The sequence below is a fragment of the Pantoea phytobeneficialis genome, from assembly GCF_009728735.1.
Classification (GTDB): Bacteria; Pseudomonadota; Gammaproteobacteria; order Enterobacterales; family Enterobacteriaceae; genus Pantoea; species Pantoea phytobeneficialis.
Genome location: NZ_CP024636.1, coordinates 1,829,025 through 1,886,695, shown reverse-complemented (window position 1 = coordinate 1,886,695; position 57,671 = coordinate 1,829,025). Strand labels below are relative to the sequence as shown.

General features: G+C 54.0%; 57 protein-coding genes, 1 other RNA gene and 1 other annotated feature (1 of these 59 only partly in view). Of the genes, 19 read left to right on the top strand and 39 right to left on the bottom strand.

The window, feature by feature from the left end; translation table 11 throughout:
- Both ydiK and rprA read left to right on the top strand, forming a co-directional pair.
- On the top strand, positions 1–109 hold the final stretch of the coding sequence (gene ydiK / locus CTZ24_RS08800) for an AI-2E family transporter YdiK (protein ID WP_021185261.1). It extends 1,004 nt beyond the left edge of the window; 109 of the gene's 1,113 nt are visible here — the last part of the coding sequence; the start codon falls outside the window, past its left edge; its stop codon occupies positions 107–109.
- A gap of 254 nt (positions 110–363) precedes the next feature.
- Positions 364–471, top strand: an RNA gene (rprA, locus tag CTZ24_RS08795) — antisense sRNA RprA.
- Positions 472–709: 238 nt separating this feature from the next.
- Here rprA and ppsA read toward each other — a convergent pair.
- Positions 710–3,094, bottom strand: coding sequence for a phosphoenolpyruvate synthase (ppsA, locus tag CTZ24_RS08790; RefSeq protein WP_208725329.1), 2,385 nt, complete (start codon positions 3,092–3,094; stop codon positions 710–712).
- Positions 3,095–3,541: 447 nt separating this feature from the next.
- Between ppsA and ppsR the strand changes: the two genes are divergently transcribed.
- Positions 3,542–4,369: a posphoenolpyruvate synthetase regulatory kinase/phosphorylase PpsR gene (gene ppsR / locus CTZ24_RS08785; protein WP_021185264.1), complete on the top strand. Its 828-nt coding sequence runs from the start codon at positions 3,542–3,544 to the stop codon at positions 4,367–4,369.
- 191 nt (positions 4,370–4,560) lie between these two features.
- A complete protein-coding gene (locus CTZ24_RS08780) occupies positions 4,561–5,607 on the top strand; it encodes a 3-deoxy-7-phosphoheptulonate synthase (RefSeq protein ID WP_208725328.1) in 1,047 nt (348 codons plus the stop codon).
- A 9-nt stretch (positions 5,608–5,616) separates the two neighbouring features.
- Here the strand turns inward: CTZ24_RS08780 and CTZ24_RS08775 are convergent, their stop codons facing one another.
- The 16 genes from CTZ24_RS08775 to CTZ24_RS08700 all read right to left on the bottom strand — a co-directional run bounded on the left by CTZ24_RS08775 (position 5,617) and on the right by CTZ24_RS08700 (position 19,955).
- Entirely contained in the window at positions 5,617–7,056 is a 1,440-nt protein-coding gene (locus CTZ24_RS08775; protein ID WP_208725327.1) for a protein adenylyltransferase SelO, read from the bottom strand.
- Between the two features lie 98 nt (positions 7,057–7,154).
- Positions 7,155–7,898 carry an EAL domain-containing protein gene (locus tag CTZ24_RS08770; RefSeq protein ID WP_208725527.1) on the bottom strand — a complete coding sequence of 248 codons (744 nt, stop codon included), beginning with the start codon at positions 7,896–7,898 and terminating at the stop codon, positions 7,155–7,157.
- Positions 7,899–8,208: 310 nt separating this feature from the next.
- Entirely contained in the window at positions 8,209–8,667 is a 459-nt protein-coding gene (locus tag CTZ24_RS08765) for a C40 family peptidase (protein ID WP_208725326.1), read from the bottom strand.
- A 74-nt stretch (positions 8,668–8,741) separates the two neighbouring features.
- Positions 8,742–9,488 (bottom strand): vitamin B12 ABC transporter ATP-binding protein BtuD, encoded by a 747-nt coding sequence (gene btuD, locus CTZ24_RS08760; protein ID WP_208725325.1) that lies wholly within the window; start codon positions 9,486–9,488, stop codon positions 8,742–8,744.
- A 3-nt stretch (positions 9,489–9,491) separates the two neighbouring features.
- Positions 9,492–10,034: a glutathione peroxidase gene (locus tag CTZ24_RS08755; RefSeq protein ID WP_208725324.1), complete on the bottom strand. Its 543-nt coding sequence runs from the start codon at positions 10,032–10,034 to the stop codon at positions 9,492–9,494.
- A gap of 40 nt (positions 10,035–10,074) precedes the next feature.
- On the bottom strand, positions 10,075–11,058 hold the full coding sequence (gene btuC, locus CTZ24_RS08750) for a vitamin B12 ABC transporter permease BtuC (protein ID WP_208725323.1): 984 nt from the start codon (positions 11,056–11,058) through the stop codon (positions 10,075–10,077).
- Positions 11,059–11,155: 97 nt separating this feature from the next.
- Positions 11,156–11,512, bottom strand: a complete 357-nt coding sequence (locus CTZ24_RS08745; protein WP_021185272.1) for a DUF2502 domain-containing protein — start codon at positions 11,510–11,512, stop codon at positions 11,156–11,158.
- A gap of 193 nt (positions 11,513–11,705) precedes the next feature.
- The gene (ihfA, locus tag CTZ24_RS08740; RefSeq protein WP_007892687.1) at positions 11,706–12,008 is read right to left on the bottom strand and encodes an integration host factor subunit alpha; all 303 of its coding nucleotides are present in this window, start codon (positions 12,006–12,008) and stop codon (positions 11,706–11,708) included.
- A 4-nt stretch (positions 12,009–12,012) separates the two neighbouring features.
- Positions 12,013–14,400, bottom strand: a complete 2,388-nt coding sequence (pheT, locus tag CTZ24_RS08735; protein WP_208725322.1) for a phenylalanine--tRNA ligase subunit beta — start codon at positions 14,398–14,400, stop codon at positions 12,013–12,015.
- A 14-nt stretch (positions 14,401–14,414) separates the two neighbouring features.
- Complete coding sequence (pheS, locus tag CTZ24_RS08730) at positions 14,415–15,398, bottom strand: phenylalanine--tRNA ligase subunit alpha (protein ID WP_021185274.1); 984 nt, start codon at positions 15,396–15,398, stop codon at positions 14,415–14,417.
- 71 nt (positions 15,399–15,469) lie between these two features.
- Positions 15,470–15,595, bottom strand: a sequence feature (Phe leader region).
- Positions 15,546–15,590 (bottom strand): pheST operon leader peptide PheM, encoded by a 45-nt coding sequence (pheM, locus tag CTZ24_RS08725; protein WP_106120997.1) that lies wholly within the window; start codon positions 15,588–15,590, stop codon positions 15,546–15,548. (Overlaps the previous feature by 45 nt.)
- 115 nt (positions 15,596–15,710) lie before the next feature.
- Complete coding sequence (gene rplT / locus CTZ24_RS08720; RefSeq protein WP_007892678.1) at positions 15,711–16,067, bottom strand: 50S ribosomal protein L20; 357 nt, start codon at positions 16,065–16,067, stop codon at positions 15,711–15,713.
- A gap of 108 nt (positions 16,068–16,175) precedes the next feature.
- Complete coding sequence (gene rpmI / locus CTZ24_RS08715) at positions 16,176–16,373, bottom strand: 50S ribosomal protein L35 (RefSeq protein WP_006118955.1); 198 nt, start codon at positions 16,371–16,373, stop codon at positions 16,176–16,178.
- 100 nt (positions 16,374–16,473) lie between these two features.
- Entirely contained in the window at positions 16,474–17,016 is a 543-nt protein-coding gene (gene infC, locus CTZ24_RS08710) for a translation initiation factor IF-3 (protein ID WP_208725526.1), read from the bottom strand.
- Positions 17,017–17,019: 3 nt separating this feature from the next.
- Positions 17,020–18,948 carry a threonine--tRNA ligase gene (thrS, locus tag CTZ24_RS08705; protein ID WP_013508821.1) on the bottom strand — a complete coding sequence of 643 codons (1,929 nt, stop codon included), beginning with the start codon at positions 18,946–18,948 and terminating at the stop codon, positions 17,020–17,022.
- A gap of 245 nt (positions 18,949–19,193) precedes the next feature.
- Entirely contained in the window at positions 19,194–19,955 is a 762-nt protein-coding gene (locus CTZ24_RS08700; protein ID WP_021185276.1) for a DUF481 domain-containing protein, read from the bottom strand.
- A gap of 331 nt (positions 19,956–20,286) precedes the next feature.
- On the opposite strand from CTZ24_RS08700, the gene ghoS reads away from it, so the two are divergent.
- Positions 20,287–20,571, top strand: coding sequence for a type V toxin-antitoxin system endoribonuclease antitoxin GhoS (gene ghoS / locus CTZ24_RS08695; protein ID WP_208725321.1), 285 nt, complete (start codon positions 20,287–20,289; stop codon positions 20,569–20,571).
- 90 nt (positions 20,572–20,661) lie between these two features.
- The gene (locus CTZ24_RS08690) at positions 20,662–21,555 is read left to right on the top strand and encodes a fructosamine kinase family protein (protein ID WP_036626944.1); all 894 of its coding nucleotides are present in this window, start codon (positions 20,662–20,664) and stop codon (positions 21,553–21,555) included.
- A 4-nt stretch (positions 21,556–21,559) separates the two neighbouring features.
- Here CTZ24_RS08690 and CTZ24_RS08685 read toward each other — a convergent pair whose 3' ends face one another.
- Positions 21,560–22,096 (bottom strand): YniB family protein, encoded by a 537-nt coding sequence (locus tag CTZ24_RS08685; RefSeq protein WP_036626946.1) that lies wholly within the window; start codon positions 22,094–22,096, stop codon positions 21,560–21,562.
- Between the two features lie 133 nt (positions 22,097–22,229).
- Between CTZ24_RS08685 and hxpB the strand changes: the two genes are divergently transcribed.
- From hxpB to CTZ24_RS08655, 6 genes are all read left to right on the top strand, one after another.
- Complete coding sequence (gene hxpB / locus CTZ24_RS08680) at positions 22,230–22,898, top strand: hexitol phosphatase HxpB (RefSeq protein WP_208725320.1); 669 nt, start codon at positions 22,230–22,232, stop codon at positions 22,896–22,898.
- A 165-nt stretch (positions 22,899–23,063) separates the two neighbouring features.
- Complete coding sequence (gene kduI, locus CTZ24_RS08675; protein WP_208725319.1) at positions 23,064–23,900, top strand: 5-dehydro-4-deoxy-D-glucuronate isomerase; 837 nt, start codon at positions 23,064–23,066, stop codon at positions 23,898–23,900.
- A gap of 17 nt (positions 23,901–23,917) precedes the next feature.
- Complete coding sequence (gene kduD / locus CTZ24_RS08670; protein ID WP_021185282.1) at positions 23,918–24,679, top strand: 2-dehydro-3-deoxy-D-gluconate 5-dehydrogenase KduD; 762 nt, start codon at positions 23,918–23,920, stop codon at positions 24,677–24,679.
- Between the two features lie 132 nt (positions 24,680–24,811).
- Positions 24,812–25,402 carry a metal-dependent hydrolase gene (locus CTZ24_RS08665; protein ID WP_208725318.1) on the top strand — a complete coding sequence of 197 codons (591 nt, stop codon included), beginning with the start codon at positions 24,812–24,814 and terminating at the stop codon, positions 25,400–25,402.
- A gap of 152 nt (positions 25,403–25,554) precedes the next feature.
- Entirely contained in the window at positions 25,555–26,946 is a 1,392-nt protein-coding gene (locus CTZ24_RS08660; RefSeq protein ID WP_208725317.1) for an L-cystine transporter, read from the top strand.
- A 228-nt stretch (positions 26,947–27,174) separates the two neighbouring features.
- The gene (locus CTZ24_RS08655; protein WP_021185285.1) at positions 27,175–27,546 is read left to right on the top strand and encodes a DUF6515 family protein; all 372 of its coding nucleotides are present in this window, start codon (positions 27,175–27,177) and stop codon (positions 27,544–27,546) included.
- 53 nt (positions 27,547–27,599) lie between these two features.
- Here CTZ24_RS08655 and osmE read toward each other — a convergent pair whose 3' ends face one another.
- Positions 27,600–27,935, bottom strand: coding sequence for an osmotically-inducible lipoprotein OsmE (gene osmE / locus CTZ24_RS08650; RefSeq protein ID WP_208725316.1), 336 nt, complete (start codon positions 27,933–27,935; stop codon positions 27,600–27,602).
- A 193-nt stretch (positions 27,936–28,128) separates the two neighbouring features.
- Here osmE and CTZ24_RS08645 point away from each other — a divergent pair, with 193 nt between their 5' ends.
- The 5 genes from CTZ24_RS08645 to cho all read left to right on the top strand — a co-directional run bounded on the left by CTZ24_RS08645 (position 28,129) and on the right by cho (position 32,728).
- Complete coding sequence (locus tag CTZ24_RS08645; RefSeq protein ID WP_208725315.1) at positions 28,129–28,716, top strand: TetR/AcrR family transcriptional regulator; 588 nt, start codon at positions 28,129–28,131, stop codon at positions 28,714–28,716.
- Entirely contained in the window at positions 28,713–29,903 is a 1,191-nt protein-coding gene (locus CTZ24_RS08640) for a multidrug effflux MFS transporter (protein ID WP_021185287.1), read from the top strand. The genes CTZ24_RS08645 and CTZ24_RS08640 overlap by 4 nt, the downstream gene beginning before the upstream one ends.
- Positions 29,904–30,020: 117 nt before the next feature.
- Positions 30,021–30,848 (top strand): NAD(+) synthase, encoded by an 828-nt coding sequence (gene nadE / locus CTZ24_RS08635; RefSeq protein WP_021185288.1) that lies wholly within the window; start codon positions 30,021–30,023, stop codon positions 30,846–30,848.
- 66 nt (positions 30,849–30,914) lie between these two features.
- On the top strand, positions 30,915–31,805 hold the full coding sequence (gene yddG, locus CTZ24_RS08630) for an aromatic amino acid DMT transporter YddG (protein ID WP_208725314.1): 891 nt from the start codon (positions 30,915–30,917) through the stop codon (positions 31,803–31,805).
- 62 nt (positions 31,806–31,867) lie between these two features.
- Positions 31,868–32,728 carry an excinuclease Cho gene (gene cho / locus CTZ24_RS08625; protein ID WP_208725313.1) on the top strand — a complete coding sequence of 287 codons (861 nt, stop codon included), beginning with the start codon at positions 31,868–31,870 and terminating at the stop codon, positions 32,726–32,728.
- Between the two features lie 78 nt (positions 32,729–32,806).
- Here the strand turns inward: cho and spy are convergent, their stop codons facing one another.
- The 6 genes from spy to CTZ24_RS08595 form a co-directional block, all read right to left on the bottom strand.
- On the bottom strand, positions 32,807–33,304 hold the full coding sequence (gene spy / locus CTZ24_RS08620) for an ATP-independent periplasmic protein-refolding chaperone Spy (protein ID WP_208725312.1): 498 nt from the start codon (positions 33,302–33,304) through the stop codon (positions 32,807–32,809).
- 294 nt (positions 33,305–33,598) lie between these two features.
- Positions 33,599–34,594, bottom strand: coding sequence for a succinylglutamate desuccinylase (gene astE / locus CTZ24_RS08615; RefSeq protein ID WP_208725311.1), 996 nt, complete (start codon positions 34,592–34,594; stop codon positions 33,599–33,601).
- A 46-nt stretch (positions 34,595–34,640) separates the two neighbouring features.
- Complete coding sequence (astB, locus tag CTZ24_RS08610) at positions 34,641–35,969, bottom strand: N-succinylarginine dihydrolase (protein WP_208725310.1); 1,329 nt, start codon at positions 35,967–35,969, stop codon at positions 34,641–34,643.
- Positions 35,966–37,435 (bottom strand): succinylglutamate-semialdehyde dehydrogenase, encoded by a 1,470-nt coding sequence (astD, locus tag CTZ24_RS08605; RefSeq protein ID WP_036626960.1) that lies wholly within the window; start codon positions 37,433–37,435, stop codon positions 35,966–35,968. The genes astB and astD overlap by 4 nt, the downstream gene beginning before the upstream one ends.
- Positions 37,432–38,463 (bottom strand): arginine N-succinyltransferase, encoded by a 1,032-nt coding sequence (gene astA, locus CTZ24_RS08600; RefSeq protein ID WP_208725309.1) that lies wholly within the window; start codon positions 38,461–38,463, stop codon positions 37,432–37,434. The genes astD and astA overlap by 4 nt, the downstream gene beginning before the upstream one ends.
- Entirely contained in the window at positions 38,460–39,680 is a 1,221-nt protein-coding gene (locus tag CTZ24_RS08595; protein WP_021185294.1) for an aspartate aminotransferase family protein, read from the bottom strand. Before CTZ24_RS08595 ends, astA begins: the two co-directional genes overlap by 4 nt.
- 887 nt (positions 39,681–40,567) lie before the next feature.
- Here CTZ24_RS08595 and CTZ24_RS08590 point away from each other — a divergent pair.
- Entirely contained in the window at positions 40,568–41,647 is a 1,080-nt protein-coding gene (locus CTZ24_RS08590; protein WP_021185295.1) for a porin, read from the top strand.
- Between the two features lie 83 nt (positions 41,648–41,730).
- On the opposite strand, the gene CTZ24_RS08585 is transcribed toward CTZ24_RS08590, so the two are convergent.
- The 7 genes from CTZ24_RS08585 to CTZ24_RS08555 all read right to left on the bottom strand — a co-directional run bounded on the left by CTZ24_RS08585 (position 41,731) and on the right by CTZ24_RS08555 (position 49,267).
- Positions 41,731–43,167 carry a YchO/YchP family invasin gene (locus CTZ24_RS08585; RefSeq protein WP_208725308.1) on the bottom strand — a complete coding sequence of 479 codons (1,437 nt, stop codon included), beginning with the start codon at positions 43,165–43,167 and terminating at the stop codon, positions 41,731–41,733.
- A 208-nt stretch (positions 43,168–43,375) separates the two neighbouring features.
- On the bottom strand, positions 43,376–44,173 hold the full coding sequence (locus CTZ24_RS08580; protein ID WP_208725307.1) for a glucose 1-dehydrogenase: 798 nt from the start codon (positions 44,171–44,173) through the stop codon (positions 43,376–43,378).
- A gap of 11 nt (positions 44,174–44,184) precedes the next feature.
- The gene (locus CTZ24_RS08575; protein ID WP_021185299.1) at positions 44,185–45,252 is read right to left on the bottom strand and encodes an ABC transporter permease; all 1,068 of its coding nucleotides are present in this window, start codon (positions 45,250–45,252) and stop codon (positions 44,185–44,187) included.
- Positions 45,253–45,269: 17 nt separating this feature from the next.
- The gene (locus CTZ24_RS08570; protein WP_208725306.1) at positions 45,270–46,802 is read right to left on the bottom strand and encodes a sugar ABC transporter ATP-binding protein; all 1,533 of its coding nucleotides are present in this window, start codon (positions 46,800–46,802) and stop codon (positions 45,270–45,272) included.
- Positions 46,803–46,812: 10 nt separating this feature from the next.
- Positions 46,813–47,424, bottom strand: coding sequence for a DUF2291 family protein (locus CTZ24_RS08565; protein WP_021185301.1), 612 nt, complete (start codon positions 47,422–47,424; stop codon positions 46,813–46,815).
- Between the two features lie 44 nt (positions 47,425–47,468).
- Complete coding sequence (locus CTZ24_RS08560) at positions 47,469–48,404, bottom strand: D-ribose ABC transporter substrate-binding protein (RefSeq protein ID WP_021185302.1); 936 nt, start codon at positions 48,402–48,404, stop codon at positions 47,469–47,471.
- 65 nt (positions 48,405–48,469) lie between these two features.
- On the bottom strand, positions 48,470–49,267 hold the full coding sequence (locus tag CTZ24_RS08555; protein ID WP_208725305.1) for a GolD/DthD family dehydrogenase: 798 nt from the start codon (positions 49,265–49,267) through the stop codon (positions 48,470–48,472).
- 374 nt (positions 49,268–49,641) lie between these two features.
- Between CTZ24_RS08555 and CTZ24_RS08550 the strand changes: the two genes are divergently transcribed.
- Entirely contained in the window at positions 49,642–50,460 is an 819-nt protein-coding gene (locus tag CTZ24_RS08550; RefSeq protein WP_013508789.1) for a DeoR/GlpR family DNA-binding transcription regulator, read from the top strand.
- Between the two features lie 113 nt (positions 50,461–50,573).
- On the opposite strand, the gene cheZ is transcribed toward CTZ24_RS08550, so the two are convergent.
- The 7 genes from cheZ to CTZ24_RS08515 all read right to left on the bottom strand — a co-directional run.
- On the bottom strand, positions 50,574–51,215 hold the full coding sequence (gene cheZ / locus CTZ24_RS08545) for a protein phosphatase CheZ (protein ID WP_021185304.1): 642 nt from the start codon (positions 51,213–51,215) through the stop codon (positions 50,574–50,576).
- Between the two features lie 9 nt (positions 51,216–51,224).
- Positions 51,225–51,614 carry a chemotaxis response regulator CheY gene (gene cheY, locus CTZ24_RS08540; protein ID WP_013508787.1) on the bottom strand — a complete coding sequence of 130 codons (390 nt, stop codon included), beginning with the start codon at positions 51,612–51,614 and terminating at the stop codon, positions 51,225–51,227.
- A 39-nt stretch (positions 51,615–51,653) separates the two neighbouring features.
- Positions 51,654–52,703 carry a protein-glutamate methylesterase/protein-glutamine glutaminase gene (locus CTZ24_RS08535; protein WP_021185305.1) on the bottom strand — a complete coding sequence of 350 codons (1,050 nt, stop codon included), beginning with the start codon at positions 52,701–52,703 and terminating at the stop codon, positions 51,654–51,656.
- On the bottom strand, positions 52,700–53,575 hold the full coding sequence (cheR, locus tag CTZ24_RS08530) for a protein-glutamate O-methyltransferase CheR (protein WP_208725304.1): 876 nt from the start codon (positions 53,573–53,575) through the stop codon (positions 52,700–52,702). The genes CTZ24_RS08535 and cheR overlap by 4 nt, the downstream gene beginning before the upstream one ends.
- Positions 53,576–53,680: 105 nt before the next feature.
- Positions 53,681–55,357 (bottom strand): methyl-accepting chemotaxis protein, encoded by a 1,677-nt coding sequence (locus CTZ24_RS08525; RefSeq protein WP_021185307.1) that lies wholly within the window; start codon positions 55,355–55,357, stop codon positions 53,681–53,683.
- Between the two features lie 163 nt (positions 55,358–55,520).
- Entirely contained in the window at positions 55,521–57,191 is a 1,671-nt protein-coding gene (locus tag CTZ24_RS08520; RefSeq protein ID WP_208725303.1) for a methyl-accepting chemotaxis protein, read from the bottom strand.
- A 203-nt stretch (positions 57,192–57,394) separates the two neighbouring features.
- The coding region (locus CTZ24_RS08515) for a transposase (RefSeq protein ID WP_208725302.1) at positions 57,395–57,671 on the bottom strand (277 nt) is incomplete at its 5' end.

Genomic DNA, 57,671 nt, shown 5'->3' with positions numbered 1-57,671 from the left:
GGTATCCTATCGCCTGGTATCAGTATGGATGCATGAGGCTCCGGCACCGGATGACGATCCAGAAACCGTGGTAGAAGAACTCACCGAGCACGACGACCATACTGCCTGACCCTGCCTTACGGTGGTTAACGCCAGTTAACCACCGTCACACAATTCCCTTTTGTTAACGAAAATTTCCATAAGCGATTTTTAAGAAAAACCGCATTTTCACGCCATTCCAGTCAGTTTTGATAACGGAAAGATTATTTTCTGTACTGATTGACGGCCAAAATCCACTAAAAACACGTTTAAAAGATTATCAGCTTTAAACTAATAAGAGGATTCTTAAAGACGCCAGAAGCGGCTGTGAATAACATGTTTCCTATGTTTGAGATCAAACCACTGATTTTTAAACAACCTTTTTCCCCTGAGTAAAGTGAAGAATTGCTGTGTGTAGTCTTTGCCCATCCCCTGTGATGGGCTTTTTTTTGGGGATTTTTTGCCTCAGAGCAGCCCATTCACGGGTTAAATGTCCGATGAGCCCCTCATTGCCTCTCACACCTTACTTGTCCAGGGTGACTTCGACCTTCTGACTGGCGCGTCGTAAATACGGTAAGCAGGGAGGTGATAAGGAGAGTTATCACAACAACGATGGGAAAAATACATATCCGGGAAGATGGATGTGGGAAAGATAAGTCCCGGACACTTTCCGGGACTCTGGTTAACACCGTTATTTAGCCTTGTTCAGCTCTGCCAGACTCAGCCAGGTTTCCACGACGGTATCCGGGTTCAGCGACAAGCTGTCAATTCCCTCTTCCATCAGCCAGGCGGCGAAATCCTGATGATCAGACGGGCCCTGGCCACAAATCCCGACATACTTGCCCTGTTTCTTCGCAGCCTGAATCGCCATCGACAGCAACGCTTTCACCGCATCATTACGCTCGTCAAACAGCGCGGAAACCACGCCGGAATCGCGATCCAGACCCAGCGCCAGTTGCGTCATGTCATTGGAACCGATAGAGAATCCATCGAAATGTTGCAGGAACTGTTCCGCCAGCAATGCATTCGACGGGATCTCACACATCATGATCACCTTCAGGCCATTCTCACCGCGTTTGAGTCCCTGTTTCGCCAGTTCCTCAATCACCGCTTCCGCCTGCGCCACGGTCCGAACAAACGGGATCATGATTTCCACGTTAGTCAGCCCCATTTCATTGCGCACACGTTTCACCGCCGCACACTCCAGCGCGAAGCAGTCGCGGAAACTGTCAGCCACATAGCGACCCGCACCGCGGAAGCCCAGCATCGGGTTCTCTTCTTCCGGTTCGTAACGTTCACCACCTACAAGGTTGGCATACTCATTCGATTTGAAATCCGACAGGCGTACGATCACACGTTTCGGAGCAAACGCGGCCCCCAGGGTGGCGATCCCTTCGGTGAGTCGCGCAATATAGAACTCAACTGGATCGTCAAAGCCTTTCATCATCTGACGAATTTCCTGTTGCAGCTCTGGCGTCTGCTGGTCAAATTCCAGCAACGCTTTCGGGTGCACGCCGATCATACGGTTAATGATGAATTCCAGACGCGCCAGGCCCACACCTTCATTCGGCAGGCAGGCAAAATCGAAAGCACGATCCGGGTTACCGACGTTCATCATGATTTTCAGCGGTAGGTCCGGCAAGCTGTCCACCTGAGAACTGGTGACTTCAAAATCCAGCAGGTCGTCATAAACATAGCCGGTGTCACCCTCAGCGCAGGACACCGTGACCTTGCGGCCATCTTTCAGACGTTCAGTCGCATCGCCGCATCCCACTACCGCCGGAATACCCAATTCACGAGCGATAATCGCCGCATGGCAGGTACGTCCGCCGCGGTTAGTGACAATCGCTGACGCTTTTTTCATGATCGGTTCCCAGTCAGGGTCGGTCATGTCGGTAACCAACACGTCCCCCTTTTCGATCCGATTCATCTGGCTGATATCCTGAATCACCTTCACTTCACCGGCACCAATACGGTGACCAATCGCACGGCCTTCCACGACAATGTTGCCTTTTCCATGCAGATTGTAACGTTCCATCACCTGACCACTGGAACGTACTGTTTCCGGGCGCGCCTGGACAATAAACAGTTTGCCAGTGTGACCATCTTTCGCCCACTCGATATCCATTGGGCGTTTGTAGTGCTGCTCGATGAGTACTGCCTGGCGCGCCAGCGCCTGCACTTCATCATCGCTCAGACAGAAGCGATCACGTTCGTCTTCAGCCACATCTTCAATGCGAACCTGCTTGCCGTGTTCATGGGAGTCGGCGTACACCATCCGCACCTTTTTAGAACCCATGTTGCGACGGACGATAGCCGGACGATTCGCCGCCAGCGTCGGTTTGTGCACGTAGAATTCATCCGGGTTCACCGCCCCTTGTACCACCATTTCACCTAAACCAAAGGCGGCGGTGATAAACACCACCTGATCAAAGCCGGATTCGGTATCAATGGTAAACATCACGCCAGACGAGGCGAGATCGGAACGCACCATCCGCTGGATCCCTGCCGACAGCGCGACGCCGCGATGGTCATAGCCCTGATGCACACGATAAGAGATGGCGCGATCGTTAAATAACGACGCATAGACGTGCTTCACCGCCACCATTACCGCATCAATGCCCTGCACATTCAGGAACGTTTCCTGTTGCCCGGCAAAGGAAGCATCGGGCATGTCTTCAGCGGTCGCCGAAGAACGCACGGCAAACGAGGCTTCGGCATCATCGGCAGATAATTGTTGGTAGGCATCATGAATAGCTGTTTCCAGTTCAGGCTGGAACGGCGTATCAACCACCCATTGGCGGATTTGCTTGCCCGCTTTCGCCAACTCATCAACGTCATCAATATCAGTCTTGTCCAGCAAATCATAGATACGCTGGTTCAGCCCGCTTTGATCGAGAAACTGATTAAAAGCATAAGATGTAGTCGCATAACCATTGGGTACAGCCACACCCAGCGACGACAAATTGGTAATCATTTCACCCAGAGAGGCATTTTTACCTCCCACCCGATCAACATCATGCATGCCAAGCTGGTTGTACCAGAGCACTAGCGGCTGTTCGCCTTTATTGGACATCGAGATTATCCTTTTAAATGATTGGGGGCACATGGAACATTTTGCTATTCGCAAATACAGCTTGGCACAAGCAGAATATAAAGACTAAGTGTTGAATCGTTAAAGCAGCGAAAGAATTGAAAAATCGGATTAGTACCCGCAATTATCCAGGTTGCGCAACATCAGCAATTAACGCTAACAGATTGCTGCATCATTAAATTTCTCAATTTCAGAGGGTTAGCGCTTGCATTTTGTTGCGCAACAAAATCAGACTTTATTTTGTGCGCGAAGAAAAATAACCGAAAAAATGACGATTTCCGAAACGCTATTTCATCTATATTGAAGGTTAGATTAATATCTCGATGCCAGGGTTCTTTGCCATATGGAGATTTCATTTTATTATTATAAAAAATGAAATATTGGCAATGATAATGTTGCATAAAGGTTATCAGGAGGAAGGCTTTCATTATGAGCACAGAACGTAGCGTGTTTTATATCTCCGATGGCACCGCCATTACCGCTGAAGTGTTGGGCCACGCGGTGTTATCGCAATTCCCGGTGAACACCAATAGCGTAACCCTGCCATTTGTCGAAAATGTGCAACGTGCTCAGGCAGTTAAAGCCCAGATCAACGCACTTTATCAGCAAAGCGGTATCCGCCCGCTGGTATTTTTTTCAATCGTCACGCCTGATGTGCGGGAAATTATCCTTGAGAGCGAAGGGTTCTGTCAGGATATTGTCCAGGCGTTGGTCGGCCCGTTGCAGAGTGAGTTAGGTGTGCCCTCCATGCCCGTTGCCCACCGTACTCACGGGCTGACCGCCAGCAATCTGGGCAAATACGATGCGCGTATCGCCGCGATTGATTACACCCTGGCCCATGATGATGGCATCTCGCTGCGCGGTCTTGAGGATGCGCAGGTGATCCTGCTGGGTGTATCGCGCTGTGGTAAAACCCCTACCAGCCTGTATCTGGCGATGCAGTTTGGCGTCCGCGCCGCCAACTATCCGTTTATTGCTGACGATATGGATAACCTGAAACTGCCGCCCGCCCTGCGGGCCCATCAACATAAACTGTTTGGTTTGACTATCGACCCCGAGCGACTGGCCGCCATTCGCCAGGAACGTGCAGAGAACACACGGTATGCCTCGCTGCGCCAGTGCCGACTGGAAGTGGGTGAAGTTGAAGCCCTGTTCCGCACCCATCAGATTCGCTATCTCAACAGTACCAACTACTCGGTGGAAGAGATCGCCACCAAAATTCTCGACATCATGGGCCTGACACGACGGATGTATTGACCTGCCGGCGCGATTTTTTGCCCATCGCGCCACGCCGGAAGGTGACCAATACGTGTTTGTAAAGCGGGGCTGCCGAACTATTGAAATCCCTTTCGCTTTAGCAGGTTGAATTCGCAGGCTAATGGTTTATTGTGACCCTCATCACTTCCCGGTATTTCACCGTTGCGAAGAACAGATTTTCGAGAACCCTGATGAACAAAACTGATGAACTGCGTACCGCGCGCATCGGCAGCCTGATAATGCCCGCCGCGTTAGCGCAACAACACCCTATTTCGGCAGAAATTGCCGCAACTGTGACGGCAGCGCGTCAGCGCATTGCCCGTATTCTCACCGGAGAAGACCGTCGCCTGCTGGTGATTATTGGCCCCTGCTCGCTCCACGATCCGAAAGCTGCGCTGGAATATGCTCAGCGCCTGAACGTATTGCGCGAACAGTACCAGGACCGGCTGGAAATTGTGATGCGTGCCTATTTTGAAAAGCCACGCACCGTGGTTGGCTGGAAAGGCTTGATCTCCGATCCAGACCTGGACGGCAGCTTTGATGTGAATCGCGGCATTGCTATTGCCCGCCAGTTACTGCTTGATATCAACGCGACTGGCATGCCAACAGCAACCGAATTCCTCGATATGGTGATCGGTCAGTTTATTGCCGACCTGATCAGTTGGGGAGCCATCGGCGCGCGGACCACCGAGAGCCAGATCCATCGCGAAATGGCCTCTGCGCTCTCCTGCCCGGTAGGTTTTAAAAATGGCACTGACGGCAACGTGCAGATCGCCGTTGATGCGATTCGTGCCTCGCGTGCCAGCCATATGTTTCTGTCCCCTGACAAAAATGGTCAGATGACCATCTATCAGACCAGCGGCAATCCACATGGCCATGTGATCCTGCGTGGTGGTCGTCAGCCCAACTACCATGCAGATGATGTGGCGGCCGCGGCAGCTAACCTGCGTGATTTTAATCTGCCGGAACAACTGGTAATTGATTTCAGCCATGCCAACTGTCAGAAACAACACCGGCGTCAGCGTGATGTAGCCGATGATGTGGCGACACAGATCCGCGCGGGTTCCCGTGCCGTTGCCGGGGTGATGATTGAGAGCTTCCTCGAGGAAGGTAATCAGAAGGTAGTCGGCGGCCAACCATTGGTGTACGGGCAATCGATTACCGATCCTTGCCTGGGTTGGGACGACAGCGCCGAAGTGCTGGCTCGCCTGGCTGCCGCAGTCGACAGCCGTTTCTGATTCGCGGCGTTAGCTGGAGCAGCTCACCTCCAGCGTTTTACCCCACTCAGGGGGCCGTTGGCGCAATTCCGCGCTGACGGCCTCATCATTAAATGGCTGCTGTAAAGCCAGATGCAAGCGGGACAGCGCGCCAGTTTCGCCACGCTCAACCTCTTCAATCACCTGCTGGGCCAGATAGTTGCGCAACACCAATGCCGGGTTTGCAGCTTTCATCACTTGTTGCCGCGTTTCGTCGCTGGCTTCATCGCGCAACAGACGCTGACGATAGTCCTCGTACCAACGGTCAAACGCATCACGGTCGATAAATTCATCGCGCAATGGCGAACGCGTTTGCTGCTGTTGTGTCTCACTCAGCAGACGGAACGTCAGGGTATAGTCGCTGTGTTCATGCGTCATCAGTGCCAGCAATCCGGTCAGAATCGCGTTGTCATTGGCATCCGGAGTCAGTAGTCCGAGTTTGGCGCGCATTTTCTCACCCCAGACGCGCATCAATTCTGGTTCATATTGACTCAGTGCCTGCTTCAGTTGATCGGTGGTCATCAATCCGGACAGGGCATGTGCCAGACGGTTGAGATTCCATAAACCGACCGCAGGTTGATTATCGAAAGCGTAGCGCCCCTGATAATCACTGTGATTGCAGATGAAGTTAGGCTGATAATCGTCAAGAAAACCGTAGGGGCCATAATCGAGGGTCAGCCCGAGTATCGACATATTATCGGTATTCATCACACCGTGGGCAAAGCCGACGCTCTGCCATTGGGCGATCAGACTGGCGGTGCGCTTCACAATATCCGTGAACCACAACATATAGCGATCTGCCTCATCCTGTAACGTTGGCCAGTGATGACGAATGGCATAATCCGCCAGCTGACGAACCTTGTCCTGCTCGCCACCATAATAGAAATGCTCGAAATGGCCGAAGCGCAGATGACTTTCAGCGATACGCATCAGCATCGCGCCACGTTCCGGGGTTTCACGTAACACAGGTTCATCACCGATCGCCAGAGTCAGTGCGCGAGTGGTCGGGATCCCCAGATGATATAAGGCTTCCGAAGCAAGAAATTCACGCACTGTGGAACGGATCACCGCACGCCCATCACCCATTCGTGAATAGGGCGTCAGCCCCGCGCCTTTCAGATGCCAGTCCAGCTTACGTCCATCCGTCAGTTGCTGTTCACCCAGCAGGATGCCACGCCCATCACCCAACTGCCCGGCCCAGACACCGAATTGATGGCCACTGTAGACCTGTGCCAGCGGTGCCATACCCGGTAACAGCGCTTGCCCACACCAGACGCCATGCCCAGCCCCGTTGAATAACGCGGGATCCAGCGCCATTTCTGTTGCCAGGGGCGCGTTATGGTAAAGCAAACGGCCACCCTGCAAAGGGGTTGGGTCCAGCGCGGTATAGAGTCCCGGCAACTCCTGCTGCCAGCTGTTGGTAAACTGCATAGTCACTCCGCGAGGTGCATCGCTTACAGGCACCGCGATTGGGTTGAAAATCAACGGATAGTGTAACGCCGACACTGCGGAGAAAACAGATGAAAGGATTACTGCTGTAACGGAGAATTAAGAGTCACATCGGGATAAATCAAATCATTCAACCGTTCAGCTTTGACCACCGGAAACAGACTGCCCTGCAAATGTGCGCCGCTGAGTGCCGTCACTTTCTCCAGCATTGCTGAATCATCAATACCACAAATAATAATCTGCGTGTCATCGCCGGTAAAATTGTCGATAAGCGTCTGAATAAAAGGTATAAAAGATGCACGTTTTGCCAGCGCCTGAATAAAGTTCTTATCCATCTTCAGAACGCTAAAAAGATTATCGTAAACCGCCGTTGCCGGTGCTTTTCCTGCACCAAATTGCGAAAGCGATAAACGAAATTCACTTTTCAAGGTACTCAATAGTGGATGTGATTTACCCTGCCATAATTGAGGAAAGCTTTCGCTGATATCCAACGCAATAAACGGCAGTTGCTTAAATTTCCTTAACAGAAAGTCACTCTCCAGCAGCGTCACTGCCATCGAATCATCAATACGAACCAGGGCGGTAATTTGATTTAACTCAAAAAAGTCGCGGTACTTTTCCAGCAGTGCCAGCTGGCTCTGCAACAGGCGCAGTTGTTGTGCATCATCTAATTGAGGCAATAGCAAATCCTGCGGCAGCGTGATAGGAGCACTGTCGTGGACAAATTGCGTAACCAGTTCAACCGCAGTTAGCTGGCCCGCTAAAGAATAGGCTGGATAAAACCAGGTTTCCGACTGATAGTCGGCAGATAAATGAACTTTCATTTTAACAGCCAGAAGCAGTGGCGATTGGCGCATCGTATATCAATGAAAACGCTCAGGCAATAGGACCAAACGTTAGAAGAGAGGTGCTTTTTTGCCTGATGGTGTCATTTTTACGCTGAATTAATCCTTAAGCCAAATAACCATCGAATATTATCCATACCGTTAATTACATTAAGGCATCATAGATAGTATTAAATCCCCTTCAGGTAAAGTGCCATTTTAAAGCAGAGCACTTTAGGGGCAGGATTTAATTTAAGTACAGATTTTGGCGACACACTTTTAGCCAAAAGTGTTCTCAGACAAATACGTACTAAATACGCCGTGCCTGCCAAAATACTTTTCGCCAGTAAACGTTATCCAGTGATGAGCGAATCACACCCTGGCTGGTAGAGGCATGAATAAAGGTGTTATCGGTATCATAAATGCCAACATGCAGGCCATTTTCACCACTGCCCGTTTTAAAAAACACCAAATCGCCGGGCAATAAATCATCTTTATCAATACGCGTACCGATATCGCTTTGGGCGTCGGTTGAACGTGGCAACTGGAGATCGAACCGATCGCGGAAGGTGAGATAGACAAAACCGGAGCAATCAACACCGCCTCGGCTCAAACCACCATAGCGATAAGGTGTACCGTGCCAGTTGTTGAGCTGCTCATTAAGTTGCGCAATCACGGTGATGGAATCGGCCAAGCGGCCATTGGGCGGTGGCGCATGGTGGCTACATCCTGCCAATAGCAGCACCAGAATCAACATTATCAGCCGCATCAGAAAAATCCTTAAATCCGTTGCCCGAGCAACACTTTAGCGGCAAAACCTGATTCGGTGCAAGGCGCGCACCGTCAGGGCACCAGTAATAATGCGCCTTGGGGGGTTTCGATACGCTGAAACTGAATGTTGTATAGCGGAGCCAATTGCCCGACGGTGAGCACGCTGGCGGCCGTCCCCTGTGCCACCAACCTCGACTGATGCATCAGCCAGACCCGATCAGCATGGCGCAGACTGTGGTTCAGATCATGACCACTGGCAACAATGGCGATACCAGCTGCACATAACTGTGCCAGTAATGTGTCTACCGCCTTTTGCTGCGCAACGTCCAGCGCGCTCATCGGCTCATCGAGGATCAGCAATTTACCCTGCGCATTAATTGCCGGATGAATTTGCAGTGCAACAGCCGCGAGGCGTACCCGCTGCCATTCACCGCCGGAAAGTTGCAGCACGTTGCGCATCAACTTATCCTTCAGCCCCAGCATCTCCAGCACCTGGATTAACAGCCTGTCGGCTTCAGCGTTGACGTGCAGCAGATGCATGCGCAGATAGTGCCAGACAGGCATCTGTCCGGGTGCTGGCTGTTGCTGTGGCAACCAGGCGCGCATCCGGGCCAGCGCGGCACCGTTCATTTGCGCCAATGGCTGGCCGGAAAAACGAATATCGCCGATGGCGGGGAGTAAACCCGCCAGCACGTTCAGTAACGTGCTTTTACCGGCACCATTAGGCCCCACCAGATGGACCAACTCTCCGGCTTGCAGCTCAAGGTCGACGGGAGCCAACCGCCCTTTGACGCTGGCTCCCTGGCACTGCATCAGCATGGCTTATGCCAACGCCTGTTTGATGCTGGCAATAATGGTGGCATCATCCGGTGTCATGTCTGGCGCAAACCGCGCAACCACTTCACCTTGCTTATTGATCAGGAATTTTTCGAAATTCCACAGGATATCACCCGGTGCTTTCGGCGCACGGCCTTTGCTCACCATACGCTCATAGAAGCCACTGCCTTCCGGGCGCAGCGCTTCAGGCTGTGCTGCCACCAGCACGCTGTACAATGCGTGGCGAGCCGGGCCGTTGACATCGGTTTTCTCAAACATTGGGAAAGTGACGCCGTAGGTCGTGCTGCAAAAGGTTTTAATCTCTTCGCTGCTGCCTGGCTCCTGCTCCAGAAACTGATTGCAGGGAAAACCGAGTACGCTAAAACCTTTCGCCTGCCACTCTTTTTGCAGCGCTTCCAGTTGCTCGTACTGCGGCGTCAGGCCACATTTCGAGGCCACATTCACCACCAGCAGCACCTTACCCTGCCATTGTTCCAGGGTGGTTTTTTCACCGTCAAGCGTAACCAGTTCTGTTTGATAAATGCTCATTGTCGATTCCTGTTGTTGATGCCAAGAGTGCCAGCCGCAGCTAGCGCGAGGATTTCACTAATAACACGATAAACAGTGGTGCACCGAGTGTGGCGGTCACCACGCCGATGGGTAATTCAGCCGAGGTCAGGACCAGTCGGGCGATAATATCCGCCGCCAACAATACCACGGCACCGGCCAGCGCTGAGGCGGGGAGCAGATAGCGATGATCGCTGAAACCACACAGACGCAACAAATGCGGTATCACCAGCCCGACAAAACCGATAGCACCGGCCAGCGCCACGCTGACACCCACCAGCCAACCCATCGTCAGCACCAGCAGGTTACGCCACAGCAACATCGGCAGGCCCAACTGGCGTGCTGACGTCTCTCCCAACGCCAGCAGGTTGAGAACGCGTGACGTTGCAATCAACGCGATGATGGCCGGGATCAGCGCCAGCATCATCCAGCCATAACGCCAGTCAATACCGCTAAAGCCACCCATCATCCAGTACATTAACTGGCGCAGATCGAGACTGGTGCTGAAGTAAACCGCCCACGTCATGATGGCGCTGCAAATAATCCCCAGCGCGACGCCCGTCAGCAGCAAACGACTGACAGATAAATGACGATGGGCGAAATGAAGAAGGATTAAGGTAATCAACAGCGCCCCGGCCATCGCCGCCAGTGCCAGGCTCCATAACGAACCGTTACCGAGCATCACACCCAGCACCAAACCGATACCCGCGCCATTTGATACGCCTAGCAAGCCTGGTTCAGCCAGCGGATTATTGAACAGCGCCTGCATCACCACGCCGCACACGGCTAACGCTGCCCCTACCAACAGCACCGCGAGAGTACGTGGCAGACGCAGTTGCCAGACGAAGAGATCCCCCTCGCCTGAGAACCAACGCAGCGGTGATATCCAGCTGTCACCCGCGCACAGGCTTACTACCAGCAGAATAATGAGTAACGCGCCCAGGGCGATTAGCCAACGCTGGCTGTGGCGGTCTGCCTGATGGGCAAGCTGGTCCAGCAGAGTCATAAATAAGATTGGCTGAGAAAACAGAGATTTGATTGTAGTGAGATTACAGCAAAAAGAAAGGCAATTGCGGCGTCAGAACGACGCCGCTGATGAAGCATTAATTACGCGGAGGAACGGGTTGGCCGTTGTGGTTATCACGGTTGTCGTGATTCTGCTGCGGCTTGTTGTCGTGCTGTGGCGGGCGCTTCTTCGGTTCTTTATTACCCGGATGCTGTGTCTGCCAGCCATTACCGTTCCAGTAACCGTGTGGGCCTTTCATCCCCACACGCTGGTTATGGTGCTGCTTCCACCATGACGGTGAGCGCCAGTCGTAACCATCCCAGAAATAGCCGCGTTTGTCCTGGTCACCGATATGAATCGATACGCCCGGCGTGTTGATGTTTACGGAAACATTTGCACTGGCGAGCAGCGGCATGCCTAACAGGATGCTTAATAAAAGTGCTGTCTTTTTCATCAGCTTAACCTCTTGTTTTATGTTGGCGCTGTTATAACAAAAGCGCTGAAGAGGTCACTATCAGCAAATGCCGATTTTCATGCTATTTTCCGCATACTTACGAATTCTTTACATTATGAAAAAAGCATGGAGAACGGTGATTTTCTCACCAAAATAAAAAAGGCCGCTAAGCGGCCTTTTTGTTTTACTGAAATTAGTCAGCATCCTTGGGTGTCGCGTTCTCGACGCGACTTTTCAACTTCTGACCGGGACGGAAAGTCACCACCCGACGGGCAGTGATCGGAATATCTTCCCCGGTTTTTGGGTTTCTGCCCGGACGCTGGTTTTTGTCACGCAGATCAAAATTACCAAATCCGGACAGTTTAACCTGTTCTCCGTTTTCCAACGCGCGGCGAACCTCTTCAAAAAATAGCTCGACCAACTCTTTGGCGTCGCGTTTGCTCAGCCCGAGCTTTTCAAACAGGTACTCTGACATTTCAGCTTTTGTAAGCGCCATAGGTTCAATCCCTCAAGGTTGCCTGGAATCGCTCTTTTAATGCCGCAACGCATTTGGCAACGGTCGCGGCAATCTCCTCTTCTTCGAGTGTCCGGCTGGTATCCTGCAAAATCAGGCTAATCGCAAGGCTCTTTTCGCCTTCGTTTACGCCCTTACCACGGTACACGTCAAACAAGTTTACGCCAACTACCTGATTTACGCCAACTTTCTTACACTCCGCGATGATATCTGCTGCGGGCACGTTTTCAGCCACTACCACAGCGATATCGCGACGGTTCGCCGGGAAGCGTGAAATCTCGCGCGCGTCAGGCAGGACGCGGTCTGCGACCTTATTCCAAAGCAGTTCAAACACTAAGGTGCGACCGTTGAGATCCAGCTTACGTTCCAGCTCCGGATGAACCACCCCGATAAATCCGATTCGTTCATCGCCTAAATAAATTGCTGCGCTTTGTCCCGGATGCAGGGCTGGATTCGCTTCTGCACGGAAAGAAATCGCATCCAGTTTGCCGGTTAAATCCAGCAGCGACTCTAAATCGCCTTTTAAATCATAGAAGTCAACCGCCTGGCGCGCCAGATCCCAATGCTCTTCATTGCGATTACCGCTCAATACGCCCGCCAGCATAAGATCCTGACGGATGCCGAGATCGGCCTGAGTATCAGGCACAAAGCGCAAACCACTTTCAAACAGACGTACACGACTCTGCTGACGGTTCTGGTTGTACACTACCGCACCCAGTAAACCGGTCCATAAAGACAGACGCATCGCCGACATATCGCTGGAAATCGGGCTGGGCAGAATCAGCGCTTCTTCGCCCGGATGCAGCAGTTGCTGGACCTTCGGATCGACGAAACTATAGGTGATCGCTTCCTGATAGCCTTTATCCACCAGCAGTGTTTTGGCACGTTTCAGTGACAAATCTGCTTCGCGATGCTGGGTCATGACCAGGCTGGCCTTCACCGGGACATCCGGGATGTTGTTGTAGCCGTAAATACGCGCGACTTCTTCAACCAGGTCTTCTTCGATAGCCATATCGAAACGCCAGCTTGGTGCGATGGCGGTCCACTCACCGGCGCTAACCGTGACTTCACAACCCAGGCGCGTCAGGATATCGGTGACCTGCTCATCCGCAATTACATGACCGATCAGACGGTCCAGCTTTTCGCGACGTAAACGGATAGTGGCACGCGGCGGTAATGTCGCCGCATCAGTCTGGTCAATAACCGGACCGGCTTCGCCACCACAGATCTCCAGCAGCAGTTGGGTTGCACGCTCAATCGCTTTGTATTGCAGTGCTGGATCGACACCACGCTCATAACGGTGAGAAGCATCGGTATGCAGACCCTGACGGCGTGCACGACCGGTAATCGCCAGTGGATCGAAGTAGGCGCATTCGAACAGAATGTTTTGCGTCTCTTCATTAACACCAGAATGTTCACCACCGAAGATGCCACCCATAGCCAGCGCTTTGTGGTGATCGGCAATCACCAGCGTGTCGCTGCTGAGTTTCGCTTCGCTGCCGTCCAGCAACGTCAGGCTTTCACCCTCTTTCGCCATACGCACGACAATGCCGCCATCGATACGATCAAGGTCGAAGGCATGCATCGGCTGACCCAGCTCCAGCAGCACATAGTTGGTGATATCGACCACCGGATCGATAGAGCGGATACCGCAGCGACGCAGTTTTTCACGCATCCACAGCGGGGTTGCCGCTTTGACGTTCACACCTTTTACCACGCGGCCAAGGTAACGCGGGCAGGCAGCGGTAGCCTCAACCCGAATCGGGAAGGTATCGCTGATGGTGGCTTTTACCGGCTCGATAACAGGCGCATTCAGCGGCAGACCATTTAGCACCGCCACATCGCGGGCGATACCGATGATGCCAAGACAGTCGGCACGGTTCGGCGTCACGCTGATTTCGATGGTGTTATCGTCCAGCTTCAGGTATTCGCGAATATCGGTGCCGATAGGCGCATCGGTTGGCAGCTCAATAATGCCGCTGTGATCGTCGGAAATACCCAGCTCAGAGAACGAGCACAGCATGCCTTCAGACGGCTCACCACGCAGCTTCGCGGCTTTAATCTTAAAATCACCCGGCAGTACCGCGCCCACGGTTGCTACCGCAACTTTCAGGCCCTGACGGCAGTTTGGTGCGCCACAAACGATATCCAGCAGGCGATCGCCACCGACATTGATTTTGGTGACACGCAGTTTGTCTGCGTTAGGATGCTGGCCGCACTCCACCACTTCTCCTACCACAACGCCGTTAAATGCACCGGCAACCGCATCAACGCCGTCCACTTCCAGGCCGGCCATGGTGATCTGTTCAGACAGCGCAGCGCTGTCCAGGGCTGGATTTACCCATTCGCGTAACCAGAGTTCACTGAATTTCATTGGATAACCTGCCCTTATTTAAATTGTTTGAGGAAACGTAAATCATTTTCGAAGAAGGCGCGCAAATCGGTTACGCCATAGCGCAGCATGGTCAGACGCTCCATACCCATACCGAAGGCGAAGCCGGAGTAGATTTCCGGGTCGATACCAACGTTACGCAACACGTTCGGATGCACCATGCCGCAACCCAGCACTTCCAGCCACTTGCCGTTTTTGCCCATCACATCCACTTCAGCGGACGGTTCGGTGAACGGGAAGTAAGACGGACGGAAGCGGATTTGCAGATTTTCTTCAAAGAAGTTATTCAGGAAATCGTGCAGCGTGCCTTTCAGGTTGGTGAAGCTGATATCTTTATCCACAATCAGCCCTTCCATCTGATGGAACATCGGGGTGTGAGTCTGATCGTAATCGTTACGATACACACGGCCCGGCGCGATGATGCGAATCGGCGGCTGCTGGTTTTTCATGGTACGGATCTGCACGCCAGAGGTCTGTGTACGCAGCAGACGGGTGGCATCGAACCAGAAGGTATCGTGGTCAGCGCGTGCCGGGTGATGACCCGGAATATTCAGCGCGTCAAAGTTGTGGTAGTCGTCTTCAATTTCCGGCCCGGTGGCGACCGCGAAACCCAATTCACCGAAAAAGGTTTCGATACGATCGATGGTGCGGGTGACCGGATGCAGACCACCGTTCTCTGTACGGCGACCCGGCAGTGAAACGTCGATGGTTTCTGCCGCCAGGCGCGCATTCAACGCGGCGTTCTCCAGCGTCTCTTTACGCGCGTTAAGACGATCCTGTACCTGCTGCTTGGCGTCGTTAATAACCGCACCGGCCGCCGGACGTTCTTCTGCCGGCAGTTCGCGCAGGGTGGTCATCTGTAATGTCAGATGGCCTTTTTTCCCCAGGAATTCGACGCGCACAGCGTCCAGAGCGGCGATATCCGACGCCTCGTCGATGGCGGCCGTGGCACGGGCCACCAGGTCTGCGAGTTGGGACATGATTTCCTCTTCTTCCAGTCAGGCTGGTCTGTTCTCGTTGGGATCTTTCGATCCAATGTAGTGTCGCCAGAAACAAAAAAGCCTCCACGAGGGAGGCTTTCAGCGCGATTTTTCGTTTCTTTTCTTATGCGCAAAAGCCCCCGGATGTCAGGCGCTAAAGTAAAAAAAGAAACGGAAAATAGCAGCATTCATGCTTGCGTTACCTTGTCATGATTTCAACGGCACTATTGAAAAGCGCGGCGAGTAAAATGTCAATCTTTTGCGTGGCTTGCGGATAATAAAAAAGGGAGCAAGCTCCCTTTTTTACCTGACTTACGCCAGAGCTGATTTCGCTTTTTCAACCAGTGCCGTGAAGGTCACTTTGTCGAATACAGCGATGTCTGCTAGGATCTTACGGTCGATTTCAATGGACGCTTTTTTCAGGCCATTGATGAAACGGCTGTAAGAGATGCCGTTCTGACGTGCCGCAGCGTTGATACGCGCGATCCACAGCTGACGGAACTGACGCTTACGTTGACGACGGTCACGGTAAGCATACTGACCAGCTTTGATAACAGCCTGGAAGGCAACGCGGTATACACGAGAACGTGCACCGTAGTAGCCTTTAGCTTGTTTTAAGATTTTCTTGTGACGTGCGCGAGCAATTACACCACGTTTTACGCGAGCCATGGGACTCTCCTGTTTCTATATTCTGAGTTTTCCCTTCATCTTTCGTGCCGCAGCGGCGTTAACTGCCTTGCTGCAACCCGAAATCTATCGGGAGTGAAAAAATTAAACTTAAGCGTACGGCAGGCAGGCTACTACCAGGCCCAGATCGCCTTTAGACACCATGCCTTTCGGACGCAGGTGACGTTTACGCTTAGTTGATTTTTTGGTCAGAATATGACGCAGGTTTGCGTGCTTACGCTTGAAGCCGCCAGAAGCGGTCTTCTTGAAGCGCTTAGCCGCGCCACGTACAGTTTTAATCTTTGGCATTTTTACAAATATCCACTTCGCATTGTTAATAAAATGAACCAGACAGGCGAATAAAAATCCGCACAGCGCGAACGCTGCGCGGCATTTATTACTTGAAAGCCTACTGTTTCTTCTTAGGTGCGAGCACCATGATCATCTGGCGGCCTTCGATCTTCGATGGGAAGGATTCGACCACTGCCAGTTCACTCAGATCGTCTTTCACGCGGTTAAGCACTTCAATACCGATCTGTTGGTGCGCCATCTCACGACCACGGAAACGCAGCGTGATTTTGGCTTTATCGCCCTCTTCCAGAAAACGAATCAGGCTGCGGAGTTTTACCTGATAGTCGCCTTCGTCGGTACCAGGACGGAATTTAATTTCCTTAACCTGGATAACTTTCTGCTTCTTCTTCTGTTCCTTAGAAGATTTGCTCTTTTCATAGAGGAACTTGCCGTAATCCATAATACGGCAAACCGGCGGTTCGGCGTTCGGGCTGATTTCAACTAAATCTACGCCAGCTTCTTCTGCTTTCTCGATAGCTTCGCGCAGAGAGACAATGCCAAGTTGCTCGCCATCAACGCCAGTCAGGCGCACTTCAGTAGCGCGAATTTCGCCGTTGATACGATTAGGACGCGTCGGTTGTACTCGTTTTCCGCCTTTAATACCTTATTCCTCCAATTGGTGAAGATGTCGGCTGCGAATCTCTTGTTGCAGCTTCTCAACAAACACATCTACGTCCATGCTCCCGAGGTCTTTACCACGGCGGGTGCGCACGGCAACTTTGCCTGCTTCCACCTCTTTCTCACCGCAAACCAGCATGTAAGGGACGCGACGTAATGTGTGCTCGCGGATTTTAAAGCCTATCTTCTCGTTTCTCAAGTCTGCTTTGACACGAATGCCTGCATTCTGCAATTTCTTTGTCAATTCGCTGACATATTCTGCCTGACTATCGGTGATATTCATCACCACCGCCTGTACCGGAGCCAACCAACTTGGGAAGAAGCCAGCGAACTCTTCGGTCAGAATACCGATAAAGCGTTCCATAGAACCCAAAATCGCGCGGTGAATCATAACCGGTGTCTGACGATCGTTGTTTTCACCCACATAGGTGGCGTCCAGACGCTTCGGCAGCGAGAAGTCTAGCTGAACGGTGCCACACTGCCAGGCACGATCAAGACAATCGTGCAGGGTGAATTCAATTTTCGGACCGTAGAAAGCCCCTTCACCCGGTTGATACTCAAACGGAATCTGGTTTTCTTTCAGTGCTTCCGCCAAATCCACTTCCGCACGGTCCCACATTTCATCGGTACCGATACGTTTTTCCGGACGGGTGGAAAGTTTTACCACAATTTTTTCAAAACCGAAGGTGCTATACATGTCATACACCATACGGATACAGCTGTTCACCTCATCACGTACCTGATCTTCGGTACAGAAGATGTGAGCATCATCCTGGGTGAAGCCACGCACACGCATCAGACCATGTAAGGAACCTGACGGCTCATTACGATGGCAGCTACCGAACTCCGCCATACGCAGCGGTAAGTCACGGTAGGATTTCAGACCCTGATTGAAGATCTGGACGTGTCCCGGACAGTTCATCGGTTTGATGCAGTATTCACGGTTCTCCGAAGAGGTGGTGAACATCGCTTCTTTATAGTTTTCCCAGTGACCGGTTTTTTCCCACAGCACACGGTCCATCATGAACGGACCTTTGACTTCCTGGTACTGGTACTCTTTCAGCTTGCTACGCACGAACACTTCCAGCTCGCGGAAGATGGTCCAGCCGTCGTTGTGCCAGAATACCATACCCGGCGCTTCTTCCTGCATATGATACAGGTCGAGCTGTTTACCGATTTTACGGTGATCGCGTTTCGCTGCCTCTTCCAGACGCTGCAAATAGGCAGCCAGCTGTTTTTTATCGGCCCATGCGGTGCCATAAATACGCTGCAACATTTTGTTGTTGCTGTCGCCGCGCCAGTAAGCGCCGGAGATTTTTTGCAGCTTAAAGTGATGGCAAAAACGCATGTTCGGCACATGCGGACCACGGCACATGTCGATGTATTCTTCATGATGATACAGACCCGGACGGTCATCATGGCTGATGTTTTCATCAAGAATGGTGGTTTTGTAGCTTTCACCACGCGCGGCAAAGACGTCACGCGCCTCCTGCCAGCTCACCTTTTTCTTGATAACGTCGTAATTGGTCTCTGCAAGCTGGTGCATACGCTTCTCCAGCTGCTCAATATCTTCCTGAGTCAGGGTGTGGTCGAGATCGACATCATAATAGAAACCGTTATCGATCACCGGCCCGATGGCCATTTTGGTGTTCGGCCACAACTGCTTGATAGCATGACCCAACAGGTGCGCGCAGGAGTGACGGATAATTTCCAGACCCGCTTCATCTTTGGCGGTGATAATCGCCACCTGAGCATCGTCATGAATCAGATCAACTGCGTCCACCAACTCGCCATTCACGCGACCGGCAATACAGGCTTTGGCCAGACCCGGACCGATATCCAGCGCGATATCCATCACGCTGACCGGACGGTCAAAACTACGCTGGCTGCCATCAGGAAGAGTAATTACTGGCATTTCATATCCTTAATTGCAGTGGTAAGCCACACGAAAGCCTACATGCAACATTGAGTTCAATAAGAGTAACCCGGCGTGATGTCAGACCCACATTGTCGGAATGACGCCAGGGAAATAAAGCGCCGCAAATGATAACAGCTTTCTGCGGCAAGCAAAACCCGCAGAAAATGCGCTAAGCCTGCGCCAGCTAAAAAAAAACCGCTGCGCGGCACAGGCCAGGCAGCGGCGTTCACCTTCAGGTGATCTTACATAGCGTAAGTCAACTGGATGGTGGTTTTGGTATCGGTGCGATCCGGCGCAGATTCCGGCGGATTGTTGTTCCAGGTAACGTTGTAGGCCATCTTCAGCGCGAAGTGTTCGTTAATCGCGACCTGCAAACCGGTTTCTGAGTTCACCGTGGTGTCTTCACCGAAGCTGCTCAGCACAGAAACACCCTGGATGAACTTGGTAGTATCAGTCAGTTGCCACTGATAGCTTACCGCACCATAGCCCAGCGCTTTGGTTTCGTGGCCGCCATCATGGAAATCGTCATAACGCACACCCGGACCAAATTCAGCACGCAGCGAGTGCACCGGACCACTCAACAACTGACGACCGTAACCGGCAGTCAGCACGTCGCGTGAATCGTAGCCGTTGAAACGATCGCTCAACCAGCTAGCCTGACCAAACAAGTAGTCGGCGCTGTTGAGGTTATAACGTGAACGGCCACCGATATTGTAAGTCTCGGAAGAACGTTCATCGTTAGATGAGTTGTTGGCGGCGTTGCCCCACAAACTCCATGCGGTGTTGGTGCGATACCATGTCATTGAGGTTGCAGCACTGAGCGCGGAACTGGTGGTGTTACCCGTTTGCGCCAGGTAACCCGCTGACGCGCTGCCTTCAAACGGTTTTTTCGCCGTTGAAGGGTCATCCATGGAGGTGAAGACGGTGTTATCTGCAAATGCCTGGTGACAAAATGCTCCAGCAGAGAGCAAAAGAACAGCGGACAGCTTGTTAAAGGCTTTCATTTAAATGTGATCCGTACGGCGGTTTAAAAAGTGATGAGTCTGAAGAGTTTTCCCGGACGATCAACGCAATTTACGGTAAGTTTTGTAAATAAGTATGAAGTCACCGGAAAAGCCTGTTTTTGCGCTGAAGCCGCGCGCCAAATGGGATTAATCCCATTACCCGCGCGCATTATAGAGGGCAATTAGCGAAATAGCAGCTGAATTGCTACAAGAATTTTCCGAACCTGCTGGCGATGTTTTTTGACGCTCATCAATGTCAAATTGCTGCAAATTCGCTCAATCTGGTCCACTGGTCTACGCTGACATCTGTTTCGGAACAATGAGGTGAAAGATGAGCGACTTAAAGCGTTACATTGTGACCTTTCATTATCAGGAGAAGGGACTGAGCGACCTGCAATCCCTCAACAGCGAAATGCTTAACGCGGGCTATAACACCACGTTAAAAGATACCGAGGGACATCCGCATGAGCTGGGTACCAACAGTTTCGGAGTGGTCAGCGCGCTGGAGGAGCAGGCGCTGGCTGAACAGGCCGCCGGATTAGCTTCGGTAGCGCTGGGCGAAAAACCCGAGGTAGAAATCACCACACTGGAAGCGTTTTTAAAAGCACAACCCTGACGGGATGTGAAAAGCGCGCGCCGGTGCTGGTTTTGTTCATGTTTTGAGCGTTACAATTGAACTCAGGCAGCGAATAAAGAGGATTACCCCATGTGGTCAGCCATTAGTCGACTGTTAAGCGAATACGCCGGCGATGCCGAAATCACCGAACGTCACGAACTGCCCGGGGGCGATGTCCATCCAGCCTGGCGCATTCGTTACGGCAAACTCGACGTTTTCGTCAAATGCAACACGCGCGATATGCTCACCCTGTTCAGTTGGGAAGCGGATCAGCTGGCACTGCTGGCGCGTACGCATACCGTGCGCGTCCCAGAGGTTTATGGTGTCGGCAACGATCGTGACACCAGCTTTCTCCTGCTGGAATATTTGCCGCCTGAACCCCTCAATGAGCACACCGCGTTTCAGCTTGGTCAGCAACTGGCGCACCTCCATCAATGGAGCGAGCAACCCCAGTTTGGCCTCGATTTCGACAACAACATCACCACCACTCCCCAACCTAACAGTTGGTTGCGCCGCTGGTCGGTCTTTTTTGCCGAGCAGCGCATTGGCTGGCAGTTGCAACTGGCAGCGGAGAAAGGCATCAATTATGGTGACACTGACCTGATTGTTGATTGTGTGCAGCGCGCTCTGGCCAACCACCATCCACAGCCTTCGTTGTTGCATGGCGACTTGTGGCCGGCAAATTGCGCCGGTAGCCCTGCTGGGCCGTGGATTTTTGATCCCGCCTGCTACTGGGGCGATCGCGAATGTGATCTGGCAATGTTGAGCTATTACGCCGAGCTGCCACGGCAGATTTACGAAGGATATCATTCCGTATGGCCGTTGCCTGAAGGCTTCTCGCAACGTCAGCCGGTATATCAACTTTACTACCTGCTTAATCGCGCCAATGTGTTTGGCGGCAATTGGATGGACGAAGCGACGTTCGCCATCGGTCAGTTGCTGGATGAAGATGTGATGGGACAACGTCAGGCCAGACCGGCCTGACGCCTTACAGCAGTCCGAGCAGTTTCAGCACAAAGTAACCGGCAATCGCGATCACAATTGGCAGGATATATAACGGAAACACCTGCAATAAAATGGTGTGACGTGGCACATTAATTTTCTCCTCAAGCTGCGCCCGGCTGCGTCCTTCGTTGCCCTTCGCCTGCTCAAGAATTAACTGGTCCTCAATACCCTCTTTGATATGGCGCGACTGACGCCACATACGTGCGCCTGAAGCCTGCAACGCGATACCGACGAAAATCAAAAAATAGATAATCCAGAAACCGATATTGGTGCCGCCGTTGAATTCCGGCACCGGGGAGTTTTGCCAAAAGAAACTGAGAAACGGCGTGTTGAATTTCACCATATCAATCATCACATGCACAAAATCAAGCATCACCGCGTCAATACCCGGTTGCTTTTCGCTGTGCTTAAACATAAAGCCCAATACGGAGATGATGGTGGAAAGCAGCGCCGGAATAAAAATCACCCAGCCAGCCACTCGCTTAAGGATGGCGATGCGGCCAGCCTGTTGGTAAGTCATGGTGTCTCCCTGAACGGAATAAGATTTGCCCTAAGTCTACCTGTACTGCATCTTTTTTTCCTGAAAAAAGCGCAGCATGCTGGTTGCCTGGCATTCATGCTAAGGTAGGCCAAATTTCAAACGGAGCCGTTGTATGTCTTATCGTCGCCCTGTTCTGGCCGCCATTTTTGATATGGATGGATTGCTGATTGACTCAGAACCGCTGTGGGATCGCGCCGAACTCGATATTTTCGCCACGCTGGGGGTGGATCTCACCCGCCGCCACGAATTGCCAGATACCCTGGGATTACGCATCGATCAAACCGTACGCATGTGGTACGAAACGCTGCCGTGGAACGGCCCGGACCAACAGGAAGTGACGGACCGTATCATCGCACGCGCTCTTGAACTGGTGGAAGAAACTCGCCCTCTGCTGCCCGGGGTGGAACAGGCACTGCGTTTATGTCGCGACCAGGGTCTGAAAATTGCCCTCGCCTCCGCCTCCCCACTGCATATGCTGGAGCGGGTTCTGGAGATGTTCAACCTGCGCCATTATTTTGATCAACTCGCCTCCGCCGAGCATCTTCCCTACAGCAAACCGCATCCGCAGGTTTATCTGGATGCCGCCACACAATTAGGCGTTGATCCCCTCAACTGCGTGGCGCTGGAAGATTCGTTCAACGGCATGGTCGCCAGTAAAGCGGCACGTATGCGCTCCATCGTGGTGCCTGCGGCAGAACATCGTGATGATGCACGTTGGGCACTGGCGAATGTCAGGCTGGATGACCTTACCCAACTCGCCGCCGAACATCTACACGGTTAAGCGCCCAACAGCCCGCTCTCACAGCGGGCTTTTTTATGTCGATTTGATCGCCAACACAAATAAATAAAACAACGTTTCATTTTTATTGAATTCACATCCCATCCTGCCTAAGATGCCAACAGACCCGCATCGGGACCTATACCTTCTTTTATCCAGAGGCCTGAGATGGACATACGTCAAAGTATTCACAGCGAACATGCCAAAACTCTCGATACCGCCGCCCTGCGCCGCGAGTTCTTGATTGAAAAAATTTTCACCCCGGATGATTACACCCTGACCTACAGCCATATCGACCGCATCATCATTGGTGGCGTGATGCCGGTGACCAGGTCGGTGACCATCGGCAGTGAAGTGGGTAAGCAGTTGGGCGTGAGTTATTTTCTCGAACGCCGCGAACTGGGGGTGATAAACATCGGCGGCCCCGGCCTGATTGAAGTGGATGGCAAAACCTGGGAAATTGGTCACCAGGAAGCGTTGTATGTCGGCCAGGGCGCACAACAGGTGCTTTTTCGCAGCAGCGAAGCCAGTCATCCGGCGAAGTTTTATTACAACAGCGCCCCGGCGCATACCCACTATCCGGACAAAAAAATCACCCTTGAGGATGCCGTGAAAGCCACCCTCGGTGATGCCGCCACCTCTAACCGCCGCACCATCAACAAATTTATCGTGCCGGATGTACTACCAACCTGTCAGCTGACCATGGGCCTGACGCGTCTTGACGACGGCAATTTGTGGAACACCATGCCGTGCCACACCCATGAACGCCGCATGGAGGTCTATTTCTATTTTGATATGGCTGAGGACAGCGCGGTGTTTCATATGATGGGACAGCCGCAGGAAACCCGCCATCTGTTGGTACATAACGAGCAGGCGGTGATTTCGCCAAGCTGGTCAATCCATGCCGGTGTTGGCACCCAACGCTATACCTTTATCTGGGGCATGGTGGGTGAAAATCAGGTGTTTGATGACATGGACCACGTCAGCGTCAGCGCTCTGCGCTAGTGCCTAAGGAGAAGATAATGATTCTGAACGCTTTTCATCTTGAAGGAAAAATCGCGCTGGTCACCGGTTGTAACACTGGATTGGGTCAGGGGATGGCGATCGGTCTGGCACAGGCGGGCTGCGATATTATTGGTGTCAACCGCGCCGGACCGGATGATACCGCCGCCAAAGTTGAAGCACTGGGACGCCGTTTCTGGCCGATTCAGGCCGATCTGAGCCACCCCTCCATCGTGCCACAGGTGGTGGAACAGGCGGTCGCACTGGCGGGACGCATTGATATTCTGGTCAATAACGCGGGGATTATCCGGCGTGAGGATGCGCTGAACTTTAGCGAAAAAGACTGGGACGATGTGATGAATATCAACAGCAAGAGCCTGTTTTTCCTCTCTCAACAGGTGGCGCGACAATTTATCGCGCAGGGGAATGGCGGCAAGATCATCAACATCGCCTCGATGCTCTCTTTCCAGGGTGGAATCCGCGTGCCCTCCTATACCGCATCGAAAAGCGCCGTCATGGGGCTGACACGGCTGATGGCCAATGAATGGGCGAAGCACGGCATCAATGTCAACGCCATTGCCCCCGGTTACATGGCGACGAACAACACGCAACAAATCCGTGATGATGAGTCGCGCAGTGAAGAGATCCTCGCCCGTATCCCTGCCGGACGTTGGGGCGCACCGGACGATATGATGGGGCCAGTGGTGTTCCTCGCTTCCAGTGCATCGGATTACGTTCACGGCTATACGCTAGCGGTGGATGGCGGTTGGCTGGCGCGCTAAGCTGCTCTTTTCCCGCGTCATTCTGACGCGGGTATCGTCTTAAATTCACGCCTGGTTACAGCGTCACATATTCTCATTCACTGGATAAATCCCTATACTGGATGCATCGACAGTTTGCAGCCAGGTTTTATCATGACGGCCGAAGGCCACATCATTTTCGCCATTGCCAGTGCTATTTTTGCCAAGCGCGCGGAGCTCACGCCGGTAATGGCCAGTGCCGACTGGTGGCATCTGGTGCCGGCTGCACTGCTGACCTGTTTGCTGCCGGATATTGATCATCCCAAATCGGTGCTGGGACAACGTCTGAAGTGGCTTTCCCAGCCCATCGCTCGCGCCTTTGGTCATCGCGGTTTTACCCACAGCCTGCTGGCGGTGGCAGTAAGCTTGTGGCTGTTTCAGATTAATGTCCCCGCCAGTTGGCCCATCCCTGCGGATGTGTTGCAGGGCATGACTCTGGGCTATCTCAGCCATATTGTCGCCGATATGCTGACACCCGCTGGCGTTCCCCTGCTGTGGCCCTGCCGTTGGCGCTTTCGCCTGCCGCTGCTGAACAGCCAAAAAGGCAACCAACTGGAGCGCGCCCTTTGCCTCGCACTGGTCGGCTACGCGCTGTGGTTTCCACCTGGCTTGCCGTCTTTTGGTGCAAACGGCTGGCCTGAACAATTGTTCAACACCTTACAAAATGGCGTAGGCCGCATAATAAACAGTCAAAGCGCGCGATAATCAGACAAAAATCAGGATAAAGTTATAATCAATTCCATTTGGATATAAGCCTGCCCATTTATGAACTGTTAACATGCGCGGATTCCTTTCAGGAATCACCCTGTATTCCGCGCCTGAACATGCAGAGGCGCGGCAAATCTCTGGAGTAGAGCATGGATTTTCCCCTGATTATTAATCTCGTGGTGTTCGCCGCGTTGCTGGTGTTATTAGCACGCATTGGCAACGCGCGCTGGAGCCTGTCAAAACGCGTATTAACTGGCCTGGTGTTCGGCGTGTTGTTTGGTCTGGCGCTGCAAGCCATATACGGTGAGAACAGCCCGGTGGTGAAAGCCTCGATTGGCTGGTTCAACATTGTCGGCAACGGTTACGTGCAATTGTTGCAGATGATCGTGATGCCGCTGGTCTTCGCTTCCATCCTCAGCGCGGTGGCTCGCCTGCACAATGCCTCTTCACTGGGCAAAATCAGCGTACTGACCATCGGCGTGTTGTTGTTTACTACGGCGATTTCAGCGCTGGTAGGCGTGATGGTCACTGGCCTGTTTGGTTTAACCGCAGATGGCCTGGTGCAAGGTGCGCAGGAAACCGCGCGCCTGAACGCGATTCAGAGCAACTACATCGGAAAAGTGGCCGATCTGACCGTGCCACAACTGCTGCTCTCCTTTATCCCTAAAAATCCGTTTGCCGATCTCACCGGCGCTAGCCCGACCTCGATCATCAGCGTGGTGATTTTCGCCGCGTTTCTCGGCGTGGCGGCGTTGCAGTTGTTGAAAGATGACAAAGCGAAAGGCGAACGTGTGCTGGTGGCAATCGACACCCTGCAATCCTGGGTGATGAAACTGGTTCGTTTGATCATGAAGCTGACACCCTACGGTGTGCTGGCCCTGATGACCAAAGTAGTCGCGGGTTCTAACCTTCAGGACATCATTAAGCTCGGTGGCTTTGTTGTGGCCTCTTATCTGGGCCTGGCGATTATGTTTGGCGTGCACGCGCTGCTGCTCTCTTTCAACGGCATCAATCCGCTGCGTTTCTTTCGCAAAGTGTGGCCGGTGATTACCTTTGCTTTTACCAGCCGTTCCAGCGCCGCCAGTATCCCGTTGAACGTTGAAACCCAGACGCGTCGCCTTGGTGTGCCGGAATCCATCGCCAGCTTCTCGGCCTCCTTTGGTGCCACCATTGGACAGAATGGTTGTGCCGGTCTGTATCCGACCATGCTGGCGGTGATGGTTGCACCGACTGTCGGGATCAACCCGTTTGACCCGCTGTGGATTGCCACCCTGGTAGGGATCGTCACCCTCAGCTCAGCCGGTGTGGCCGGTGTGGGCGGCGGTGCCACCTTTGCCGCCTTGATCGTGCTGCCCGCGATGGGCCTGCCGGTAACACTGGTCGCGCTGTTGATCTCCATCGAACCGTTGATTGATATGGGCCGCACCGCGCTCAACGTCAATGGCGCAATGACCGCTGGCTCCCTGACCAGCCGCTGGCTTGGCCTGACCGACAAAAAAGTGCTGGAGAGCGACGACCACGCCGAACTGGCGCATCGTTAATTACCTGCACATCCCGTAGCGGCACGATGTATCGTGCGAGGTTCCACACCCGAAATCCGCGCGATAAATCGCGCCGCTACGCGTTCCTCTCCTCAATCTCTGGCAATCATGGCGCTACCGTCAGGAAAGTGTTAAGCATGGTAAATAGTGGAAAAACCAGCCACTTTCCGCTTGTGTTTTGCCGGTGAAAAGCCAATCCTGCTACCAGTCATAGCAGGAGAACTACCGATGAAAAAAGTTATCGCCTCCGTGCTGGCGTTAACCTTATTAACACCAGCCATCGCCCTTGCCCACCCAGGTCCGTGGGGACCCGGCCCAGGTCCTGGACCGCACTGGGGTGGACCAGGTCCATTACGTTTCTTACCCGATGCCGCGACAGCGGTGTTGATTGGCGGTCTGACCTATTATCTGTTGAATGGCAGCTACTATCAGCGTCAGGGCGATACCTACGTTGTGGTGCAGCCACCGCAGTCAGAGCCGGTAGCCGGTATGCGTGTGCTCGACTTCAACGGCAAGCGTTATTACGTGCAGGATGGTCATTACTATCAGCGCGATATCAACGGCAGCTATAACGAAGTGCCACGCCCCTACGGCTTGTAAGCCACAAACAAAAACGGCCCGTCACTGACGGGCCGTTTGCTATTCTGCAACCTTTACTGCGTCGCTTGCGGGTCGGTATCGTACTCTTTACAGCTCTGGAAGCCGTAGTTCATCACATGTCCCGTGTCGTTATAGCTGACGAAGTAAGTCTGGACTTTGCCATCGCGCTCACCCAGCACATAAGTCTGACAGGTGCCGCGCGCATGCACCATAGTGATCTCAGTAGACGGTGCCCCGGCAATCTGACGCACCTGATCACGGGTCATTCCTTTCTTCACATCCTTCACCACAGGTTTGGTCACGAAGCTCTCTGCGCGATCGTAAGCCGTACAACCAGAGAGTGCTGCCAGCGTTAACGCAGCAGCGATACATCCCAGCACTTTATTCATCTTGTTGTTCCTCATTACTGTGTCCATGTAACGCTAAGCCTGGAACATAAATCCAGATTAATCAATTTTATGGCAGCATATTCGGTTTGTTCCGAAGCGTCAGGATTGCGTAAAAGTGCCTGTGTTCCTTTGACAGGCTCCGTATAATCACCAAATGAGAATGAGCACTCTCAAAACTATTTTCAGGGCGGTTATGACCAGACAACGAGAAAATAATAAAGATGAACGCCACCGCCTGCGCCAGGATGAAATCATCCGTGCTGCGCGCGAATGTTTTCGTCGGGAGGGGTTCCATGCTGCCAGCATGGCGCGGCTGGCGTGCGCCGCCAATCTCAGCGTGGGGCAAATCTACCGGTACTTCCCCAGCAAGGACGCCATCATTGAAGAGATGGTGAAACGTATTGTCGATGGTCGCGTTGCCGCGATGCGCGATCGGGTCGACAGCGATCAAATCGCCACCACGCTTGCCTGGCGGGAAAGCCTGAACCCGGAAGATGAATTATTGATGCTGGATGTCGCCGCCGAAGCCGGTCGTAATCCACGCGTCGCGGCAATGCTCGAAGCGGCGGATGCCCGCATGTTCAGCCAGGCCCGTCACAAGATCCGCGCCAGTCATCCTGAACTGGGCGACGAACAGGTGGACGCCTGTGTCGAAGTACTGGCCGTGTTGTTTGACGGCACGGCCCTCCGCCGCCTGACGCCACAGAAAGCGTCAGCGGTGACCCTGCAACACCTTTATCAGAACCTGATTTCACACCTAATAAAGACAGAGGATAAATGACACCTGCACCTTCTAACCGTCTGGTTTATGCCATAACCCTTGGCCTGCTCGCTGCCCTTGGGCCGCTCTGTATCGATCTCTACCTGCCCGCCCTGCCTGAACTGGCACAGGACCTGCACACCGAAACCGCCACTGCCCAGTTAAGCCTCACCGCGACACTGGTAGGCCTTGGAGCCGGCCAGCTGCTGTTCGGTCCGTTGAGCGACAAATTTGGTCGCCTGCGTCCCTTACGCGTCTCACTGCTGCTGCTGTTTGTCGCCTCAATCGGTTGTGCCGTGGCGCAAGATATTAATCAACTACTGGTGGCCCGTCTGTTTGAAGGCCTGGCGGGGGGTGGTGGCGCCGTGCTGTCGCGTGCCGTCGCGCGTGATATGTATAGTGGCTATGAACTGACGCGCTTTTTTGCCTTGTTGATGTTGGTCAATGGTCTGGCCCCGATCGCCGCCCCGGTTCTCGGCGGTTTTATGCTAACTGTGCTGAACTGGCGTGGCATTTTTATGGTGCTGGGAGCGGTGGCCATTTTGCTCATCCTGCTGACGCGCTGGAAACTGCATGAAACTTTGCCCGAAGCAAAACGCAATCGGGGTTCCATTTTCTCCGCCTGGGCCGCGCTGGGTGAGGTATTTACCCATCGTTCATTTATGGGCTTCTGTTTAACGCAGGGTTTTATGATGGCGGGGATGCTCGCTTACATCGGTTCATCACCGTTTGTCCTGCAACAGATCTACGGTTTGTCTCCGCAGGCCTTTAGCTTCTGCTTTGCCGCCAACGGATTCGGTCTGATTATTGCTTCTCAGACCAGCGCCCGCCTGTGCCGACGTTGGGGAGAATACCGGGTACTGAAAGGTGGCCTGCTGCTGGCCTTTGTCGCCTCCGCCTGTCTGTTACTCGCGGGCATCCTCGGTGCATCGCTGCCGGTGATTCTGCTGGCGCTGTTCTTCACCATCGCCAGCAATGGTGTTATCGCCACCACTGCCTCATCACTGGCCATGCAAAGCCAGGGCCACCGCGCAGGCAGCGCCTCAGCAGTGATTGGCGTCACCATGTTCACACTGGGGGCCATCAGCGTACCGCTCACTGGTCTCGGTGGCACCTCGCTACTGAGTATGACTGGCACGATTTTTGGCTGTTTTATGTTGGCGATTGTAATGTTCCTGGTGTTGGCTCAGAAGCCAAAAAGCGCCTGATTTGCCAGCAAATAACCCGAACAACAAGCCATACGGCTTGTTGTTTTGGGCCAGCCGCGTTAGCTTTAGGAAATGATTCGCATTGTGCCGTCCGGCAACTGACTTGAGGAGAGGTTCATGTCACTGCAGCAGGAAATCATTGAAGCCCTTGGTGTTAAACCCGTCATCGATCCCCAGCAAGAAGTTCGCGTCAGCGTTGATTTTTTGAAGTCCTACCTGAAAACCAATCCGGGGATTAAGACCCTGGTACTGGGTATCAGCGGTGGTCAGGATTCCACACTGACCGGCATCCTGTCACAAACCGCCATTCGTGAACTGCGCGAAGAGACCGGTGATAACGACTACACCTTCATTGCCGTGCGTCTGCCTTATGGCGTGCAGGCCGATGAGCAGGATTGTCAGGATGCGCTGGCGTTTATCCAACCGGATCGGTCGCTGGTGGTCAACATTAAAGAAGCGGTGCTGGCAAGTGAGCGCGCCTTACAGGACGCGGGCATCACCCTGTCTGACTATATTCGCGGTAACGAGAAAGCGCGTGAGCGCATGAAAGCCCAATACAGCATCGCGGGGATGACCAAAGGCGTAGTCGTGGGGACGGATCATGCCGCTGAAGCCGTCACCGGTTTCTTCACCAAATATGGCGATGGCGGCACTGACATCAACCCGATTTTCCGCCTCAACAAAGGCCAGGGCAAACAGTTGCTGAAACTGCTGGGCTGCCCGGAGCATCTTTACCTGAAGCATCCGACGGCTGACCTCGAAGATAATCGTCCAGGATTACAGGATGAAGTGGCTCTCGGCGTGACCTATCAGCTGATTGATGCCTATCTGGAAGGCAAGACCATTGATGCGTCTGCTGCCAAAATCATTGAAGGCTGGTATCTGAAAACCGAGCATAAACGTCGCCCACCAATTACCGTGTTCGACGATTTCTGGAAAAAATAACCCCATCCGGCGTTTTCCAGTTCGGGACGGAAGACGCCTTTCATTGCCTTTTCTGAACGCTTTTATATGCCTGCACATTTGCCGCGCGCCACCCTGATCGGTTTAAGCGCGATTTTACTCTGGAGCACTACCGTTGGCCTGATGCGCAGCGTCAGTGAAGCCTTTGGCGCCACCGGTGGCGCAGCGCTGATTTATACCACCACGGCGATCCTGCTCTGCCTGACACGCGGCCTGCCGGATTTCCGCCAGATGCCAACGCGTTATTTGTGGGGCGGAGGGCTGCTGTTTGTCGGCTATGAAATCTGCCTCGCGCTGGCGATTGGTCTGGCGCAGGATCGTGCCCAGTCGCTGGAGCTGGGGATGATCAACTACCTGTGGCCCTGTCTGACCGTCGTGTTTGCCATTCCGATCAACCAGCAGCGCTTCCGCGTCTGGCTATGGCCGGGATTGTTGTTGTCACTGGCGGGCATTGTCTGGGTGCTACAGAGCCGCGGCGGCAGTTCATTATCACAGCTTGGGCATAATCTGCTGAGTAACCCGCTGGCGTATGGTCTGGCTTTTATTGCTGCTTTCGCCTGGGGGTTATACAACAACGTGACGCGCCGTTATGCCAACGGTAAAAGCGGCGTCAATCTGTTCTTTGTCGTCACCGCGCTGGCGCTGTGGTTCAAATTCGCCCTCACCGAACAGGTCAGCTCACTGCATTTCAGCCTGATCCCGGCGCTGGAGGTGTTATTTATGGGTGTCTCCACCGCGGTAGCCTACTCGGCGTGGAACCACGGCATTCAACACGGTAATCTGACATTACTGGCAACGGCATCCTACTTCACACCGGTGCTGTCGGCGCTGCTGGCGTCACTCTGGCTTGGCCTGACGCCCTCCCTGACCTTCTGGCAAGGGGTGCTGATGATCACCCTCGGCTCATTGATCTGCTGGCTGGCGACCCGTCGCCTGTAGCGGCTGGCGGAAAAACAGGCTCGCTGATATACTGGATGGACAACCAGTAACCGGAGTCCTCCTTGGTCAGACGAGCCACCAGTTACCGCCTTGAATTTGATGCGGCAGCCATTTACCAGTATCCCGAACATCTTCGCCAGTGGCTGGACGGTTTACCCAATCAGCCCGGCGTGTATGTCTTCCACGGCGAAAGCGATAACCTGCCGCTGTATATCGGCAAAAGCGTTAACCTGCGCAGTCGCGTGATGTCCCATTTCCGCACGCCGGATGAAGCCAGCATGCTGCGCCAGGCAAGACGTGTCAGTTGGATCCCCACGGCTGGCGATCTGGGTGCGCAGTTACTGGAAGCGCAGATGATCAAAACGCAACAGCCGTTGTTCAATAAACGCCTGCGCAAAAACCGTCAGCTCTGCTCACTCCAGCTTAACGACACCGTGCCGCAAGTAGTTTACGCCCGCGACCTCGATTTCTCCTGTACCTCAAACCTTTATGGTTTGTTTCGTAGCCGCCACGCCGCGCTGGAAAAGCTGAAAAGCATCGCTGATGAACAGCGCCTGTGTCACGGTTTGCTGGGGCTGGAGAATCTGCGCAGCGGCCGGGGCTGTTTTCGTGCCGCGCTTAAACGCTGTGCCGGCGCCTGCTGCGGCAACGAACCGCCAGAAGCGCATCAACAACGTTTGCAACAGGCACTGGAAGCGTTACGGGTGGTGTGCTGGCCGTGGTCCGGCGCGGTGGGAATGGTGGAACGCGGTATCGCCATGACGCAAATCCACGTTATTGATCACTGGTTTTGGCTGGGTTCGGTGAGTAGCGAAGCCGAAGCTCGCCAGCTACAACGCATCCCTCATGGCTTTGATCACGACGGCTATAAAATCCTCTGCCGCCCTCTGCTATCGGGTGAGTTCCCGCTGATCGAGCTGTAAAGCAAAACCGCCGACGCTGCCCAAAGCATCGAATGCGATGGACAACGTCGGCGGTCTCAAACCGTCAGGCTATGCGAATTATTCGCCATCAGCCGGTGGTGGCGGCATCTTACCATCGTGCGGGCGTTTCTCTGTCAGACGTTTCTCAAAGTTCGCGTTGAACTGCTTTTTCTGCTCCGGCGTCAACACGTTATAGAGTTTGTTCTGCGTTTCCATCATCGCCACAGCACGCTCTTTGGCATTAGCCGTCATTTTCTCTGCCTGCGCTTCGGCTTTCGCCCGGTCGAAGGTGTCAGAGGCAATCAGCGCGTGGTTAGCGCGACGCTCTTCCAGCGACGGACGTTTAAAGTCTTTGTGGCTTTCACGCATGATGTCATGCATCTGTTTTTTCTGGGCGTCGGTCAGGTTCAGACCTTTGAACATCATGTCCATACCACCATGACGCATCGGCGGCTTATGCATTGGTTTCTCGCTGCCGGCCGGCGGTGGCGTCAGATTGTCTGCCGCAGCATGGACGATATTGGCAGCACCGAGAGCCATCGCGGTAGCCAGGAAGAGGGAAGTCAGTTTACGCATAATATTGTCCTTACTTATCAGTTTCATGACGACAGCCTGTGTCGCGTCTTCGGAAACAAGCATACGACGCTGAACGTCAACTACTCAGAGGCTGAGTAAAGCCCTGAAAGCATAAAAGACAGATATCAGGCGATCATGGAGAGAATGAGAAGAAATGCGTGAGGAATTGCAAAAGAGTATGACGAATAAGGCAAAAAACGCAGGAATTAAGGAGGAGTGTAACGGTATTGTCGGCGTAACGAAAGGATAAATTGCGGCGCAGCAGCGCGATACATCGCGCCGCCACGACAGTCGTTATAACGTCAACGCCTGGGTTTGCTCATTCTCTTCCACCAGCATCAAGCCGGCACGCAATCCCGCTGCAACATTCGGGTTGGGAAACAAGACATACTCGCGTGCCTGCTGCACGTAGTAACGGGTATCTCCCTCTTCCGCCAACAACGTCCCTTGGGGAAAAGCGGTGAAGTTGAGGGTTTCCGCACCCATATGCAGCACAAAGTCTTCGCCATGCCGGGTGATTTGTTGCGCAACTTGATAATGGCGGGGCTGCGCCTGTACCTCTGGCAGTGCGCCTCCATATAACAACGCCGCCAGCGCCTGATATGCCGCGCTGAATTGAGTCAGATCGTTCTCACCAAACGGCAGCGCCTTACCCAGCTCCAGGGTACAACTGGCGGCGGCATAATGTTCGCAACTGAAATGGGTAAAGGTACCGCCGGGAGAACGATGGAATACCAACGCTTCCAGCCCTGCGACCGCCAGCCAGTGCATAAAATCCTGCGGCCACGGACGTTGATTGAGGGGCATCACGCCAAAGCGGGTATGGTAAGAACCACGGATCGCGGTATGCAAATCGAGATGCCAGCGTGTTTCAGTCGTCAGGCAGGTGTGCCAGAAGGTTTCCAACGCCTGCTCCAGCCGCAATGCACGCCGTGCCTCCGCCACATCAGACACCTGCTGCCAGCGGCCACCAAACAGACGATTGATATCATATTGCTGATAACGTTTGCCGCTGCGTAATGCCTGCGGATTACCCAACAGCACCAGCAGACGTACCGCCAGCGGTTTTTCGCCGCGCAGCAAGGGCGTCAGTAGCAGGTTCAGGATCTCAACAGGCGCGGTTTCATTACCGTGGATCCCCGCCGACAACACCAGCGCCTGCGACGTTGGGGTATGCGGGGTTAAGGACAGAATGCCCTCGTCCAGCCACTGCCAACTGAGGTGGGCGTTTTGCCCCTGACGCTCCAGTGGCACCCGACCAGACAATGTTTGTTGTAAAAAGTCCTGCATTCTTTCTCCTTACGTAAATCAAGGGGCGACATATGCGCCCCCGGCGTCAGCGCTGAAATGCGTAGACAGAGCCTAAGTCTAGCAGCTGTGTCAGTTCATCCAGTGCGTAGCGCCCTTCACGTAGCAATTGCGGATCGGCCAAATCCGCCTGGGTTAAGCGATCGCGATAATGGCGGTCGACCCAGTCATTGAGGACGCCAAACAGGCGGTCATTCATCAATACCGCCGGATTCAACGCCTGACGCTCCGCTTCCGTCAGTACCACACGTAACCGTAAACAAGCCGGGCCCCCGCCGTTGTACATACTCTCGCGCAGGTCAAACACCTTCAGTTCACGAATCGGCCCACCGCTCTCCACCAGTTCACTCAGATAACGCCATACGCCGCTATGCTGGCGTGACTCCTCCGGCAACACCAGCAGCATGCCGCCATCGGTCCGTTGCAACAGCTGGCTGTTAAACAGGTAAGTATTGACCGCATCGGCGACCGAAACCTTATTGCGCGGCACTTCAATCGCGCAAAAGCCGGGAATTCGCGTCTGCAAATCTGCCAGCAATTGGGGCTGATTGACAAAGGCGTCCTCATGACAGAAGAACACCTGCTGGTTACTCACCGCGATAACATCGTTATGGAACACGCCCTGATCGATAACCGCCGGGTTCTGTTGGGCATAGACCGTGCGTTCCTGATGCAGCTGATGCAAACGCGCCACCGCCTCACTGGCCTCTCGCGTCTGGCGTGCCGGATAGCGCGCCGGTTCTGTGCCTGATGACTTGCCCTCACGACCATAAACAAACAACTGCACCCCGGCATCACCGTAATCCGCGCCGAAACGGTTATGGTTAGCCGCCCCCTCATCGCCAAACAGCGCCACCTGCGGCAACGCATCATGGACGCTGAAATGCTGCGGATCGCGGAAGATAGCACGCAACAAATCGGCGGTTTCCGGCGCTTCAATGGCGCGATGGAATTTGTTGTTGAGGTTAGCCACGGTAAAATGCACACGCCCATCGGCGCTGTCGGCAGACGGTGAGACGGTGGCAGCGTTCGCTACCCACATCGCCGAAGCGGAACTGGCGGCCGACAGCAGTTGTGGTGCCTGTTTCGCTGCCTGTGCCAGCACCTGTTCATCACTGCCGCTAAAACCCAACTGCCGCAGCAGTGGCAGATTGGGACGTTCGTGTGGCGGAATCACCCCTTGCACATAGCCCATATCGGCCAGTGCTTTCATCTTCAGCAGCCCCTGCTTCGCCGCGAGACGCGGGTTGGAGGGCTGCAACTGGTTGCGTGTCGAGGCTTCGTTGCCGAAGGATAATCCGGCGTAATGGTGCGTCAGCCCCACCAGGCCGTCAAAGTTGGCTTCAAAGGCTTTCATTTCGCCGCCCCCGCCGCAGAGAAATCAAGACCTGGCGACAGCGTGCCCGGCAGATCAAGACTGGGGCTCTCCAGCGAGGCCATCGGCCAGGCACAATAATCCGCCGCATACCAGGCGCTGGCGCGATGGTTACCGGAGGCACCAATGCCACCAAACGGTGCGGAACTGGCCGCGCCGGTCAGCGGTTTATTCCAGTTAACGATACCCGCGCGGGCTTCCAGCAATAACTGATCGAACTGCGCGCGATCAGGTGAAATCAAGCCACAAGAGAGGCCATAGCGCGTCTGATTCGCCAGGCGAATCGCCTGTTCAAAGTTGTCATAGCGCACCACCTGCAACAGCGGGCCGAACACTTCTTCATCCGGTAACGCACGCACCTCTGTCATATCAATGATACCCGGCGTAATGATGGCGCTGTCGCGATCGGGCCAGTGCATCCCCAGCAACACGTTGCCTCCCAAATCCACACGCTTTTGCCAGGCGGCAAAAATCTGCCCGGCAGCGGTTGGGGAGATCACGCTACCCATAAAGGGTTGAGGCTCGGCATTCCAGGCCGCAGGTTGCAAGCGGGCACTGACCTCGACCAGACGCTGTAAAAAGGCATCGCCCGCCGCCCCCCGTTTCACCAGCAAACGACGGGCACAGGTACAGCGCTGCCCGGCAGTAATAAACGCTGACTGGATAGCGATATGCACCGCGCCATCAATATCCGCCGGATTTTCGACGATCAAAGCGTTGTTGCCGCCCATCTCCAGTGCCAGCATTTTTTCCGGCTGCCCGGCAAATTGCCGATGCAGGTGATAACCGGTTGCCGCACTGCCGGTAAACAGCAGGCCATCAATCTGGGTTTCCGCCGCCAGCGCCTGGCCGGTATCGCGACCGCCCTGTACCAGGCCAAGTACCCCGGCGGGGATACCGGCTTTTTGCCACAGTTGCACGGTTTTTTCCGCCGTCATCGGCGTGAGTTCGCTTGGTTTAAACACCACGCAGTTACCCGCCAGCAAGGCAGGTACGATATGGCCGTTCGGTAGATGGCCCGGAAAGTTATACGGACCGAAGACCGCCAGCACGCCGTGTGGCCGGTGACGTAGCGAGCTTTCTCCCTCCGCCGTTTCGCCGGTGCGGGTATGGTATGCCTTTATCGAAATGGCGATTTTGTTGATCATCGCCTGCACTTCAGTCAGCGTTTCCCAACGAGGTTTACCGGTTTCACGAGCGATCGTCTCAGCCAGTTCATTTTTATGCGCGTCCAACTGACGTCCAAAGGCTTCCACCAACGCCTGGCGCTCGGCAAAAGGCTTACGTGCCCAGTGTGGAAATGCGGCGCGCGCCGCTTCACAGGCCGCAGCAACCTGTGAAGCTGACGCGGATTTGCCCTGCCACAGGGTTTCACCGCTGACCGGATTTTGTTTGCTAAAGGCTTCAGCGCCGCCGGTCAGCCATTGACCGTTAATAAAATGCGTCATGCTTTTTTCTCCTCGCGACCCAACGTGACCACACGCAGGTTGTCGCCATAAGCACAGCTCAGCGCATCACGCTGACTGTCGTTGAGGCGCACGCGACCGGAAGCGATATCCACCGGCAGCAGCGCCACGCGAAACTGTTGATAATCGAGGTTAGCCACCAGACACAGCGGCCACTCTTCACTGGCTTCACCGGCCACCGCCGTCAGCAACTGACTTTTACGAATGGCGCGGATGCGGTCAATTTCACACTCCAGCGTCGGACCGCCGTCGAAAATGTCGACATAGTTGAGGTAACGAAACCCTTCGGCTTCCAGCACTGCGCGGGCGGGCGCAGTTTTCGGATGCACCACGCCAATCACTTTTTGCGCTTCTTCACTCAGGTAATGGATATATAACGGATGTTTGGGCATCAGTTCGGCGATAAAGGCTTTCTGACCGGTGCCACTCAGGAAATCAGCCTTGCTGAACTCCATCGAAAAGAAGCGACTGCCAACGCTGTCCCAGAAAGGAGAATGGCCCTGGTCATCGCTGACGCCTCGCATCTCCGCAACCACATGTTTCATAAAGCGATCGCGGAAATTAGCCATAAACAAAAAACGCGATTTGGACAGCAGATAGCCATTCTTACCATCGCGATAGTCGGGATCGAGAAACAGCGTGCACAACTCACTGCTGCCGGTGTGGTCGTTACTCAGCGACAGCGTCGGCAGACTGGCATAGACATTCAGCTCTTTCGATGCATGCACCTGAGTGCCAACACGGAAGTTGTACCAGGGATCCTGCAAACCGACCGCAACTTCGATGGCACAAATGCCCACCGCACGATTGTCTTCGCTGTCAGCCAGCACAAACACATACCCCTGCTCGGCACGCGGCAGCGCCCCCTGCCAGGTCTGCAAGGAACGTTCGATACGCGCCTGCAAGGTCGTGCTATCCGCCGGTAGCGACGTCAGGCCGCCACCGGTTTTGCCCGCCAGCGACAGCAACTGCGCAAGGTCGTCACGTTCGACGGGGCGGATTACCATCATGATGCTGCTCCTTTGAGCACGCGTTCACAGGCACGGGCGAAACGCGCCAAACCTTCTTTGGCTTCCTGTTCGCTGATATTCAACGCCGGGGCAAAGCGCACCACGTTGGCACCGGCAATCAGTACCATCACGCCCTCTTCCGCCGCAGCGAGGTTAAACTGCTTGGCTTTACCAGCAAAATCATCATTCAGCACGGCACCAATCAGCAGACCCAGACCGCGAATCTCTTTAAATAACGGCAGACGCTGATTCAGTTCCTCCAGCGCCGTGACGAACCACTGATGGCGTTCCGCAACCCCGGCCATAAACGCAGGCTGGTTTATCAACTCCACCACTTTGCCACCGACAGCACCAGCCAGCGGGTTACCGCCGTAGGTGGTACCGTGCGTACCGACACCCATTACCAGCGCCAGATCTTCGCGTGTCAGCATGGCACCAATCGGGAAGCCACCTCCCAGCGCTTTCGCGGTGGTGAGGACATCCGGAGTCACGCCGTAATGCATATAGGCATACAGGGAACCGGTACGCCCCATGCCACTTTGCACTTCATCAAAGATCAGTACTGCATGATGCTTATCACACAGTGCGCGCAGACCGCGCAGGAAAGCCGGGTCAGCCGGTACCACACCACCTTCGCCCTGAATCGGTTCAACAATCACCGCGCAAGTGTGGTCATTGATCATGGCTGCCGCAGCTTCCAGATCATTAAAAGGGGCATGCTGGATATCAGGCGGTAACGGGGCAAAATCGCGGGAATACGCAGGCTGTCCCCCGGCGGTGACGGTAAACAGCGTGCGTCCGTGGAAGGCGTTATTAAAGGCGACGATGCCACTTTTCTCCGCGCCAAAGCGATCATGTGCCACTTTGCGTGCCAGCTTGAGTGCCGCCTCGTTGGCTTCGGCACCGGAGTTACAGAAAAACACCCGGTCTGCAAAAGTCGCGTCGATCAATTGCTTCGCCAGGCGCAAAATCGGTTCATTGGTGTAACCGTTACCGGTATGCCACAGTTTGCTGGCCTGTTCCTGCAACGCCTGTTGCAACGCCGGATGCGCATGCCCGAGAGCATTGACAGCAATTCCTCCGGCAAAATCGATGTAATCTTTGCCCTGCTGATCCCAAAGCGTTGAACCTTCGGCACGCACCGGTACAAACGCAGCGGGTGCATAAACCGGCATCATCCATTGATCGAAATCGTGACGTGAAACCTGCAGTGACATAGCCCTTTCTCCTGCTCCACACCAGGTGAAGCCTTTGTTTTAAAATTGTTAAAAACCGGTGACTTTCAGCTTAACTGTATATTGCAGTAACCGTGCCAGCCAGCGGAAAAAATGCATAAACGGGTTTCACCAACGAAATATCAATGAGTTAACACCAGCACCTATTCACTTTAACTGCATAAAAAGTGAATAACCGTCTGATGGCGTCTATATGTCAGAGAATTCTTAAGCGGATTTATGCATTCACAAAATGAAATATTGCTTTTGTGATCGCCGAGGAAATATTTCGCCAGAATGACGCAGTGCAAGCACCAAAATGGTTCAGACTGAACCATAACAGTGCACAAAAGTGCGATAGTGGTGCGTGGAAATAACCACACGGAATGGTCATTTTTAATACAAAAGCCAACAAATAAATAACACCTTTGCGTTTTATTTCGCCACTACTCTTCTCCGTATGAACCTAATAATGTTAGTGACTAAGGTTATTATAATTTTAGAAATAACCAGAAACAGTATGTTTATAGAAAAAGTGATCATACTAATTATTATCAGGCTCAGCGTATTTGTTATTGAACAAAAACACATAGGCTTGTGCTATTTACGAGCATCAAAAAACCTATTAGACACAAATAATCAAAAAACATATAAACAAATAAAATCATTTAGTTATATATTAATTTAATGTTAACAGCGTCATGATTAGAGATAAGTAAAAACAATAAACAATCCCACATAATGGAATTGAAGATTAAATTTCGCACAAAAAGCCAACTAGAAATATTTAGTTACATTTATTGCACTTTCGATCTTTAACCTTTTGTGTCATTTTCATTTCGCCCCATTGCAGGGCAACAATTAAAAAATAACACAGGGTAAAAAATTAAATGATGAAGCGCACTTTACTGGCAGCAGTAATGCCGTTACTGCTGGGACTTTCTACGGCTCAGGCCGCCGAAATCTATAACAAAGATGGCAACAAACTCGACCTGGTCGGCAAAATTAACGTTTCACACCTGTTTTCCGATGACAGCAGCAACGATGGTGAAACGTCCTCTTACACCCGTCTGGGCTTCAAAGGCGAAACCAAAATCACTGACCAGCTGACCGGCTATGGTTTCTGGCAGTACCAGTACAGCCTGAGCCGCTCTGAAGGTGGTTCTGATTCACAAACCGGTAACCGTACCCGTCTGGGCTACGCCGGTCTGAAATACGGTGAGTTCGGTTCACTGGATTACGGCCGCAACTATGGGCTGGTTTACGATGCTCTGGGCTACACCGACATGCTGCCATTCTTCGGCGGTGACTCTGGTTACACTGACGCCTTCCTGTCTGGCCGTTCAACTGGCGTGCTGACCTGGCGTAACAAAGATTTCTTCGGTCTGGTGAAAGGCTGGAATATTGCTGCGCAGTACGAAGGCAAAAACGACCGCACCAGCTACTCCGACATCGCAGTACGTCGTTCTAACGGCGACGGTTTCGCCCTGTCGACCTCGTACGATTTCGACTTCGGTCTGAGCGTGGTGGGTAGTTACGCCAGCCTGGATCGTACTGAAACCCAGAACGCCGCCACCCGTGGTCACGGTGACAAAGCGCAGCACTGGGCTACCGCAATCAAATATGATGCTAACCAGATTTACCTGGCGACCATGTATGGTCAGACCATGAACGCTACGCCGATCTCTGGTGGCTTTGCTAACAAAGCTGTCAACTTCGAAGCCGTTGCGCAGTACCAGTTCCTGAACGGTTTCCGTCCGTCTGTGGCTTATGTCTCTTCCAAAGGTAAAGACATTGAAAGCATCGGTGATGCGGATATCGTGAAGTACACCTCAATTGGTGCCACTTACTACTTCAACAAAAACATGTCCACTTATGCGGAATACCGCATCAACCTGTTGAAGGACAACAACCCGCTGGGTCTGGCGACCGACGACATCACTGTTGTGGGTCTGGTGTACCAGTTCTAAGGGCGTTTACCCTCATTGCACATCCGGCCTGTGTCAACCGGATGCTAAAAGGGCAGCGAAAGCTGCCCTTTTCTTTGCTCTGGCTACGGCTCCAACAGGTCAAACCGGTTATCGCTCGCCGACTCCATTTCAAACGGTTGCTCAACCTGCAAGGTAATCCAGTTTGACGTCACACGCTGTTGCTTGCTGTCTGCTAACGTAACCGCGAGGCGATAGCTGTTGCTGGCACCCGGCGTGCTATCCCATGCAGGCATAATAATGCTCCAGCCCTGGGGATCCTGATTATTGGCAGGTGGCGTCAGGCTCAGCGCCTGAGTATCACCCTGCCAGCTCACTCCCGTAATGGCATTGGCAGCGCGAATTTGCAGTTTCAATGGCAGGCTTTCCCCCGCATTCAATTGCCACGGTGGCGTCGCGAGAAAAACCGTCAACGTTTTGCGCTGGCGATATTCCAACACCGGCGTGTAGTTGCGCGTCACCGTATCATAGCGACTGCCGCGCAGTGAGCGGGCTGCCGCCACGTTATCGGCGCTCAGTTGCTGACTTAATGCCACACCAAAGCGATAGTTGAGGCGCAGTCCGAACTGATCCTGGCTCTCCCCTTCACTGCTGGTTTTGTGGCTGGCGGAAACGGTGACCAGCGGCACCGGGGTGTAGGACAACCCGAAGGTAAGCGCCGATGGATTGTGATAAAGGGTACCGGAATTAAACAGATCAACATCCTGCCCCAGATACTGCTCCCAACTGACGGAAACGCCCAGCTGGCGATAAAATGGCAGATAACCCTGAGTGGTGAAATCATAGCCGCGAGCCATACGCTGTTGCTGCGTGGAGTCGCCATTATGCCAGCCGGATAACGGATAATAGTAATTGGCTGAAAAACGCAGATAATCCGCCCAGGCCTCGGTGCCCAGGGAGCCGCGCTGCAAGCGACTGGTAAACATATGGTCAACAAAGGCGTTGTAACCCAGCAGCCAGTTACCGGCAACCCAACGCTGGCCCAGCCCGGCATTACCCACCAACCCATCATCGGTTTGATGAAATCCCAGTTGGCTGAAGGTAAGGTAGCGATTGCGGTCAGCCCACGGGGTGAGCAATTCAGCCCCACTCCCGGTGAAACTGCCGTTCATATCAACAGCAAAATCGATTTGCGCGTTGCCATAGGGGGAAAGTAACGACTCCCCTTCGCTCGACACCCGCTGTGCCACCTCTTCACGAAAATGATTAAACGCCCAGATCCCGGCCTGATGACCAAAGGTCGTGTCGCTGCTACTTTCACTGGCTTCACCAATGCTTTTGGCCATATCGGCCAGCCTTTGGGAGAAATTGCTGCTGTCGCTTTGGTAACCCAGCGCGGGGAGTGCCGCGGCCATTTTTTGAAAACGCGTTGCATCGCTGAATGGCGTGTCAGAGATCGCAGCCTCGCGGGTGAACGCCTGAACGGCAGGCATCACGGAGAGCAGTGCTATCGCACCGAGGACGAAACGTTGGGATAAGGACAATAAAACAGCAGGTAGCATGGGCAAAATCAGGGTTCAGTTCAGGTAAAAATCAGAGGTCCATCACAAAGTCACTTCTTTTTACCTTAACATATTCCTGCGTTTTCGCAGCCTCATGCAGTCTGATTACGGCTATGGGTGGATACTGCCGGTGAATTTTGGTGTTGCTGGATTCGTAGCGGCGCGATTTATCGCGCAGGCTGCCATTGCTGGCAACCTGCACGTACGTTTAAGAAAAAATCAAACCGCCATCGACGTTAATGGTTTGCCCGGTGATGTAGCGCGCATCATCAGACGCGAGAAAGGCCACCAGCCCGGCGACATCCTCCGGTTGCCCGGCACGCTTCAGCGGAATATTCTCCACCCATTCGGCCATCAACTCGCCTTTACCGTATTGTTTCCTTTCATTGCTGAGGATTTCGCCCCACACCCGGTCGTTGTAATCCCACATCTCGCTTTCAATGATGCCCGGACAAAAAGCGTTAACGGTGATGTGCCAGGGTGCCAGTTCCAGCGCCAGACTTTGCGTGATACCTATCACCCCCATCTTGCTGGCGGCATAATGCGGGGTGTAGATAAACCCCTGTCGCCCCTGGCCGGATGAGGTGTTGATCAAACTACCGCCCCCCTGCTTCACCATATATTTCGCGGCCTCGCGACAGCACAACCAAACGCCGGTCGTATTCACCGCCAAAATCTTTTCGAAATCACTTTTAGGCATGGTGTCAAAGCGATCAATGGTGATGACACCCGCATTCTGAATGGATACATCAATACTGCCAAAGCGTTCTGCCGCCTGCTGATAAAGCTGTTGTACCTGCGCCTCGTCAGTGACGTCCACCTGAAGTGCCAGGATCTCGCTACCGTACTGCTGCGTTAACTGCTTCGCCGTGGCAAACACCCGTTCTGCATTCGACACCATGACCAGCCGCGCACCGTCGCGCGCAAATCGCGCGGCAATGCCCGCACCAATGCCACGACAGGCACCGGTAATCACCACTGTCTTTCCACTAAAATCGCGCGTCATATTGCCTCCTGTTATCCGTGTGTGACTTCAGACAGGGCGGCTGATTGCTGCTTTTTTTCATGCCTGCGCAGCAGCACCACCTTGCTTTGTAATTTTTGCTGGAACTGATCAATCACCACCGCCGTGACAATCACCAGGCCTTTGATCACCATTTGCCAGAAATCACTGACCCCCATCATCACCATGCCATCGGCCAGAAATACGATGACAAATGCCCCGATAATCGAGCCAGATACCCGGCCACGCCCCCCCGCCAGCGCCGTTCCCCCCAACACCGTGGCACCAATCGCATCCATCTCAAACATATTGCCGGTCATCGGATGTGCGGTTTGCAGCTGTGAAGCCACCACCAATCCCACCAGCGCCGCACACAGGCCGGAGAAAGCGTAAACAAACACCTTTACTTTAATGATCGGCACACCCGCCAGGCGTGCAGCGGATTCGTTGCCGCCAGTGGCATAGATATAGCGCCCAAGGGGGGTCTTGCGAGTCAGATAGAGGCCAAGCAGCAGAAAGCCCACCATCAGCCAGATAGGGATGTAAATACCCAACACCGTGCCGGAACCGAGCAACGCAAAACCGGTATTACCTAACGCGGGCATCCCCACCAGATTGGCGTAAGTGCTGCCGTCGTTGAACAACAACGCCGATCCGCGTGCGACATACATCATGCCGAGGGTGCAGATAAAGGGAGCCACACCCAGACGCGTCACGACCGTGCCATTTATCAATCCCAGCAGCACGCCAAACAGCGCCACCACCAGAATCACCTCCGGTACGTTGAAGAACATCACGTTGCCGCCCCACAATGGCAGGCCATTAGTGAGTAACGCCCCGGCCACCATGCCACAAATCCCGGCGACCGCCCCCACCGACAGATCGATACCCCCCGTCAGGATCACCAGCGTCATGCCGATGGCCAATAAACCGGTAATCGCCACATGTTGGGTCATGATCAGCAGGTTGGAGGTGGTCAGAAAGTTCGGCACCATCAGGCTGAAAAAGCTGATGACAATTAATAAGGCAATAAAGGTACGCGCCTTCAGCAGATACATATAAAGCAAATATTTCTGATTCATGATTTTCTCCGGAAGGCTCAGTCATGCGGTGTCGAAGCGCTGATCAGGGCTTCCCTGGTCGCTTCACGTCGTGGCAGATCGGCGGTGATGCGGCCATCGGCCATCACCAGAATGCGGTCTGCCAGCGCCATCACCTCATCCAGTTCGGAAGAGGAGAACATCACCGCCAGCCCTTGCTGCGCCAGGTTGCCAATCAGGTGGTACACATCGGTTTTTGCCCCAACATCAATGCCGCGTGTCGGTTCATCCAACAGCACCACCTGGGGACCGGTCATCAATGCTTTGCCCAGTACCACTTTCTGCTGGTTACCGCCGCTGAGTGAGGTAATTGGCAGTTCGGGGTCGCTGACTTTAATCGCCAGATGGCCGATCATTTCATCCACCCGCCGCTGCTCCTTTTGCGGGCTGAGCAGACGCAGCGCACGACGAAAACCGCGCAGGCTGAGTTCCGTCAGCGTCATGTTGGCGGTGATCGACATCAGTTGCACCACACCTTCGGTCTGGCGATCTTCCGGCACCAGGGTGATGCCTTTTTTCAGCCGCTGCTGGAAATTTTGCCGGTCGAGGATTTCCCCGTTCAGGCTGACGCTACCCGACTGGCAATGCATCATGCCAATCAGCCCCTTAAACAATTCGGTGCGCCCGGCGCCCAGCAGACCGTAGATACCGATCACCTCACCTTTACGTAGCGAAAATGAGACGTCGTTCAGCTTGTAGCCACCGTTCTGATGCAGCGCCGTCAAACCGCTAACATTCAGTACCGTGTCGCCCTGGGGGGCTGGCTGGTAATCAAAATGCTTTTTCTTATCACCCACCATCTGCTCGATGATCCACGGGATTGACGCATCACGAACTTCACGCTCGCTGATAAAACGCCCATCACGAAAAATGGTGATATGGTCGCCAATCTCCATCAGCTCCTCCAGCCGATGTGAGATATAGATGATGGTCACACCGCGTCGCTTCAGCTGTTCAATCACGTTGAACAGCACCTTCACTTCCGACTGACTGAGCGCGCTGGTCGGCTCATCCATAATCAGCACCCGCGTATCTTTCGACAGTGCACGGGCAATCTCCACCAACTGCTGATGCCCAATGCCCAGTTCCCCCAATGGGGCATAGGGATCGACATCCAGCTCCAGCCGCTCCAGCAGCGATTTCGCCAGCGCGTACTGATATTTTTCGTTGATCACCCCACGCTGGAGAAACTCGTTGGCGATAAAGATGTTGTCCATCACATTCATATTCGGGAACAGGTTCAGCTCCTGAAAGATAATGCTGATGCCGTGTTGTTCGGCCTGATGGGTGGAGTGCAGCGAAACCGGTTGACCATCCAGCAAGATTTCGCCAGAGGAGGGTGTTTCCACCCCCGCCAGCATTTTCATCATGGTGGATTTACCCGCCCCGTTTTCGCCAATTAACACGTTCACCTTATTGCGATAAACGCGATAATTGACCTGGTCCAGGGCGGTGACGCCTGGATAAATGCGCGAAACATTACGGGTTTCGATAATCACATCCGACTGTTCGGCGGGCTGAAGATTTTGCATCGCCATCTCCTTATTGCCGGGTGATTTGCGCCGGGGTGATATCCGGGGCCTGTTGCGGAATATCCCAGCTGCTGAACACGCCAGCCAGCGCCACTTTATCGCCCACCTGCGGTTTAAACCCCTGCATCATGTTCGAGGCCTGCTGGTTGATGGCCCGTCCATAGTCACCAAACAGCACCTGATCATTGAAATCCTGATAGCTGGCGCCTTTATACACATCACGCAAGGCGGTGCCGCGAATAATCGGCCCCATCTGCACCGTGACCTCTTCACCGGAACTGTCTTTCACCGTCATTTTTCCACTGCGCGAGGTGGTGTTCACCGCCGTCACCTCCCCCTGTACGCTGACGCTGAATACACAGGGGTTCTCTTCCTGGCTGCGATAACCATAAGTTTTACAGGCAGCGTCAAAATCCTTCGCCGACTGCAATTCTTTCATCAATTGCGCAAGGGGCTTAGCCTCATGCGCCACCTGTGGCACCAGCTTCTGCTGCCACGTTTGTGGGATATTCGCCATCTGCGGATTGGGGGGATTTTTCAGGTCGGCCAGCTCCTGCTGCGACACAATGCGGCAACCGCTGAGGATCACGACAGGAAGCAGTAGCCAGAGTCGTCTGTACATCACATTCTCCCTGGCGCCCGGCACGCGGGCGCACCTGTACGTAATTAAGATTTGTAATTAAAATCCTGCACGTTTTTCGCATTGTCCGGCGTGATCAGAATGCCGCGGAACATCACACGTTGTTTCTCGGGTTTCGCGCCCTTCTGGATATAGTTATCAAGATCCGTCACCCCTTCTGCCGCAATCGCCTGTGCCTGTAACATCACGGTGGCTTTTAATGAACCCGCTTCCACCGCATCGCGCTCATCGTTGCTGCCGTCAATGCCCACCACGATGACATCGTTACGCCCTGCCGCTTTCAGCGCAGCGATGGCCCCCAGCGCTACCGGACCGTTGCCACAAATCACCCCTTTCACATCCGGGTGCGCCTGCAAGATGCTGTCCATAATGCGTTTGCCGTCAATCAGGGTGCCTTTGGCATCCTGGCGTGCCACGCTTTGCATATCCGGGTATTGGTCAAGCACCTGATGGAAGGATTTAGAGCGGGTAACGCAGTTGTTATCTGCGAGATTACAGGTCAGTTCAGCGTATTTGCCTTTTTCACCCATCTTCTCGACAAACACGTTGGCAACATCAGAACCGGCCTGGAAGTTATTGTGGGTAATCTGCACCAACGCCACATCATCCACTGGAATTTCACGGTTAATCAGCACCACCGGAATACCGGCATCTTTGGCCTTTTTAATCGCGGCCACGCTGGCGGTGGAGTCGGCGTTATCCAACACGATACCCTGCACTTTTTTACCGATAGCGGCATCGATCAGTTCACTCTGCTTTTTCACATCTTCACCATGCGATAGCACGGTGGTTTTGTAACCAAGCGCCTGCGCCTTAAGGTTGGCCCCTTTGGCTTCAGATGCGTAATAAGGGTTATCCAGTGAATTCACCAAAATCATGATGGTGCCTTTATCCGCCGCGAGGCTGGCATGCGAAACCAGGCAACCGGCAAGAGCAGTAAACAGCAGGGTACGGGTTTTCATGGTGATGTCTCTCTTTGTAATTATTACATTTGCAGGGTGTCGCCTTCTCTGGTGCAGGCGCGGAATTACCAAATGGTGAAACCACCGTCGATCATCAGATCGGCACCGGTGATCATGTCGCTGCCGTTGCTGGCAAAAAACAGCACGGCCGCAGCGATTTCGTCGGTGTAGGCAAAACGCCCCAGCGGGATCAGGGTTTTCATTTTTTCCCCTTTCTCACCACGCCAGGCTTTTTCCCCCATTGGCGTCAGCACCACCGTCGGTGACAGGGTGTTGACGTTGATGCGATGCGGGGCGAACTCTTTCGCCATCACTTTGGTCATTCCCAGCAGACCGGCTTTGGCTGAGGTGTAGGCCACATGGTTATCAATGGCGATGGACGCCGCTTGTGAGGCGATATTAATAATTTTGCCGCCCTTACCCGCACGCACCATGCGTTTGCCCGCCGCCTGTGAACAAAGGAAAGGCCCGGTGAGGTTGACGGCGATCTGCTTCTGCCATTCGGCAAAATCGGTTTCCAGTACCGGCTGCAACATGACGTAGCCCGCGCAGTTCACCAGGATATCGAGTTGGCCGTAATGCTGCTCCACGGTCGCGAACGCCTCTTCCACCGAGGCAGGATCGGTAACATCACAGCAGACCAACAACACGCGACCGGCATCAAACTGGCTGCTGACGCTGGCAACTTTGTCACTTTCGAAGGGCGGGTAAAGTAGCGCCAGCCGGGCTCCTTTCTCCAGCAGCATGGCATTCGTTGCCATCGCGATACCGCCGAGACCGCCCGTCACCACCGCCACTTTGCCGGTCAGATCAAGATCGGTGTTCACGCCGTAGCGCAGATTGACATCATATTCCCCACTCATCCTCACTCTCCTTGGTTGTTTGTCGATGGCTCTGGTTATGGTTGGTCGGGTTGTGACTTACGCCACTCATTTTCGAACAAAAATATAAGCTATCGTTTGTTAACGGTTTGTGGGTGAGATCAAATTTCATACAAATTGCTGGAATATTTATTATCTTACTGAATTAAATAATAATTATTTATTATGCAAAAAACAGGCATGGATAAAGACGCTATCGCCTTTCTGCGAAATCAATCTCATAACTCAACTTCATTTTCGTTCGAAAATACATATGTGCGCGAGCCATCTCGCAAATCCCACACGCGCAGAGTAAAATCAGCTCGGGTTTCTTTTTGCAGAGATCAGACCGTGATTGGAAAAAGGGAGCGTTTCGATTGAAAAGCAAAACTGAGCAGCTGGCCGATATGCAACAGCGCCGTGATAAGATCCTGGAGATGATCCGTGAAGACGGCACGGTCACCGTAAAAGCGCTGACAGAAACCTTTGGCTTAACCGAAGCGACCATCCGGACCGATCTGCGTATGTTGCAGAAGGCCGGGCATGTGCAACGCTACCACGGCGGTGCCACGCTCATGACTGGCAAGCAGAATACCGGCGCACTGCTGCTGGAGCGTCAGACGCATCTGGAAGAGAAAGAGGCGATTGGCCGTCTCGCGGCACATTATGTGGAAAACGGCGATACGGTGATTTTCGATTCCGGCACCACCACTACGGCGATTGCTGAGGCGATCGGGCATATCCGTCGTCTGTCGGTGATTACCACGGCGGTGAATATCGCACTGAAGTTGGGCGGAGAGCCGGGTATCAATATCTTACTGACCGGCGGCACCTTTAAATTTCCGACGTTATCAACATCGGGAGAGAAGGCCGCTTCGTTTTTTGAGAATGTCCTGGCAGAAAAGTTGTTTCTTGCCACCGCCTGTATCTCACCCCGCCTGGGCTTGAGTTTTCCCAGTGAGACGGACATCAAGGTGAAGATGGCGATGATTAACTCAGCCAGCACCGTTTATGTCGTGGCGGATTCAAGTAAGATCGACAAGGTATCGATGTTCGCCCTGCCCTGTGACTGGAGCCATATTCACTATCTGATAACAGATAGCGGCATTACCCCCGCACAGATTGCCGCGTTTGAAGCATTGGGGGTACAGGTGTTGGTTGCCCCACTGGCCGTGGCACAACGCCGGGCAATGTGATCGTAGCGGCGCGATTTATCGCGCGGGTACCGGTAAACGCGCCAAAACATTTGCGCGATAAATCGCGCCGCTACGCATAGCAGAAAGGTCGCTGTCGAAAGCGACCCGGTTAATTAAAACCCTAAACTATCCAGCAGATCGTCCACCTGATCCTGGTTTGCTACCACACCCGGCGCGTCCGAATGGATTTGCGGACCATTCAGCAGGCTGGTGCTTTGCTTACGCTGCTCGGCACTCACTTCTGGCATGTTTTCCAGCAGCACCATCAACAGTTGGCGCTCAATTTCCTGGATCACATCCATCATGCGCTTGATCACCTGACCGGTCAGATCCTGGAAGTCCTGCGCCATCATGATTTCCAGCAGCTGCTTATTGGTAAACGCAGTGTGCTCGGGTACGGCGGAGAGGAATTCGCGCGTATCCGTAACCAACTCGCGAGCATCCGCCAGCTCAATTGGGTTTTCAAACCAGGCATCCCAGCGACCTTTCAGCTGGTTGGCCCCGGCTTCCATTTTGTCCTGGTGCGGCTGCGCCGCTTCAACGCAGTTCAACGCACGGTCAGCGGCCTGCGCTGTCATCTGCACCACATAATCCAGACGGTCACGCGCATCAGGAATCGCTTCCGCCGCTTCTGCAATCGCCTGATCCAGCCCCAGCTCGCGCAGGCTGTCACGCAGCATGCGCGTCAGCGAACCAATGCGGGAAATGATATCCTGTGCCGAGACTTCTTCTGTTGGTTTCGGAAGGTCGCTCATCACATCTCCTTACATACCCAGTTTTTCGAAGATCTTGCCCAATTTTTCTTCCAGTGTGGCCGCAGTAAACGGCTTCACCACATATCCGCTGGCCCCGGCCTGCGCCGCCGCGATGATGTTCTCTTTCTTCGCTTCCGCGGTGACCATCAATACCGGCAGTTTGCCCAGCGTGGCGTCGGCACGGATGGTTTGCAGCAGTTCCAGACCGTCCATGTTGGGCATGTTCCAGTCGGAAATCACAAAGTCAAAGCCGCCTGCGCGCAGTTTCGTCAGTGCATCAGCACCGTCTTCTGCCTCTTCAACGTTATTGAATCCCAGCTCTTTTAACAGGTTGCGAACGATACGACGCATCGTATTGAAATCGTCCACCACCAAAAAGCGCATATTTTTATCAGCCATATCTACTCCTGTGTTGTCTCGCCCGGCAGGACGGGCCTGTTAAATTCGCAATGCCTGTCCGGCGCTAATTTTCGCCAGCATGTGCTGGCTGATGTGGCCCAAATCGACCACTTCGCTGGCACCGCCGAGTGCAATCGCCTCGCGCGGCATGCCAAATACCACGCAACTGGCTTCATCCTGCGCGATGGTCCAGGCACCCGCGCGATGCATTTCCAGCATCCCGGCCGCGCCGTCGTTCCCCATCCCGGTCAGAATCACGCCCACTGCATTTCGTCCGGCGTTGACCGCCACCGATCGGAACAGCACGTCCACTGACGGCTTATGACGATTGACAGGCGGTGCGTCGTTAATCTTCACCACGTAGTTGGCGCCGCTACGTGCCAGCTCCATATGCATCGCACCCGGCGCGATATAGGCATGGCCGGGCAGAATACGTTCGCCGTCTTCCGCCTCTTTCACGGTGATCTGGCACAGCTTATTCAACCGCTCAGCAAACGATCGGGTGAATCCCGGTGGCATATGCTGGGTAATCAGCAGCGCCGGGCTGGTCGCGGGCAGCGGCTGGAGCACATGGCGAATCGCCTCGGTGCCGCCGGTTGAGGAACCAATGGCAATCAGCTTTTCACTGCTCAGTAACGGCACCGCTTTCAACGTGGCTGGTACCGCCGTGGCGGTACGAACGTGCAATTTAGCCCGTGCCGCGGCGCGGATTTTGTCGGCGATCATTTGGCTATAAGCCAACATGCCTTCACGGATACCGAGTTGCGGCTTGGTGACAAAGTCCACCGCCCCTAATTCGAGCGCCCGCAGGGTGATCTCGGAACCTTTCCCGGTGAGGGATGACACCATCACCACCGGCATCGGACGCAGACGCATGAGCTTTTCGAGAAAATCGAGGCCGTCCATGCGCGGCATTTCCACATCCAGCGTCAGCACTTGCGGGTTGTACTGCTTGATTAGGTCACGCGCCACCAGCGGGTCCGGTGCAGTCGCAACCATCTCCATATCAGGATGGCTGTTGATGATTTCGGTCATCAACTGCCGCATCAGCGCAGAGTCATCCACGCACATCACGGTGATTTTGCTCATCGTCTTTCCTTGGTCAGTCCATAGACTGTCTGTCCACGCAGCCAGAACTCTTTACTGATCTGGCTGAAGTTCTCTGAATGCCCGGCAAACAGCACGCCGCCTGGCTTCAGCAGGGGAACAAAACGGCGCAGGATTTGCTCCTGCGTCTCTTTATCGAAATAGATCATCACGTTGCGACAAAAGATCGCGTCGAAGGGGCCAGGCAGCGACCAGTCATTCGCCAGCAAATTGAGCTGGGCATAGCTGACCTGGCTCGACAGTTCCGAACGCACCCGCACCATCCCTTCATGCGGGCCTGTGCCACGCAGGAAAAAGCGCTGCAACTGCGATTGCGACAGCGTGCGCAACTCTTCCTGGCGATAAACGCCTGCAACCGCTTTTTCCAGCACCTGTGTATCGATATCGCTGGCATGGACCTGAAACTTCCCCGGCCCGCTACCCAGCGTTTCTGCCAGCGTCATGGCGATCGAATAAGGTTCTTCGCCGGTGGACGCCGCAGCACACCACACGTTGTAGCTACCACTGCGCTTCCGCGCATGATCGGCCAGGATAGGAAAATGGTGCGCCTCACGGAAAAAAGACGTCAGGTTGGTGGTCAGGGCATTAATAAATGCCTGCCACTCGGCGCTGTTAGGATCCTGCTCCAGCAGCGCCAGATAACGGCCAAAATCATCAATGTTCAGCATCCGCAGGCGACGTACCAGACGGTTGTAAACCATCTCGCGTTTATGGTCGGCCAGCACGATGCCTGCTCGCTGATAGATCAGCTGACTGATACGACGAAAGTGCGCATCAGAAAGCGGCAGGCGCTGCACCATCTGCGTAAGCAGCGAGGTCGCTTCATTTTGATCCATTAACGTCGATTTCTTCATCTCAGGTCACCCGGCAACAAACTGATTAAATTGTGATTACTGCGGTTGCTACTGTGCTGCCAGTGCGCACCCAGGTACAGGGGCCGTGTTGCCACGGCCACAGGTTTAAAAGGTTTCCCAGTTATCGTCAGCGCGGGCGCCTGCCGGTTGTGCCAGTGCTTTAGAGGCAGCCGGACGCAATAATTTTGGCGCTGTAGTTACGTTAACGGCCTGGGCGACAAATTCTTTACCGATATTGAACACCGCCACCGATTGTTTCAGTCGGCTGGCCTGATCTTCCAGTGCCGCCGCCGCAGTCGCTGACTCTTCCACCAGCGCGGCGTTTTGTTGCGTAACGCGATCCATCTCGTTAACCGCCAGACCCACCTGGTCGATACCCCGGCTCTGTTCGTCCGACGCAGAGGCAATCTCACCCATGATGTCGGTCACGCGCGTGACCGCATTGACGATGTTGGTCATGGTCTCACCCGCGCTTTCCACCAGCACCGAGCCGGTATCAACACGGCTGACCGAGTCCTCGATCAAACCTTTGATCTCTTTCGCCGCCTGGGCGCTGCGCTGTGCCAGACTGCGCACCTCACCGGCGACCACCGCAAAACCACGTCCCTGCTCCCCGGCACGGGCGGCTTCCACCGCCGCGTTCAACGCGAGAATGTTGGTCTGGAAGGCGATGCCATCAATCACGCTGGTGATATCCGCAATCTTCTTCGAGCTACCGGCAATCTCTTTCATGGTGGTGACCACGCCATCCACCACTTTGCCGCCCTGCTGGGCAGTTTCTGACGCAGTTAGCGCCAGCTGTGAGGCCTGACGGGCATTTTCGGCGTTCTGTTTGACGGTGGCAGTCAGCTGCTCCATGCTGGCGGCAGTCTGCTCCAGTGATGCCGCCTGCTGCTCGGTACGTGAGGAGAGATCGTTGTTGCCCATCGCGATTTCGCTGGCACCGGTATAAATGGCGTCAGATCCATCACGCACGGTACGGACGGTGCGGGCCAGTTCCTGCTGCATATGTTGCAGAGAACTCAGCAGCTCACCCATTTCGTTGCGCACATTAACCTCAACCTGCTGCGTCAGATCGCCGCGCGCAATATGGCGGATATGTTCGATGCTCTGCGTCAGCGGGCGGATCAACGCAGTACGCATCCCGCTCCACACCAGGGCGATCAACACCAGCGTCACCACCAGCATGGCGACAATCAGCCAGACTGACTTGTGATAGGCAGCCAGGTTGTCATCAATGCCGCGCAGGGCGAGAATTTTGTTGTAACTCAGCCAGGCGTTGTAATCCTTAGCAAATTTGTCCTGGAACCCTTGAGTGGGCTGGTCGACAAATCCTTTGAAGTTACCGGTATTGAGAAAATCGATCAGTTCCTGCAACGCGCCGTGATAAGCGTTGTAATTCGCCTGAAGCGTCAGCACGTTTTCTGCCGTTTTACCCTTTTCAGACAGGTTGGCGTTAAATTCAGCAAACCCTTGATCGGCCACTTTCAGTTCCTCACTGGCCAATGCCACCAATTCTTTCACGGTAGCACCCGAACCAGCCTGCTGAGTGTCCAGCAGATAACGGATTCCGGCACGGTTCAGCGTGTTGCGCGCCTGAACCAACGAAACCCATGAGGTGCCCATCGCCCGCTGCAAGGTACTGAGGCGCTGGTTGTAGGCAAAATTATCCTTATCGGCTTTCACCGTTTGAAAAAACATCCCTCCGGAAAACAGCTGTAGTAAGGCAAACAGCGCCAGCACACACAGCAGGCCGGAAACGACACGAACACGACTAAACATAAACACCTCATTGGTTGGCGGATCGCTTCTGTTATCGGCGTCCAGGGGGTGATCTTTATGTTGGATAGAAGGGGTTGGACCAGCTGAGTCTGTCCACTGGCACTTATCGTAGCGGCACGATTTATCGCGCCGCTCCGTATATGCCTGTCAGTCAGTGCGGGGGTTAGAAGGTTTCCCAGTTGCTGTCGCTGACTGGCGCGGTCACCGCTTTACGCGGTGTATCCAGCAGCTTCGGCGCAATCTGCGGGTGACGCGTCACGGCGGCAACGGCCTGCGCACGCGGGATTTTAAACACCGACACCGACTGGCTTAAGCGACTCGCCTGCTCCTCCAGCGACGCTGCCGCCGCCGCCGACTCCTCCACCAGCGAGGCGTTCTGCTGCGTTACGCGGTCCATCTCGGTCACCGCCTGGCCGACCTGGTCGATACCCCGGCTCTGCTCGTCNGACGCCGANGCAATCTCGCCCATGATGTCCGTCACGCGCGTCACCGCATTGACGATATCGCTCATGGTTTCCCCGGCGGTGCCGACCAGCGTGGAACCGGTATTNACGCGATTGACCGAGTCCTCAATCAGTCCCTTGATCTCCTTCGCCGCCTGGGCGCTACGCTGGGCCAGACTGCGCACTTCACCGGCCACCACGGCAAAACCACGACCCTGTTCTCCGGCACGCGCGGCTTCCACCGCCGCATTCAGGGCCAGGATGTTGGTCTGGAAGGCGATACCGTCAATCACGCTGATAATATCGGCGATCTTCTTCGAACTGCCGGCGATATCCTGCATGGTGCGTACCACGCCATCCACCACCGTGCCGCCTTTCTGCGCGGTTTCTGAGGCGCTGAGTGCCAGCTGCGAAGCCTGACGCGCATTCTCGGCATTCTGTTTCACCGTGGCGGTCAGCTGCTCCATGCTGGCGGCGGTCTGCTCCAGCGAGGCCGCCTGTTCTTCAGTGCGCGCCGACAGATCGTTGTTGCCAGCAGAAATCTCGCTGGCACCGGTAAAGATGGCGTCGGAACCGTCGCGCACGTTGCTGACGGTGCGCACCAGCTCCTGCTGCATCTCCAGTAGTCCTTCCGCCAGTTGGCTCATCTCGTTGCGACCTTCCACCTTAATCGGCTGGGTCAAATCACCCGCCGCAATATGGCGAATGTGCGTCAGCAGCTGTTGTAACGGCTGAATCAACACGCTACGCAGGCCAAACCAACAGCCGATGATGACCGCGAGCACCACCACCACCATGCTGCCAAGCAACCACATCATGGTGTTGAAGGCGCGTTCATTCTGCGCAACACCTGCCGCCGCCAGCTCACTCTGTTTAGTACGCCAGGCTTCATAGGTCCCCTTCATCACCACCTGTTTGGCCTCGATGTTCTGCGCAAACATGCCTTGCAGGTCATCGGCCTTCAGGCGCTCCAGCATCGCTTTCAGACCGTTGTCATAGGCAGCATAATCCGCCTCCAGTCGGTCACGCAGCTCAACCGGAAACCCCGGTGTGGCTGGCAAATTGTAATAACGCTGGAAATAGCCATCGGCTGCCTTGAGCTGCTTTTCCGTCTGTGCAATCAGTGCCGCCAACTGGCCGCCATTGGTTTGTGCCGCCATGCTGCCTTGCATACGTAACATCGCGCGGTTCAGCACCGTACGGGTTTGGTTGAGTTCAATCCACGCATCGCTCATCGCCGCAACATTGTTGGTAGACACCTGTGCGACCGCAAATGCCTCCTTATCTTTTTGTAAGGCTGACCAGAACAGGCCGCCCGAAATTAACTGCAAAGCACCAAAGACCAACAAGACGGTGATCAGGCTGGTCACTACATTGATTCGTTTTAACATGGGTTCTCCAAAAAAGTGTTTCGGCTCCCCCTGTTATCGACCACGCCTCTGAGTTTCTGAGGGCGTTTAAGCGTCTTTACAAACTAAAACTCTGCCATTTATGTTGATTACAGAGTTTTATAACCAAAAAAATTGACAGTAAAAAAAATGCGCCTTTTCAGGCGCATTTTTTAGTTCACTGTCCGTAGCTACCGTCTTGAACGTCAAGCGGTAGCTGCGTAATTTTCATCCCACTTCATCCGCGTTTTCAGCACCCCGAAGCACTGATGAACCAGCTTGCGCATCACCGCTCCAGGCGCGGCCTTGCTGGCTTTGCCCTTCGCGATTAGCCTCTGGTACAGCGCCTTCGCCGGGGCATTCCACCTGATCGCTACGATCGCCGCCATATACAGTTTCGCCCTTACGTCTGCCGGGCCTGTTTTTGACATCCGCGCACGCCCCCTGACTGAGCTCCCGGACGTTTTTTCCACCGGTACCACA

Coding starts and splice junctions, on each gene's coding strand:
- astE (WP_208725311.1), bottom strand. CDS start 34,594: ATGCAGGACTTTTTACAACAAACATTGTCTGGTCGGGTGCCACTGGAG.
- cheY (WP_013508787.1), bottom strand. CDS start 51,614: ATGGCTGATAAAAATATGCGCTTTTTGGTGGTGGACGATTTCAATACG.
- CTZ24_RS08570 (WP_208725306.1), bottom strand. CDS start 46,802: ATGCAAAATCTTCAGCCCGCCGAACAGTCGGATGTGATTATCGAAACC.
- CTZ24_RS08555 (WP_208725305.1), bottom strand. CDS start 49,267: ATGAGTGGGGAATATGATGTCAATCTGCGCTACGGCGTGAACACCGAT.
- CTZ24_RS08645 (WP_208725315.1), top strand. CDS start 28,129: ATGACCAGACAACGAGAAAATAATAAAGATGAACGCCACCGCCTGCGC.
- CTZ24_RS08700 (WP_021185276.1), bottom strand. CDS start 19,955: ATGAAAGCCTTTAACAAGCTGTCCGCTGTTCTTTTGCTCTCTGCTGGA.
- ihfA (WP_007892687.1), bottom strand. CDS start 12,008: ATGGCGCTTACAAAAGCTGAAATGTCAGAGTACCTGTTTGAAAAGCTC.
- rplT (WP_007892678.1), bottom strand. CDS start 16,067: ATGGCTCGCGTAAAACGTGGTGTAATTGCTCGCGCACGTCACAAGAAA.
- CTZ24_RS08660 (WP_208725317.1), top strand. CDS start 25,555: ATGGATTTTCCCCTGATTATTAATCTCGTGGTGTTCGCCGCGTTGCTG.
- CTZ24_RS08775 (WP_208725327.1), bottom strand. CDS start 7,056: ATGCAGTTTACCAACAGCTGGCAGCAGGAGTTGCCGGGACTCTATACC.
- nadE (WP_021185288.1), top strand. CDS start 30,021: ATGTCACTGCAGCAGGAAATCATTGAAGCCCTTGGTGTTAAACCCGTC.
- CTZ24_RS08765 (WP_208725326.1), bottom strand. CDS start 8,667: ATGCGGCTGATAATGTTGATTCTGGTGCTGCTATTGGCAGGATGTAGC.
- CTZ24_RS08640 (WP_021185287.1), top strand. CDS start 28,713: ATGACACCTGCACCTTCTAACCGTCTGGTTTATGCCATAACCCTTGGC.
- CTZ24_RS08560 (WP_021185302.1), bottom strand. CDS start 48,404: ATGAAAACCCGTACCCTGCTGTTTACTGCTCTTGCCGGTTGCCTGGTT.
- pheT (WP_208725322.1), bottom strand. CDS start 14,400: ATGAAATTCAGTGAACTCTGGTTACGCGAATGGGTAAATCCAGCCCTG.
- CTZ24_RS08780 (WP_208725328.1), top strand. CDS start 4,561: ATGAACAAAACTGATGAACTGCGTACCGCGCGCATCGGCAGCCTGATA.
- CTZ24_RS08525 (WP_021185307.1), bottom strand. CDS start 55,357: ATGTTTAGTCGTGTTCGTGTCGTTTCCGGCCTGCTGTGTGTGCTGGCG.
- spy (WP_208725312.1), bottom strand. CDS start 33,304: ATGCGTAAACTGACTTCCCTCTTCCTGGCTACCGCGATGGCTCTCGGT.
- pheS (WP_021185274.1), bottom strand. CDS start 15,398: ATGTCCCAACTCGCAGACCTGGTGGCCCGTGCCACGGCCGCCATCGAC.
- kduI (WP_208725319.1), top strand. CDS start 23,064: ATGGACATACGTCAAAGTATTCACAGCGAACATGCCAAAACTCTCGAT.
- thrS (WP_013508821.1), bottom strand. CDS start 18,948: ATGCCAGTAATTACTCTTCCTGATGGCAGCCAGCGTAGTTTTGACCGT.
- osmE (WP_208725316.1), bottom strand. CDS start 27,935: ATGAATAAAGTGCTGGGATGTATCGCTGCTGCGTTAACGCTGGCAGCA.
- btuC (WP_208725323.1), bottom strand. CDS start 11,058: ATGACTCTGCTGGACCAGCTTGCCCATCAGGCAGACCGCCACAGCCAG.
- yddG (WP_208725314.1), top strand. CDS start 30,915: ATGCCTGCACATTTGCCGCGCGCCACCCTGATCGGTTTAAGCGCGATT.
- CTZ24_RS08535 (WP_021185305.1), bottom strand. CDS start 52,703: ATGAGCAAAATCACCGTGATGTGCGTGGATGACTCTGCGCTGATGCGG.
- CTZ24_RS08565 (WP_021185301.1), bottom strand. CDS start 47,424: ATGTACAGACGACTCTGGCTACTGCTTCCTGTCGTGATCCTCAGCGGT.
- btuD (WP_208725325.1), bottom strand. CDS start 9,488: ATGCTGATGCAGTGCCAGGGAGCCAGCGTCAAAGGGCGGTTGGCTCCC.
- CTZ24_RS08770 (WP_208725527.1), bottom strand. CDS start 7,898: ATGAAAGTTCATTTATCTGCCGACTATCAGTCGGAAACCTGGTTTTAT.
- CTZ24_RS08580 (WP_208725307.1), bottom strand. CDS start 44,173: ATGACGCGCGATTTTAGTGGAAAGACAGTGGTGATTACCGGTGCCTGT.
- CTZ24_RS08745 (WP_021185272.1), bottom strand. CDS start 11,512: ATGAAAAAGACAGCACTTTTATTAAGCATCCTGTTAGGCATGCCGCTG.
- CTZ24_RS08665 (WP_208725318.1), top strand. CDS start 24,812: ATGACGGCCGAAGGCCACATCATTTTCGCCATTGCCAGTGCTATTTTT.
- astB (WP_208725310.1), bottom strand. CDS start 35,969: ATGAAAGCCTTTGAAGCCAACTTTGACGGCCTGGTGGGGCTGACGCAC.
- CTZ24_RS08685 (WP_036626946.1), bottom strand. CDS start 22,096: ATGACTTACCAACAGGCTGGCCGCATCGCCATCCTTAAGCGAGTGGCT.
- hxpB (WP_208725320.1), top strand. CDS start 22,230: ATGTCTTATCGTCGCCCTGTTCTGGCCGCCATTTTTGATATGGATGGA.
- ppsA (WP_208725329.1), bottom strand. CDS start 3,094: ATGTCCAATAAAGGCGAACAGCCGCTAGTGCTCTGGTACAACCAGCTT.
- kduD (WP_021185282.1), top strand. CDS start 23,918: ATGATTCTGAACGCTTTTCATCTTGAAGGAAAAATCGCGCTGGTCACC.
- ghoS (WP_208725321.1), top strand. CDS start 20,287: ATGAGCGACTTAAAGCGTTACATTGTGACCTTTCATTATCAGGAGAAG.
- astD (WP_036626960.1), bottom strand. CDS start 37,435: ATGACGCATTTTATTAACGGTCAATGGCTGACCGGCGGCGCTGAAGCC.
- CTZ24_RS08575 (WP_021185299.1), bottom strand. CDS start 45,252: ATGAATCAGAAATATTTGCTTTATATGTATCTGCTGAAGGCGCGTACC.
- CTZ24_RS08655 (WP_021185285.1), top strand. CDS start 27,175: ATGAAAAAAGTTATCGCCTCCGTGCTGGCGTTAACCTTATTAACACCA.
- rpmI (WP_006118955.1), bottom strand. CDS start 16,373: ATGCCAAAGATTAAAACTGTACGTGGCGCGGCTAAGCGCTTCAAGAAG.
- ppsR (WP_021185264.1), top strand. CDS start 3,542: ATGAGCACAGAACGTAGCGTGTTTTATATCTCCGATGGCACCGCCATT.
- astA (WP_208725309.1), bottom strand. CDS start 38,463: ATGATGGTAATCCGCCCCGTCGAACGTGACGACCTTGCGCAGTTGCTG.
- cheR (WP_208725304.1), bottom strand. CDS start 53,575: ATGAAGAAATCGACGTTAATGGATCAAAATGAAGCGACCTCGCTGCTT.
- CTZ24_RS08585 (WP_208725308.1), bottom strand. CDS start 43,167: ATGCTACCTGCTGTTTTATTGTCCTTATCCCAACGTTTCGTCCTCGGT.
- CTZ24_RS08590 (WP_021185295.1), top strand. CDS start 40,568: ATGATGAAGCGCACTTTACTGGCAGCAGTAATGCCGTTACTGCTGGGA.
- CTZ24_RS08690 (WP_036626944.1), top strand. CDS start 20,662: ATGTGGTCAGCCATTAGTCGACTGTTAAGCGAATACGCCGGCGATGCC.
- CTZ24_RS08755 (WP_208725324.1), bottom strand. CDS start 10,034: ATGAGCATTTATCAAACAGAACTGGTTACGCTTGACGGTGAAAAAACC.
- cheZ (WP_021185304.1), bottom strand. CDS start 51,215: ATGAGCGACCTTCCGAAACCAACAGAAGAAGTCTCGGCACAGGATATC.
- CTZ24_RS08595 (WP_021185294.1), bottom strand. CDS start 39,680: ATGTCACTGCAGGTTTCACGTCACGATTTCGATCAATGGATGATGCCG.